The sequence below is a fragment of the Micromonospora sp. CNZ322 genome, assembly GCF_007827755.1.
In genome coordinates this window covers 1-57,671 of the sequence record NZ_VITD01000020.1, presented here as the reverse complement: position 1 = coordinate 57,671, position 57,671 = coordinate 1, and the positions used below count along the sequence as shown (strand labels likewise).

At 67.3% G+C, this 57,671-nt stretch carries 44 protein-coding genes and 1 pseudogene (1 of these 45 running past the window's edge); 21 read left to right on the top strand and 24 right to left on the bottom strand.

The window, feature by feature from the left end:
- The 4 genes from FB453_RS31185 to FB453_RS31170 all read right to left on the bottom strand — a co-directional run.
- On the bottom strand, nt 1–100 hold the 5' end (the start) of the coding sequence (locus tag FB453_RS31185) for a ThiF family adenylyltransferase (RefSeq protein WP_145796007.1). Its footprint begins 1,466 nt before the window's first position; 100 of the gene's 1,566 nt are visible here — the first part of the coding sequence; its start codon is at nt 98–100; its stop codon lies beyond the left edge, outside the window.
- Nucleotides 97–1,146 carry an SMODS domain-containing nucleotidyltransferase gene (locus FB453_RS31180; protein ID WP_145796004.1) on the bottom strand — a complete coding sequence of 350 codons (1,050 nt, stop codon included), beginning with the start codon at nt 1,144–1,146 and terminating at the stop codon, nt 97–99. Before FB453_RS31180 ends, FB453_RS31185 begins: the two co-directional genes overlap by 4 nt.
- Nucleotides 1,147–1,405: 259 nt before the next feature.
- Entirely contained in the window at nt 1,406–1,645 is a 240-nt protein-coding gene (locus tag FB453_RS35200) for a hypothetical protein (protein WP_486480539.1), read from the bottom strand.
- Between the two features lie 490 nt (nt 1,646–2,135).
- On the bottom strand, nt 2,136–3,101 hold the full coding sequence (locus FB453_RS31170) for a hypothetical protein (protein WP_145796002.1): 966 nt from the start codon (nt 3,099–3,101) through the stop codon (nt 2,136–2,138).
- A gap of 1,425 nt (nt 3,102–4,526) precedes the next feature.
- On the opposite strand from FB453_RS31170, the gene FB453_RS35195 reads away from it, so the two are divergent.
- Nucleotides 4,527–5,390 carry a type IV secretory system conjugative DNA transfer family protein gene (locus FB453_RS35195; RefSeq protein WP_486480538.1) on the top strand — a complete coding sequence of 288 codons (864 nt, stop codon included), beginning with the start codon at nt 4,527–4,529 and terminating at the stop codon, nt 5,388–5,390.
- Between the two features lie 363 nt (nt 5,391–5,753).
- Complete coding sequence (locus FB453_RS31160; RefSeq protein ID WP_145796000.1) at nt 5,754–5,945, top strand: hypothetical protein; 192 nt, start codon at nt 5,754–5,756, stop codon at nt 5,943–5,945.
- A gap of 67 nt (nt 5,946–6,012) precedes the next feature.
- On the opposite strand, the gene FB453_RS34700 is transcribed toward FB453_RS31160, so the two are convergent.
- The gene (locus FB453_RS34700) at nt 6,013–6,936 is read right to left on the bottom strand and encodes a hypothetical protein (protein ID WP_222431447.1); all 924 of its coding nucleotides are present in this window, start codon (nt 6,934–6,936) and stop codon (nt 6,013–6,015) included.
- Between the two features lie 449 nt (nt 6,937–7,385).
- Between FB453_RS34700 and FB453_RS31150 the strand changes: the two genes are divergently transcribed.
- From FB453_RS31150 to FB453_RS31125, 6 genes are all read left to right on the top strand, one after another.
- The gene (locus tag FB453_RS31150; RefSeq protein ID WP_145795998.1) at nt 7,386–8,186 is read left to right on the top strand and encodes an AbiJ-related protein; all 801 of its coding nucleotides are present in this window, start codon (nt 7,386–7,388) and stop codon (nt 8,184–8,186) included.
- Nucleotides 8,186–8,788, top strand: coding sequence for a hypothetical protein (locus FB453_RS31145; protein WP_145795996.1), 603 nt, complete (start codon nt 8,186–8,188; stop codon nt 8,786–8,788). Before FB453_RS31150 ends, FB453_RS31145 begins: the two co-directional genes overlap by 1 nt.
- Nucleotides 8,789–9,244: 456 nt before the next feature.
- Nucleotides 9,245–9,490, top strand: coding sequence for a hypothetical protein (locus tag FB453_RS31140; RefSeq protein ID WP_145795993.1), 246 nt, complete (start codon nt 9,245–9,247; stop codon nt 9,488–9,490).
- A 39-nt stretch (nt 9,491–9,529) separates the two neighbouring features.
- Entirely contained in the window at nt 9,530–9,808 is a 279-nt protein-coding gene (locus FB453_RS31135) for a hypothetical protein (RefSeq protein WP_145795991.1), read from the top strand.
- Nucleotides 9,805–10,125 carry a hypothetical protein gene (locus FB453_RS31130; RefSeq protein ID WP_145795989.1) on the top strand — a complete coding sequence of 107 codons (321 nt, stop codon included), beginning with the start codon at nt 9,805–9,807 and terminating at the stop codon, nt 10,123–10,125. Before FB453_RS31135 ends, FB453_RS31130 begins: the two co-directional genes overlap by 4 nt.
- A 144-nt stretch (nt 10,126–10,269) precedes the next feature.
- Nucleotides 10,270–11,055 carry a hypothetical protein gene (locus FB453_RS31125; RefSeq protein WP_145795986.1) on the top strand — a complete coding sequence of 262 codons (786 nt, stop codon included), beginning with the start codon at nt 10,270–10,272 and terminating at the stop codon, nt 11,053–11,055.
- 2 nt (nt 11,056–11,057) lie between these two features.
- On the opposite strand, the gene FB453_RS31120 is transcribed toward FB453_RS31125, so the two are convergent.
- From FB453_RS31120 to FB453_RS34520, 3 genes are read right to left on the bottom strand one after another with little or no spacing between them, the layout of a single operon-like run.
- Nucleotides 11,058–11,594 carry an excalibur calcium-binding domain-containing protein gene (locus FB453_RS31120; RefSeq protein WP_222431446.1) on the bottom strand — a complete coding sequence of 179 codons (537 nt, stop codon included), beginning with the start codon at nt 11,592–11,594 and terminating at the stop codon, nt 11,058–11,060.
- 59 nt (nt 11,595–11,653) lie between these two features.
- Nucleotides 11,654–11,839 carry a GNAT family N-acetyltransferase gene (locus FB453_RS31115; RefSeq protein ID WP_145796110.1) on the bottom strand — a complete coding sequence of 62 codons (186 nt, stop codon included), beginning with the start codon at nt 11,837–11,839 and terminating at the stop codon, nt 11,654–11,656.
- A 45-nt stretch (nt 11,840–11,884) separates the two neighbouring features.
- Complete coding sequence (locus tag FB453_RS34520) at nt 11,885–12,034, bottom strand: hypothetical protein (RefSeq protein ID WP_186718675.1); 150 nt, start codon at nt 12,032–12,034, stop codon at nt 11,885–11,887.
- 229 nt (nt 12,035–12,263) lie between these two features.
- Here FB453_RS34520 and FB453_RS31110 point away from each other — a divergent pair, with 229 nt between their 5' ends.
- Complete coding sequence (locus FB453_RS31110) at nt 12,264–13,469, top strand: IS110 family RNA-guided transposase (protein ID WP_145795984.1); 1,206 nt, start codon at nt 12,264–12,266, stop codon at nt 13,467–13,469.
- On the opposite strand, the gene FB453_RS31105 is transcribed toward FB453_RS31110, so the two are convergent.
- From FB453_RS31105 to FB453_RS31095, 3 genes are all read right to left on the bottom strand, one after another.
- A complete protein-coding gene (locus tag FB453_RS31105; RefSeq protein ID WP_145795981.1) occupies nt 13,462–13,950 on the bottom strand; it encodes a hypothetical protein in 489 nt (162 codons plus the stop codon). The genes FB453_RS31110 and FB453_RS31105 overlap by 8 nt on opposite strands.
- A gap of 273 nt (nt 13,951–14,223) precedes the next feature.
- Nucleotides 14,224–16,797: a tetratricopeptide repeat protein gene (locus FB453_RS31100; protein ID WP_145795979.1), complete on the bottom strand. Its 2,574-nt coding sequence runs from the start codon at nt 16,795–16,797 to the stop codon at nt 14,224–14,226.
- The gene (locus tag FB453_RS31095; RefSeq protein ID WP_186718673.1) at nt 16,794–17,237 is read right to left on the bottom strand and encodes a hypothetical protein; all 444 of its coding nucleotides are present in this window, start codon (nt 17,235–17,237) and stop codon (nt 16,794–16,796) included. Before FB453_RS31095 ends, FB453_RS31100 begins: the two co-directional genes overlap by 4 nt.
- A 1,016-nt stretch (nt 17,238–18,253) precedes the next feature.
- Here FB453_RS31095 and FB453_RS31085 point away from each other — a divergent pair.
- A complete protein-coding gene (locus tag FB453_RS31085; protein WP_222431445.1) occupies nt 18,254–19,207 on the top strand; it encodes an HNH endonuclease in 954 nt (317 codons plus the stop codon).
- A gap of 99 nt (nt 19,208–19,306) precedes the next feature.
- Here the strand turns inward: FB453_RS31085 and FB453_RS31080 are convergent, their stop codons facing one another.
- From FB453_RS31080 to FB453_RS31065, 4 genes are read right to left on the bottom strand one after another with little or no spacing between them, the layout of a single operon-like run.
- Nucleotides 19,307–20,413 carry an AAA family ATPase gene (locus tag FB453_RS31080; RefSeq protein ID WP_145795975.1) on the bottom strand — a complete coding sequence of 369 codons (1,107 nt, stop codon included), beginning with the start codon at nt 20,411–20,413 and terminating at the stop codon, nt 19,307–19,309.
- Nucleotides 20,410–22,194, bottom strand: coding sequence for a DUF1998 domain-containing protein (gene drmB / locus FB453_RS31075; RefSeq protein WP_222431444.1), 1,785 nt, complete (start codon nt 22,192–22,194; stop codon nt 20,410–20,412). The genes FB453_RS31080 and drmB overlap by 4 nt, the downstream gene beginning before the upstream one ends.
- Before the next feature lie 20 nt (nt 22,195–22,214).
- Nucleotides 22,215–25,358, bottom strand: a complete 3,144-nt coding sequence (locus tag FB453_RS31070; protein WP_145795970.1) for a helicase C-terminal domain-containing protein — start codon at nt 25,356–25,358, stop codon at nt 22,215–22,217.
- On the bottom strand, nt 25,355–26,941 hold the full coding sequence (locus tag FB453_RS31065) for an NERD domain-containing protein/DEAD/DEAH box helicase (RefSeq protein ID WP_486480552.1): 1,587 nt from the start codon (nt 26,939–26,941) through the stop codon (nt 25,355–25,357). Before FB453_RS31065 ends, FB453_RS31070 begins: the two co-directional genes overlap by 4 nt.
- 205 nt (nt 26,942–27,146) lie before the next feature.
- Between FB453_RS31065 and FB453_RS31060 the strand changes: the two genes are divergently transcribed.
- The 3 genes from FB453_RS31060 to FB453_RS31050 all read left to right on the top strand — a co-directional run bounded on the left by FB453_RS31060 (nt 27,147) and on the right by FB453_RS31050 (nt 30,279).
- Nucleotides 27,147–28,193: a sigma-70 family RNA polymerase sigma factor gene (locus tag FB453_RS31060; protein WP_186718669.1), complete on the top strand. Its 1,047-nt coding sequence runs from the start codon at nt 27,147–27,149 to the stop codon at nt 28,191–28,193.
- Between the two features lie 283 nt (nt 28,194–28,476).
- Nucleotides 28,477–28,917, top strand: coding sequence for a very short patch repair endonuclease (locus FB453_RS31055; RefSeq protein ID WP_145795963.1), 441 nt, complete (start codon nt 28,477–28,479; stop codon nt 28,915–28,917).
- Between the two features lie 54 nt (nt 28,918–28,971).
- A complete protein-coding gene (locus tag FB453_RS31050) occupies nt 28,972–30,279 on the top strand; it encodes an ATP-binding protein (protein ID WP_145795961.1) in 1,308 nt (435 codons plus the stop codon).
- 15 nt (nt 30,280–30,294) lie between these two features.
- Here FB453_RS31050 and FB453_RS31045 read toward each other — a convergent pair whose 3' ends face one another.
- On the bottom strand, nt 30,295–32,505 hold the full coding sequence (locus FB453_RS31045) for a DNA cytosine methyltransferase (RefSeq protein ID WP_486480537.1): 2,211 nt from the start codon (nt 32,503–32,505) through the stop codon (nt 30,295–30,297).
- 38 nt (nt 32,506–32,543) lie between these two features.
- On the opposite strand from FB453_RS31045, the gene FB453_RS31040 reads away from it, so the two are divergent.
- The 6 genes from FB453_RS31040 (at nt 32,544) to FB453_RS31015 (ending at nt 40,207) form a co-directional block, all read left to right on the top strand.
- On the top strand, nt 32,544–35,201 hold the full coding sequence (locus FB453_RS31040) for a Z1 domain-containing protein (RefSeq protein WP_145795958.1): 2,658 nt from the start codon (nt 32,544–32,546) through the stop codon (nt 35,199–35,201).
- The gene (locus FB453_RS31035) at nt 35,198–36,190 is read left to right on the top strand and encodes a PD-(D/E)XK motif protein (protein WP_145795956.1); all 993 of its coding nucleotides are present in this window, start codon (nt 35,198–35,200) and stop codon (nt 36,188–36,190) included. The genes FB453_RS31040 and FB453_RS31035 overlap by 4 nt, the downstream gene beginning before the upstream one ends.
- Before the next feature lie 59 nt (nt 36,191–36,249).
- Nucleotides 36,250–38,085, top strand: a complete 1,836-nt coding sequence (locus FB453_RS31030) for a hypothetical protein (protein WP_145795953.1) — start codon at nt 36,250–36,252, stop codon at nt 38,083–38,085.
- Nucleotides 38,082–38,972, top strand: coding sequence for a hypothetical protein (locus tag FB453_RS31025; protein WP_145795949.1), 891 nt, complete (start codon nt 38,082–38,084; stop codon nt 38,970–38,972). The genes FB453_RS31030 and FB453_RS31025 overlap by 4 nt, the downstream gene beginning before the upstream one ends.
- Complete coding sequence (locus FB453_RS31020) at nt 38,969–39,775, top strand: DUF6339 family protein (RefSeq protein WP_145795947.1); 807 nt, start codon at nt 38,969–38,971, stop codon at nt 39,773–39,775. The genes FB453_RS31025 and FB453_RS31020 overlap by 4 nt, the downstream gene beginning before the upstream one ends.
- 117 nt (nt 39,776–39,892) lie before the next feature.
- Entirely contained in the window at nt 39,893–40,207 is a 315-nt protein-coding gene (locus FB453_RS31015) for a hypothetical protein (protein WP_145795945.1), read from the top strand.
- 580 nt (nt 40,208–40,787) lie between these two features.
- On the opposite strand, the gene FB453_RS31010 is transcribed toward FB453_RS31015, so the two are convergent.
- The 5 genes from FB453_RS31010 to FB453_RS30990 form a co-directional block, all read right to left on the bottom strand.
- Nucleotides 40,788–43,721, bottom strand: a complete 2,934-nt coding sequence (locus tag FB453_RS31010) for a Z1 domain-containing protein (RefSeq protein ID WP_145795943.1) — start codon at nt 43,719–43,721, stop codon at nt 40,788–40,790.
- Nucleotides 43,718–44,704: a PD-(D/E)XK motif protein gene (locus tag FB453_RS31005; RefSeq protein WP_145795941.1), complete on the bottom strand. Its 987-nt coding sequence runs from the start codon at nt 44,702–44,704 to the stop codon at nt 43,718–43,720. The genes FB453_RS31010 and FB453_RS31005 overlap by 4 nt, the downstream gene beginning before the upstream one ends.
- On the bottom strand, nt 44,701–46,194 hold the full coding sequence (locus tag FB453_RS31000) for an ATP-binding protein (protein WP_486480536.1): 1,494 nt from the start codon (nt 46,192–46,194) through the stop codon (nt 44,701–44,703). The genes FB453_RS31005 and FB453_RS31000 overlap by 4 nt, the downstream gene beginning before the upstream one ends.
- 22 nt (nt 46,195–46,216) lie before the next feature.
- A complete protein-coding gene (locus tag FB453_RS30995; RefSeq protein WP_145795936.1) occupies nt 46,217–48,271 on the bottom strand; it encodes an AIPR family protein in 2,055 nt (684 codons plus the stop codon).
- A gap of 1,462 nt (nt 48,272–49,733) precedes the next feature.
- Complete coding sequence (locus FB453_RS30990) at nt 49,734–50,294, bottom strand: hypothetical protein (protein WP_486480535.1); 561 nt, start codon at nt 50,292–50,294, stop codon at nt 49,734–49,736.
- Nucleotides 50,295–50,979: 685 nt separating this feature from the next.
- On the opposite strand from FB453_RS30990, the pseudogene FB453_RS30985 reads away from it, so the two are divergent.
- Both FB453_RS30985 and FB453_RS30980 read left to right on the top strand, forming a co-directional pair.
- Nucleotides 50,980–52,212: pseudogene (locus tag FB453_RS30985) on the top strand (IS256 family transposase); the annotation flags it as partial.
- 162 nt (nt 52,213–52,374) lie between these two features.
- On the top strand, nt 52,375–53,430 hold the full coding sequence (locus tag FB453_RS30980) for a hypothetical protein (protein WP_222431443.1): 1,056 nt from the start codon (nt 52,375–52,377) through the stop codon (nt 53,428–53,430).
- Nucleotides 53,431–53,572: 142 nt separating this feature from the next.
- Here FB453_RS30980 and FB453_RS30975 read toward each other — a convergent pair whose 3' ends face one another.
- The 3 genes from FB453_RS30975 to FB453_RS30965 all read right to left on the bottom strand — a co-directional run.
- Nucleotides 53,573–55,060: a CATRA conflict system CASPASE/TPR repeat-associated protein gene (locus FB453_RS30975; protein ID WP_145795934.1), complete on the bottom strand. Its 1,488-nt coding sequence runs from the start codon at nt 55,058–55,060 to the stop codon at nt 53,573–53,575.
- Nucleotides 55,041–55,409 carry a hypothetical protein gene (locus FB453_RS30970; RefSeq protein WP_145795932.1) on the bottom strand — a complete coding sequence of 123 codons (369 nt, stop codon included), beginning with the start codon at nt 55,407–55,409 and terminating at the stop codon, nt 55,041–55,043. The genes FB453_RS30975 and FB453_RS30970 overlap by 20 nt, the downstream gene beginning before the upstream one ends.
- A 14-nt stretch (nt 55,410–55,423) precedes the next feature.
- Nucleotides 55,424–57,671, bottom strand: a 2,248-nt coding sequence (locus tag FB453_RS30965; protein WP_222431442.1) for a CHAT domain-containing protein, incomplete at its 5' end; no start/stop codon positions are given.

The window sequence follows — 57,671 nt, the reverse complement described above, 5'->3', positions numbered from 1 at the left end:
GGAAGCCGGCGTGAGCCAGCACGTCGAGGAGCGCATCGCGAGCGACGGCCCTGCCGATACGCAGCGCTTCCGCCGCGTCGATTCCTTCGACGGTGGTCATCCGAACCGGCGGTTACCTGCTGGGACGGTACGGTCTCCAGCGGTCACGGACGTGAACCGCTTGGCGGTGCCGTCTGCGTTGCAGTCCGCAGGCATCGGGAACACGTAGTCTGTGTCCCCTTGGTCATCGACGGCCTTGCCGAGTAGATCACGGAAGGTCTTTGCAGCAGCGCAGCGATTCTCGCTGGCCAAAGCCTCCTCGGCTCGACCAGCGGCGTCCAGAAACGCATTGGCGAGATCCCGTTTGTCCTCGTCCTCAGCCCGGACGACCACCTTTTTGCCTGGGATCGTCGGATCATCGAGTCCGAGGCCGAGGCCGAACGCGTCGTGCATGACGTTGCCGGTCTCCCGTAGGGCGCTGGCGTAGTAGTCAGCCTGCGTCGGCCCCTCGACCAGGCCGGTGCGGAAGGCGTGCAGGACGGCAATCTCGACGGTGAGCCCACCGGGCTTGCGCTTACCCATCAGGCTCCGGCGCGTCTGCCGCAGTAGCTTGACAGTCGGCACGTAGAAGCCGTCGAAGTTGTCCTCGTTGTTCAACTCACTGGTGAGACGTGTCAGCTCGTGAGGGTTCGTCGCCTGCCAGCCCTGCGGATCGTCACCATCCTCGCGCTTCGGCAGCTGCCAGGCCTCGATGCCGGTAGACGAAGTCCACGGCCGCGCCGGGACGGCGTCCACGTACAAACCATCGTATTCCGGGAAACTCACCTGCAGGCTGCGCGCCTGCCGGTGTACCCGTGTCTTGCCGTCCACTGACGGGAAGGCCCTTCTCAGTACACGCTCGAACTCGCCCAGCAGCGTGCTTGGCAAGACGCCACTACCGACCTCCGTCAGCCGGCCGAAGACGTCGACGTCCTTGATCCGCCTGATGCTGACGTGCCGCTTGTAGCTGCCGATTAGCAGCCGCTGGAAACCCCAACCTGCGATCACGGAATCGGCGGCGAGCGCGTCACTCACCTCTGCGTGAGCCAGCGGCGCGTTCGTCTTGTCGGCCTCCGTCGGCTCAATGTTTCCCAGCGCGTCGTCGAACTGTGTCACCAACGCCGGCATCGCCTGATCTCCTCCACGTACCTACCCCACTTCTCAACATGAGTGCCTGGCCGTGTGCCGCCCATAGGCGGAGCCGCAGGGATGGCCGGCGTGGCATCCTCCGTCCTCCTGCTCACCGGCAAGCGACAGTAGCGGAAGCGTCTGACAAGAACCGCAGGGAAGAAGCGCACCTGCCCGTCCCGCATTCATCGGTCTTGTTGTGAAATTGCTTGCGCAGGTGGGCCAGACCCAGCGCCAGGCCCACCCGCTGTCAACACGCTCAGATCGAAGGATGGGCTTCGTTGGTCAGGGCCGCTAGAGCGGCGCCGACCTCCTGGAGGTTCGCCCGAATGTACGTACTGGTGGTGCTGACATCGCTACCGCTTTCGGAGTGCCCGGCGTACGCGCGAGCCACGGCGTAGCCGAAGTTACGCTCGACCCAGGTAAGCGTCGTGTGCCGCAGCCAGTGCGTGCTGATCTGCTGCACGTACACCCACGGCAGATGCTCACCGATGCGCAACCACAGGTGGTCGTAGCGCCGGTGGGTGATCAGCTGCCCGTTGCGGTAACGCAGCAGCTGCCCCGTTCCGGTCGCCTGGCGCTCCTCGGCGTGCTGCTATAGGTGTCTCGTCAGCGTCGGTGACATCGGCTGCCACCGCACCGTGTCGCCCTTCTCCCGTAGCAGGATCAGGCACTGGTCCGTCGGCCGCAGAGCCAGCGCACCGCCCCCCGGGAGCACGCCGTCTCGGTGTGTAACCGCAGCAGCAGACTGTCAGCGCCGGGTCGTCGCCCCTGCTGGCCGCGACGGCGTTGGACCGCGCCGTGCGGTATTCGCCTGCGACCGTGGACGAGATGGCAGCCAGGTGCGGACGGGACGGCAAACAAACTCTCTGAAGGCTGAGTTGCGCATCATCGCAGCGAGCTGGTACTCGTGGCGAAGGTCAGCGGCCGTGCGCACGCTGCGGACGATGACCGTGGCACACGGCACAGGCAGCGGTTCAGCAAACCGATCATGGTGGGGTGATTTCTTGCTGACCGTCAGACCCCGTGCCGCTTGCAGGCTCTGAAACCGAGTTCTCTGCCGGATTTTGCAGCTCAGCATTTATCCGGAATCGGCGTTGACGAACTGTGGCCGGAGGGGCGGCGGCGAGGACCAAGAGCACCAGCAGCACGCCGGGAATTACGAGCCCGATGCCGGTGGTGGCGACGACAACTGCGGTCGAGTCTCCGGGAGTCATCATTGAGGGCGGGACGTATGACAGGGTACCCGCAAATATCGGCGCTATTAGTCCATATGCCAATACTGCGTAACAGGCGTACCGGAATGAGCCTGCATGTGATGCTGGCGGCGGCGGAGTGGTAGTGGCGCTTGCGGTTGAACCCGAGCGGTGAGGTTGGACCCGCGGCCAGACGGCTAGCCAGACGACGAGGCCACCGATGATTAGTGGCACGGCCAGAGTCATCCACTCGACCCAACCGGCGATGCCAGGAATTGCAATGTTGTAATAGTCCCGCGTGGCTCGGGTTAGCAGTAACGCGACAGCGATTACGACCCCTCGCGCCATTACTCGCGCGAGCTGGGCGACGTCAAATCCGTTGGCGCCGGCCGATAGAGCAGCGTCGGAGGGTTGCGAGGAGTCAGCATGATTGTGCACCAACCAGCCAATACCTGTCATTACCGCCGCGCCGCCGACGGCCAGGAGGCCGCTGGCGGCCATCCCTTCGCTCCAGACCCGTACGCATTGGTCGCTTTGGTCGCTGCCCGAAACCATGGCGAACATGTAGCTGTCGAATGCCAGGACCACGAAAGCGGAGATGAATAGCGCCCAAGCGTTGGCACCCCGCGCACCGACGCGACCGAACAGAATGGTAATTCCTGAAAAGACGAAGCCAGCGAGTACGGCTGCAAGAGCCGAGTTCGCTGACGCTGAGCTGACGATGCTCCAGCCGTAGCTTGGGCAACCCTCGTTTCCCACGACTCAAGCATGCGGCACCAAGTCAAGCTGGAGTTATCTGCAAGGTTGACTGCGCTGGCAGGGCCTGGGCGAATCGTGAAGGTGTCGGGCTTGATCCTCTTGTTGTGGACGTCCCACGCTGGTGGTAGCGGGGCGGGTATGACTCGTTCAGATGATCATCGAGTTTCTCTACGCCTTGTTGATCGTCCGCATTGAGTCGTGCCCACTGGTCATCATGCGAGGCGACGGCGATGACAAGCACGACGGGCAGAGCGACCCCCGGGCTCCCAGCGGCATCCCTATGCGGAAACCCTTAACGGATCACCGAAGCAGCCGACAGCATCAAGGAACGCCCAGTAGTCACGCTCAGTGTCCTGGCCCGGATAGTTGCGCTGCCCTCGGCAGGACGGGAAGGAGCGGACTGCCGGCACCTGCTCGAACGGGACAGCCGACTCACCTCTCCCGCTATCGCATCAACGAAGCCGACCTCGAACTCGATCGGATCCATCAGGCGACCACCGGACACGGACCCAAGACGGGCCACCACGAAGACCTCCCATCCCTCACCGGTCCGCCAGCGTCGCAGCCGCCAGGCTGGTCTGCCGTGGGTCGAGCAGCAATGTCAACGGGGCCGCCAACCTCACTGGGACGTCGCATCCCGGGACAGGACACTCATCACCGCGCGGGGCGCGTCGTGCAGGCGGCGAGTGACGTCCATAAGGGTCACTATGGTGTTCGCCCTCGGAAGGCTTCCTGTGTCCGCGCAGATAGGCTCCGTTCGCTCTTGCGTGTTCGCCTTGTCGGCCAGGACTCGGTCCGGTCGGGTTCTCGGACAGCCGGTGCCCAGCCGGACAGACGGTTGGCGTCAGGACCGGATGAACTGCGGGCTGTCACCGCGCTGCCCCGCGTGAGCACGATGCCGAGGGGTTTCGGCCTTGCTCGCACCCCAGGTGCGCTTCGTGGTCAACCCGCCACGGGGGGCGTCCGAGCGCGTGATCAGCAGGTTCGAGACTGACTCCACCAGGCGGTTCAATCTGCAGATCCCTCTTCTCGGTGCCCGGCAGCACGCTGATAGGCCCGAGCGCTCTCCTGGACCACCGCGCACACGCTCGTCGTGTCCATCGAGATCGGCGCCTTGGCGCTACTGACCAGCGCGGCGACGGCTTCCTGGCAGTGGTCACACCGACGCCGCGCCCGCGTCGACTCAGCGGCCCGGCGGATGGCCAGCCCCGCCGATCGCCATCTCGGCCTCAAGGGCCTGCCGACAGCGGCCGGGCCATCCCCGCGACCGCCGCCGCCCCGGGCCTACGCTGGTCACCAGCGTCAAGGGTGACATCGTCGACGCCACCCGCGATCTGCGCACCGAACGCGGCACGGTGTGGGCGTCCGACCCGCAGCACATCCTCGGCGCCGACCAGGGCATGTGGTTCAACCCCCCTGCGGACGGTGTCCACCATCACCGATGCCCGCCGCCTCGGCGAGCACTTCGCCGCTGTCGAACGCGAGCCCGGCGTCAGCCGCGACGCCTTCATCGACCCCTCCAGCAAGGAACTGGTGGCCAACCTGCTGCTGACCGCCGCCTGTTCCGGCCGGGACATCCTCGCCGGGTACCGGTGGGCGGTCAGCCCTCGTGACGACGAACCGGCGATGCTGCCGCGCGAGCACGGCTTCGCGCAGCCGGCCGACGCGGTCTCCGGAGTGGTCAACATGCCCGACAAGATCCGCGGCGGCATCTACGCCGGTGCCCAGAAGATGCTCATGTGCCTCACCGAGCCGGCCGTCACCGCCTGGGTGACCCCGCCGACCCGTGGCGGGGTCCTCGAGCTCGACCCGGCCGCGTTCGTGGTGAGCACCGACGTGCTGTACCTGCTCTCCCAGGGCGGGCCTGGCTCCCCCGCCCCGCTGGTCGCCGCCCTCACCGACGCCGTCCTGCGCGCCGGCGAGCTGCGCGCCCCCGCCTCAGCCGGCCGCCGCTTGGACCCGCCGCTGCTGAGCATCCTCGACGAGGCCGCGAACATCTGCCGCCTGCGGCAACTGCCCAACCTCTACTCCTACTACGGCTCCCACGGCCTGCCGATCGGTCTGCTGATCGCGGCCCTCGCCACCGGCGGTGTCATCATCGGCCCGCTCGCCGCCCGCATCACCCGCCGGGTCGGCGCCGAACGGGCCCTCGTCATCGGGGTGGCCGCGCACGCCGCCGCCTGGCCCATCATCGCTACCACCGGCAGCTCTTGGGTCGCCGCTCCGCTGCTCGCCGCGATCGGTGCATGCCAGACCCTCATCACCACGGTCAAGGCCGGCTTGCGGTAGCTGCTCGTACCAGCGGCCATGCTCGGTCGGGTCATCGCCGGATTCCGTACTGTCGCCACCAGCGCATCCCCCGCTGGCGCAGTCCTGGACGGGCTCATCGCGGCCGGTGCCGGCCTGCGGGCGCCGATGGTCGCTGGAGGCGTCATCCTCGCCGTGGCGGTGGCATGCGCGCTTCCTGCCCTGCTCCGGAGCGCTGCCAACGACTGATCAACAATTGTTCGGACGGTGGTTACCGTGACGTAGGGATGGTCCCCCACATCGTTTTTTTGCCGGAAATCCGGCCACTGTCTATAGTGCGCAGCACGGCCCTCAGATGAAGGTTCCTCCCTCAAGGGAGGGGTCTGATTCTTGGAGGAGTCCCGTATGTCGCCGACCACCCGCGCACTGTCGTTCGCCCTCGTCTTCGTGACCGCGCTGCTGGTCGCCAGCTGGACCGGGTTCCTCGTCTGGCTCAACACCCACAAGCCGGTCGACGCGATCCTCCAGTCCGGCGTTGCCTTCGCCGGCACCGTCGGCCTGAGCCTGGCCATCTGGGCGGCCTACCGGCAGAAGTGACCTCGCGCTGGGCCCTGCGCCGTAGCGGCGCGGGCAACCGTTGCTGCCCGCGCCTCCATCACCGGTCCTACTGGGCTGCGCGGGCCCGGTCGACGTCGCGCTTACTCATCCCGAACAGCGCGTTGGGGCCGCTTAGACCCTTCCACGGGTACCCGGCCATCAGCGCAGCGGCGATCAACTCGCCGTTGGTGACGTACCGGCCCGTCGCGCTCTCCACCACGTGCTTCATGCCGTAGCTGCCGACCGTCGGGGTCTTAACCGGTGCGATGTTCGTCCGGAGCCACCCACGGATCCGCAGCACGACGTCCTCCCGCGCCCGCAGCTGCTCCCGCCCATCGGCCACCTCCTGCGCCCGCTGCTCGACGGGAGTACCGAAGTACGCCCCGAACCCGAACCGCTGCAACGTCGGGTGAGCCTCCATCACCTCCGCCAGCGTCAACGCTGGGCCGAGCTCCACCGCCGGACGGGCGGCCGGAGTCGCCGGCACCGGACGCCGCTGGGCCGGCGGCGGCGGCTCACCGCGGCGTCGCCGGCAGGTGGCGTGGTCACAGTCCTGGCCGGTGGGCACCGAACGGACCGTCAACCGGCGCAACGCGCCGGCCCCGTCGAGCTTCGCGACTATGCCGTCCAGGTGCTCTGCCTTCGTGACGTAGAACGTGCCGAAGGCCAGCCACAACCCGCGCTGCTCGGGTGGCCCCTCCTGGAGGGCGCCCGCTACGGACCTGGCAAGGTCGTCCAGCGCCCACCACCGGTCGCCCTGGCTGATGTTGACGGCGATCAGCGGCCCATGCTCGGCCACGAGCTTCGCCCAAAATCGGCAGGTGATCGGCCGGCTCCAGCTGGCCATCGGCGGCAGCACCGCCACCTTGTCCGTCGCGGGCGGTAGCGGCTCGCTGGGTTGCGGCACCTGCCACCGGGCAGCGGTGTACGAGCCGCCCGTGGCGGCCTGCTGCAAACGGATTTCAACCTTGCGACGTCGGTTCCTGGTCATCGTGCGCTCCATCACGCGAGACGCCACGTCACATCTCGCCATGGGTGCAGTGACCTACGTCGAGTGAGATGCGCGATTCGGAGAACCTACGGCCTCGGCGCGCCGATGGGGACGTGGCCCACGACGCTCGGGTCTGGCAGGCGCTACTGCCGGCCATCACTCTACCCGGCGGGCGGCGAAGCCGACACTCCACACAGGTCACCCTTGCAACGTCGAGTGCGCGGATGCGGTATGTGGTCTGCGGTGATGGTGCGGTGGCTCGGCGTCTGATCATCAAAATGGCGGGCCGCTTCGGTGTCGCGGGTACCGTGGTCGCACCGCGAAGGGGAAGCAGGTGCTGCACTTGGACGGGTCGCCCCGATCCTGTGTCCGTGCAGGACTACGCTTGGAGCGTTGATCGATATCTGAGGCCAGTGTGACTTCGGTGCGATGCCTGCCAGAATGACACGATGGCTGACGACGCGGGTGTCGCGACGCTTCGTGAGGTCGTGACCCGGGCCGCCCGCGCGATCGCTGACGGAAGCACTCACGCCAAGCTCGACGAGGACCTGGCCGAGGCTGGACTCCCGCCATCGACAGACGGCGAGACCAAAGCCCAGCGTGGCGCAAGCAGCGCCGCATCGGTCCCGGACGAGCGACTCCGGGAGGTCGCCATCGGTCTGGTCGAACGGCACACCGGCCTACACATGATCGGCCGCATGACGATCCAGGACCTCGTGTGGGCCGACGAGCATCCTCCTCCGATCCCGAAGCGGACACGACGCGACCTCGCCCGGGCCTTGCCGGGGTCGATCCTGGTCGATCACGCACAGCGATTCCACAACCTCCTGGCCACGCTGTTTGACCTAGGCCGCGGCGGCATCTCTTTCGGCTTCGAGGACACCAGCCTCAGCGGGCAGATCGACCGGGACTTCTACCGCAACGACGACTGGACCGTCGAGCAGTTGTTCGACGAACTCGGTGCGGTCGATCAGGCATCCGACCGCAGGTTCGCTCTCTTCCTCGAAGGCATGGTGTCCGGCGACACCGTGCCGGACGAAGACGCTCAACGCCACCTGGTCAGCGCGATCAATCCGCCGCTGGCCGTCGTCGGGCTGGAGCTTCGGGAGACAGGCAACACCGACGGCTACCCGACCTTCCACCTGGTGGCACCGGATCCAGGACCAGCCGACCCAAGCAGCTCATATTCGCGTCCCCGAAGAAGCCCGATCTTCGGCTCATCGACGTCATCGACAGCGACGTCGAGGTAGTGGATCCCACCGGGGACGTCCTCGTCTACGACCGGCCCATCGGCCCTGCGGGCCTGCGCTGGCGCGACCTACAGAGTTGGTGGGCGGACACCCGCCAGATCGACGATAGCCACCGCGCCAAGCGGGAGCTGTACCAGCGGCTTGGCAGCAGCGTGCCGCAGGGCTCGCCGCATCAGCTGCTCCTGTTCAAGCTCTACCACGACATCTACCGTGGTGCCCTGCAGGACCTTCCCGCCCTCTTGCCCGAGGTGTGGCGCCACTGGGACCCGAAGACAATCAAGACCCGCGGTAAGGACGCGCTGGTGCAGTTCCGCATGGACTTCCTGCTGCTCGCACCGGCGGGCGCCCGAATCGTGCTGGAAGTCGACGGCCAAACGCACTATGCAAGCGAACAAGGGACCGCCGACGGCGAGCGACGCTGGCTTCCGGATGGCAACGAGTACGCACGTACCGTGGCCGCCAGCCGCGACCTCACCCTCGCCGGCTACGAGGTCTATCGGTTCGGCACGAACGAACTCCACGACGAAGGCCAGGCGCGCCCGCTAGTCGCGGCCTTCTTCAACAGCCTCTTCCGCAGGCACCACATCGCCCTACCCAGGTAGACGAAACAAGCCTGCGAGCCACTCGGAGACTTCACTGACCCATGGACACCAAGATTCACGCCGCGCGCCAGTGCGGCGGCGGCTGATGACGGCAGCGGGCCCTCTCTTCCGGACTGCAGTTGAGAGGACCCGCTGGTCGGGCTAGCACAGGGTAAAACTACTTGCGACCGAGTCCGGACAGTTTTGCACCTGCGTGGTCGCCCAAGCCACCCGCCGGCAGGTACCCAAACAGCTCCGCCGATCCCTGGAACAACCCGAATGGCACGACGGGCGACTCATAGTGACGGCACAATGCAGCCCGACGGAAACACCTTCACGCTGAGGGTGAGCCGCAGGTCCACGTCACGCTGGTGTGGCCGTAGCCGTCTGACGACAAGTTGCCGCTGGAGCACTGCTGACTGTCGGGCAGGCGACACCGCCCGGCGTGTCATTGTCGGGCGTACCTAGCGTGCGGGCATGACTGACAACGACGACCTGATCAACGGCTACTGGGCGCGGGTGCACAGGGACTACGGCGACACCGAAAGCAACGAGTACGTCAACCTGCGCAACGCGATCGGCCTGCGTGTGGTGAAGGTCGGATCCCGGCACTACATCGGCGCCGACTACCCCACCGGCGTGGTGCCGCTCGCGCTGGTCGACTCGGGCAGCGACCATTCGGTTCGGTACCGCATGGTTGAGCTGTTGCGCGGTCTGCGCTGACCAGCACACCACCTCTTGTAAACGGTGTAAACTCTAAGTGTGGATGAGCAGTACCGCTGGACAGACGACACCTACGACGCCCTGCACGCCGCCGGCGTCGACTGGCGCGACGTCCTCCACGTACTCAGCACACACCCCCGCATCCGCCGGCACCTGGGCGCAGTCCTCAACCTTGCCGCCCCCGCCCGCAACGGCGAATGGTTAGCCACCGCAGCAATCGAGGAAAGCAGCGACACCTACCTCGTCGTTGGTGCCCGATGGCTGAGCCTCGACGAAACAGAATCCGCACGCAAAATGCTCGAAGGGGGACACACGTGACTAGCCGTGAGGACGCGCTGAATGCACTGAACGACCGCGACTGGACAGGCGCGGACGTTGATACAGGCCAACCCAGCAACGTCACTATCGTCGTCTCCGCGCGGCTACACGCGGACCTCGCTGCGGAGCTATTCGCCGAAGCTGAGGCGCGCGGCGTCAAACCTGGTGTGCTGGTCCGCGACCTTGTGGAGCAAGGGCTATCGGCGGTCAAAGCAGCATCAGACGAGCATGTGATGGTGATCGACCCGGCTGCGTTGCAAACGGAGATACAGCAGGCCATTCGCCGCTCGCAGCGCACCGGTCGTGCCGCAGCGTGAACGTTCGCGAATTTGGGGTTGGCTCGCCGCGCCTTTGTCTGCGCAGCAGTGGGCGGGCACGCCGCTGACTGCGCCCGCACGACCTCACCCCGCCGCCCAAAACTGGTGGGACGTTGTCCGCGCGGGCGCGTAGCGTGCCCGAACATGGACGCGCAGGAACAGCAGTTTTACGACGCGATGGTCAACAACCTGGGCGACATTGACCCGTGGTTGAAGCGGCTTGACGCCGACACTCGTCGCGAGGAACTGCCCCCGCGTAGCCCACTCGCTGCCGACGACCGAGCGACCAGCCCCTATCACCTGAGCCACGCCGCATGGTTCGCGCTGCACACCGCAGTCGACCACCTGCATTTGCATCGTACGGCCGTCCGCGAGGCCGGCGTTATACACACGTTCGCCCCTTACACACTGCTGCGTGGCGCGTTCGAGAACGCGTGCACGGCGGTGTGGCTGCTCGCGCCTCCTAGTCGCGACGAGCGCGTGTTGCGCAGGTTGCGCCACTACTCCGCGAACATCAACAACGCTGAGCGCATTGCCGCCGTGGTTGGCGCTGACGACGCCACGGAGCATGAGCAGCGCCGCCGGCGAATCGTTGACGTGGGGCTGTCCCGGGGATTCACCCGTAAGCAGGTTTTGGAAAGGCTGTCGCCCACGGAGGTGGTGACCGCAGCCGGTGGGCATTCGGCGATGGGTGAGACGAGAGCCCGCCTGGTGTGGGGGCTGTGCAGTGGCAGCGCCCACGGCGACTTCTGGTCGCTACCGACGCTTGCTCACCATGTGGAGTTACCTGGGGCACCGGACGGCATCGCTCACCTCCGTGTCACTGGGGATGCCAGCAAGCTGCACTTCCTCACGTTCTATGCGGTGGCGATGGCGCGAAATGGGTGGAGCCTGTACGACAAACGGTCCACGCCGCCGTACGTCGGGTAGCCCTATTCACAGCCGACCCCGTCGCCGTCACGATCTAGCTTCCGCGAATAGCCGGGGTCGCCTTTGCGGATGGGTGCCGCGCCGGCTGCCCTCACCGCCGCACAGTTGGCGTAGTACACGTCCCCGTCGGGTGCGGGTCCGGAGTCACCGTTGCCGCCGTCCGGTTCGCACGCCTCCCCGTCCCCGTCACGGTCCAGCTCGGGGCGAAAGCCGGGGTCACCCGGGTACAGGGGGTCGGCGTCGGCATCCCTCACGGCGTCGCAGTTCTTGTAGAACGGCTCCTTCGGGGTCGGCTTGGGTGCCGGTTTGCGGGGCGCTTCTGTGGTCGGCTCGGCCACTGTTTCGGGCTGCTCGTCCTTAGGCTCGTCCGCTGGCGTGGGGTCGTCAACGAGCTGTTCGACGCGCACCGTCGGCGAGGGTTTCGGGTCGCTGGGGTCGTTCCCGCCGAGGGCGTTGCCGATGCCGGAGCCGCAGCAGCACAGGCCGAACAGGACGACGATACCGAGGCCGATTTTCTGCATCTGGTTGAGTTTGCTCACCCAAGCCATGGTGGTGAGCTGATTACGCAATGGGCACCCGCCAACCGGATGTGGCGATGTCAGGAAGGTGACTCACCGGTCGGCGGTGGCCGTTCGGTGGCGTAGATCCGGTGGAGCCCAAAGTGGTTGAAGCCCCATGCCAGGACAGCCGTGGCGGCCTCTGTTGCCAGCCCGCGACCCGCATGGTCAGGGTGAAAGACGTACTTGAGTTCGGCAGCGCGGTCCAGCTCACTACGCCAGACCAGCTCCGCGGCTCGGCCCGCACTGTCCCTGCGGGCCGAGCACCCCTACTACCGCACCTGCTTGAGCAGCGTCTGAACACCGGTCAAAGTAAAGGGCACCCGCTGCCCGTCGACCGCCGGCAACGACACCATCAACGCCAACTCGCCCAGCGCGCCGACCGGCGCCGTCGACGACTCCACGAACCGCAGTTCCCCCATTACCTTCTTGGTGGCCCCGCAATGGGGCGCCCGGCCTCCGGGTCCGGCATGACTGCTCCCCCTGTTGAACGCATGGCCTGGGGGGTGGTGTCACCGGCCCGGAGGCATCGACAGACCGCTGATTAGGGGCATGACCACCGGCTTGTCCGCAGGTCGGGAGGCTCTTCGTAATGTGGATGTGGCGATCGGTGCCGTGGGACGGCCGGGCGGGGACGACCGAAGGACGCACATGATCGACGTCAGCGACATCGGAGTCTTCCTCGGCCTGGACGTCGGCAAGGGCGAACACCACGCCACCGCCGTCACCCCGGCTGGGAAGAAGTCCTTCGACAAGCGGCTGCCCAACAGCGAACCCAAGCTCCGCGAGCTCTTCGGCAAGCTCCAGGCGAAGCACGGAACCGTGCTTGTTGTGGTCGACCAGCCGGCCTCCATCGGCGCCCTGCCGCTCGCGGTCGCCCGTGAGATGGGCTGCCCGGTTGCCTACCTGCCCGGACTGACCATGCGTCGGATCGCCGACCTCTACCCAGGTGAGGCGAAGACCGACGCTCGCGACGCGTTCGTCATCGCGGACGCGGCCCGCGTCATGCCGCACACGCTCCGCTCGGTCGAGGTCGAAGACGAGGCCATCGCTGAGCTGGAGATGCTCGTCGGCTTCGACGACGATCTGGCGAGCGAGGTAACCCGCGTCAGCAATCGGCTCCGCGGCCTGCTCACCCAGATCCACCCGCACCTGGAACGCGTTCTGGGCCCGCGCCTGCAGCACCCGGCCGTCCTCGCGCTGCTGGAGCGGTTCGGCTCCCCAGCCCAGATCCGCAAGGCAGGACGCCCACGCCTGATCGGTCTGCTGCGGCCGAAGGCCCCGCGGATGGCCGAGCGCCTGGTCGAGGACATCTTCACCGCTCTGGACGAGCAGTCCGTCGTCGTCCCCGGCACGGATGCTGCCGCGCTCATCGTCCCGAGCCTGGCCGGCTCACTGGCTACCGTTCTGAACCAGCGCAACGTGCTGGCCGTCCGGATCGAGGAACTGCTGGACAGCCATCCTCTTTCGAAGGTCCTGACGTCCATGCTGCCGGGGATCGGCGTCAGGACCGGAGCCAGGATCCTCATCGACGTCGGCGACGGCAGCAGCTTCCCCACCGCCGCCCACCTCGCAGCCTACGCAGGCCTCGCCCCCGTGACCCGATCCTCCGGTTCTTCCATCCGCGGCGAACAACCCTCCAGACGCGGCAACAAGCAGCTCAAACGCGCCTTCTTCCTGTCCTCGTTCGCGTCCCTGGCCGACCCCGTCTCACGGGCCTACTACGACAAGAAGATCGCCCAGGGAAAGCACCACACCCAGGCCCTGCTCTGCCTTGCACGACGCCGGGCCGACGTCCTGTTCGCCATGCTCCGCGACGGAACCTTCTACGAACCGCGAACAGCGATGGTCACCTGACCGGCGGCTCCGCCAACACAACGACACCGTCCGCCTCAACGTCGAAGCCGAGCACCGGATGGCTCCCGTCGCCGCCCTCGGAATCCATCAGCACGGCTTTGCCCAGGCACCTTCCGATCGCCGTCACAAAACCGCAGAACACGTCGAGCCGCTCCTGCCCCTGAAGCTCCCGCAGATCGACATCGAAGTCGATCTCATTCGCCGCATAGAACCGGGAAATCGCCAGGACATCCACCGACGGCCAGACCCGCAGCTCCGGGCACTCGGCGCCAGCCGGGCGGGACAATACGGCCGCCGCCCTCGGCAGCGGCAGCACCACCGCGCCTTCGGAGTACTGGAACGCCCAACCCTGAGCGACGACGAGATCTAGGACCGACTGCCAGTCCTCCACCGAGGCGCCAGGCACGCAGACGTCCGGCAACGCCCCCATCACCCAGGGATCGAAGAACCACCTGACGTCATCCCACAGCAGATCAGGCACCACGCCATCCTGCCCTCACCACGGCCCCCACGCCGACTCGATTCCTTGACGAAACCCATAGGGGCACCCCCCGCTCGATCATCGATCTAGACGAGCCGAAGAACCGCCACCCGCGAACACACCTAAGCGAGCACCAGACCAGCCGTCCGATCACAGGCTGTAACGGATCAGCCTTCGCAACCAGGCGCTCGAACCAAACAAATAAGCGATCTTGCCAGTAGAGCGCAGTGCGAGCGATCGGACGCGACTCCTCGCTCGCCGCTCACGTCGTCGTCAGCTGTAACGCGCTACGCCGAGCAGCTGAACTACTTGCCGTTGCTTGTCTACGAGTCCGGCCCAACGAGCGTGCGCTAACGCGTACTGGAGGAATCGGCGGGCCGCCTGAAACTCGCGCTGGGCGTGAAGCACGCGTGCCACGAGAAGTAGGTCCGATAACGGAAGGTAAGGGTGTGAGCGCCGATAGTCGCCGAGCAAGGCTTCCCGGAGCTGGTCAACCCAACCGTGCTGCCTGGAGACCGCTCGTACCGCACAGGACACAAGACGGACCGAGCCGGTGACTTGACTCGTGGGTCGGTCTCGGACCAGGTGCTCCGCTTCTCGAGTCGCAGCTTCGGCTAACTCGGGATGCCCGACCGACAACAGCACGAGCGCTCGTACGCTTTGCATATGAGCTAGGCCCGCCCTGTCGCCGATGCGTTCGAAGATCCGAAGAGCCTCGTCGACGTAGAGACCCGCCTGGTGTTCCTCTCCGAGCAGGAGGTTGGCCACGGCAAGCGGGCGTAGGGCCCACGCCGTTTGAGGCGGTCTATCCAGTATACGAGTGAGGCGGAGGGACTCTTCGAGAGGTGCGAGCGCGTCCGTCGGGCAGCCGCGTTGGATCTCCTGCCACCCCCGCGTGTACAGACAGAAGGAAATCTCGCCGAGGTCCCCGGATACTCGCGCCACGGATTCCGCCTGAGCTAGGTACCTCGCAGCCGCCTCCTGATGGCCAATGACATCCAGCGTGCCGGACAGCTGGCACAGCAAGTTCGACTCGTCAACTAGTTCTCCGAGCTGTCGGCTCAGCCGGATGGCCGCTGCGTAATGTCCGATTGCGTCGCGCCAGCGTCCCCACTCGCCGTAGTTCATGGCGATGATGGAGTGCGCGTCGCGGATCAACCGGCTGTTCTCGGCTCGACGTGCCGCGGAGAGGGCAGCTCGCCCGTACTCCTCAGCCTCCTGATAGTCACCCTGGTAACACCGGATGACGGCGAGCCAGCCGTTCACCTTGCTGAGCCCGCTCTCATCCCCGATGACCTGGTACTCGCCGAGCGCAACCCAAAGCCGCTGCTCCGACGCCGCATAGTCATCCTCGGTGTAGCTCATTAGCGCAAACTGCAGCAGACCCTCAGCCAGCAATGCGCGGTTGAAGCGAGCAATCCGGCGGCGTTGCTCCGGTGCCGTCACGCAGTCGACAAGCTGAACACATTCCTCCAAGTTCCGTTGTCGTCGGGCCTGAACCAGTGCATCCCGCCAGCGGGGCACAATGTCGTACTCGGCGACAGCGAACCGGTGATAACTCTCCTCAGCGAAGTCGCCTGTCCGGTGGTAGTAATCGGCGGCAGCGCGCTGCATCCTTGACAACCGCAGTGGCTCTTCGCGCTCCAAGTGCATCAGCACTGCCGCCCGGACCATCCGGTGAACGTGCCGGCGACCTGCCTTGTCGGTGGCGGTTGCGGTTCGGACAAAAGAGTGCCGACAGAACCTGTCCCACCAGTCGTAAGGCACCTCGATCTTGGACAGCTCCAGTAGGTGATGCACAAGCTCGAGACTCAACTGCCGCGGGATCACCGCGCAGTGGATCACCTGCCGGTCGACCTCCGACAGCCGAGCGAGGAACACCTCCGGCAGCCACTGTTCGGTAGGCCTGCTGTTTGCGATGCTTCGCAGCCACTCGGCCGTCGGTTCGCGCGATCCGGATCGTAGGGCGCACGCCTCAGCCACCATGGCGGTCCACAGAGGGACTCCACCGCACAACTCATGCACGACCGCGGTGAAGGCCACATCGTGATGACCAACCGCTGCGAGGTATGCGGCTGTCTCGCCTGGTGACCACTCCGCTAGCTCCACTTGCCGTAGCCAACTGTCGCGTCCAGGTAGCCGGTTCCGCCCTGCCAGAACGACGCGCAGGCCCGGCGCCGCCTCGACGAGTTCCGGGAGGAACTCGTACATGAACCACTGGGACAAGCCCAGCGAGGACTCCGCCATCAACTTTCCGGCGCCCGCATCCTGCTCCTCCGCCAGTCGCATCAACTCGACAGTGTCGACGAGCAGCAGCACCTGCTGAGGTGGTGATGCCCGCAGCTGGTTCAGCAGCGCCCGAACGAGCGATCGCCGGTACGCCAACAGGGCCGCGGTCGGTACGACCGAATATCCGTTGACCTGTACGTGGGCACCCCGGACCTGACCGCCGAACGAAGCAGACTGACTCACGCGGATGTCCGTCGTCGGGGTGAGGAACTCACGGACAGCACGAGAGGCCTCCCCCTCGAAGCCACGCAGCCTTTGACCGCCCTCCTCGCCGTGGGGTGACAACAGGAGCCGGGCCAGAGAGAACAACAGGCCGTCGGTCAAGGCGGATGACTTACCAGCCCCAGCCAACGGAAGATTGGCCGCCTCCAGGTCGAGCAGCCGGACCGGCCACCCTTGCACGTGCGAGGCGATGTGCCTCAGCAGCGCTGACTTCCCGACGCCCGACTGTCCCCAGAACGCCAGAACCCGAACGCGCGAATCGGACGAGAGGAGCCGGTCCACCAGTGCGAACTGGCTGATGCGCCCAACGAAAGGCGGAACGTCAACGCTGCTCACTCTGCGTCGATCTTCCCACCCTGGATTACTCCCCTGCGTGCCGTTCGCCGGACCTCGGCGCCCTTGGCCGCTGTGTTACCGCCCCGGATCTCGCCATGCCGCTCGGCCCGCTCTGCCACCGTCGCGCCGTCTGCTGCCTCGATAACGCTATCCACGATGTCACCACCCCGAGCGACCTGCGTCACGGCCGTCCTGCGAACCGTCGAACCGGTGTCGCCCGTACGGAGCACGGCAAGCACCGCGCCAGCGAGCACGAGGCCCACTAGTGCCGTGACAAGGCTCCAGCTCCAGTCGGCGGTGACCAAGTTCGTCACCACACCCACTGCTGCGGCTACAACCGCACTCAACGCAGCGAGGGCCGACCGAGGCAGCGACCGGATCCGCATCCTGACTCCCTCTGTCCCACCATCCACCGTAGAGCTACGACCCACGGCGGTCATCAGGTGAGCGGATCGAATGACCCGATATCCCCGGCGCCATGGCCACGGCGATATCTGCCTAGGTCAAAGCCACCATTCACGCTCGCTCGGTGGGAGCGGATAGTTGTCAAAGGGCCCGTCACGAGAAGCCAGCTGCGACGTCACCCTGTCGATCGCCGGCCGTGCACAGGTCGCCAGCTTCGTCAGTAGGCCCTCGGCGCGACTGCGCACCGAACCAGCGCCGCAACGTCATCCAGGATCTCGCGCGGCTGCCTCAAGAGTCGTGGAGCGGGCCGCCGCGCGGCCCACCACGTCCCGCGGACCCAGATGGCTCGTACGGACGCTGGTGGGACGGGCGGCGGTCTGCTCGGCTTGGCCGGGTCGATGGCAGGCAGGATGACCCGCCGCCGCCACCCTCAGAGCCGGCGTCCGCAAACAACCTCCGGCCATCCAGTAGCCGGAGCGCCGCCGCGGCGGCGCAGTGACCGCAACCCCGCGCTAAGCGCCACCTGCCGAGTCGGCTGAAGCCCTCCCCCACATCAAGCTTGGTACGCACCGCGCCAGTCGGACGACAAACACCTGGCCCGGCTCCGGCCATAGGTTTGGTCAGGAGGCACAGGTTTGAGCAGCTCTGCAGTGCGAACCTCTCCGACGACTGCAGCCGCAGGCTCCAGTTGTACTTCACGGCGATCCAAGTCTTGCTATAGGTGCACCGATACGACGACAGGGGCGCCTGCCACGGGAGGGGTCCTGGTCGCCCTTGGACTGGTTAACGTTCTCCGTCACCGTGATCAACTGTGGGCGGCTCAGATCGTTGGCGAAACTCTGCCGGCGAGTGCCCTCGCGCATCGTCAATTCCGCGTTGCGATCCTCGCCCCGTCCGGGGGCCGGGCGCGGCAGGCCAGCCCGAGGCCCAAAGCCAGTCACCCTCCAACCTCGGTACCGCTGGCCGTCAGGCGCGGTCCGCGCACCTTTCATGGTGTCCCACCCCTCAGCTAGTTTCTCTCCGTAAGCGCAAAGGGGAGGAGATTTTGGCCGTGGATCACGATTCGCCCAGGGCGTGGCTGATGCTCGCTGTCGGCGCGGATCGACAGCACGGAGGCAACGACGGGTATGACGACGACCCGGACGTTCACTACAGCTGGGACGACACCGTCGCGAACGCCCGGACCGTGGCTGTCGGTGATCGCATCGTCCTATGGGACAAGGAGGCGGTCATCGGTGCCTCCCTGATCGAGGAGATCGAGACCGGCTACGCGGAGAAGATCCTCTATCGGTGCCCTCGCTGCGGCAAAGCGAACATCAAGAGACGCAAGCGCGATTCACCAGCGTTCAGGTGCCACCCGTGCGCGGACACCTTCGACGTTGCTGCAACCCGGGTGGAACGCGTCGAGACCTTCCGGTCCCGCCACGACGCCAACTGGATCGACCTGGGGCGCTGCCTGGAAGGAGAAACCCTGCGCAACCTCTGCGTCTCACCGAAATCTCAGCTCAGCATGCGTCTTCTGCGCTGGGACGCTTTTACCGAGGCATTGCAGAGTGCCGGCGGGGGGCGGGGTGCGCTGCTCCTTGAGGAGGCGACCCGTTGGGCCCAGTCACGCCCGGGCGGGCACCGGCACGCGAGGGTGCGCGTCCGTGTGGGTCAACGTGGGTTCAGGGAACGCCTGCTCGCAATCCTGGGGCCGGTGTGCGCCTTCACCGGGCCTGGTCCTGCCGCGGTGCTGGAAGCGGCGCACCTGTACAGCTATGCGGCGGTTGGCGAGCATCATGACGATGGAGGGCTGCTCTTGAGACGGGATGTTCACCGGCTCTTTGATCAGGGGGACATCGCGGTTGACCCGCGCACCCTGACGATCAGTCTGCGAGACGATCTCGCCAGATACCCGGGCTACGCGCCTTTGCAGGGGCGGCCGCTCGCCACCAAATTGGATCGCGGACATGTTGGTTGGATAGAGAAGCACTGGAGGCAGCACCGCCCTGATTCTCCCTGAGCGACCGCAGCCACCACAGCGTGACCGGGGAGGGCTGTTAGTGCAGGCTCTTCTCCTTTGGGACTGTTTGGGATGCAGGCGGCCCGTGCCCACCAGATTTCAAGGCGTGTATTGCGACAGGTCGAGCAGGTCCTTCGGCAGCGCGCCCACGAGTGCCGGCTCGCCCGTTCCCGAGTACATCAGGGTCAGGCATCGCCGTGCCCGTGTGACGAGTACGTACAAGCTCATCCGCATAGTGTCACTGGCGATGTCGCCGGGCACAGTCTGGAGTTCGGGGACGAACACCGAGTCGAATTCCAGGCCCTTCACGCTCTGCCAAGAGATCAGCTTGAGTCCGGGTCCACTGAAAAGGGGATCTGAGAGGATCCCGGCGCTCCGGCCGCTGACATAACCCTGCAAGGGGTTGACGGTGCGGTGATCGAGCTGGTGATGGTAGTAGAACAGGTCCCTGCTGCGATGAAGGATCACCCCGATCGTTTCGTTCGGGTGCTGCTTCTCATGTAGAAGCAGATGCTCGGCCACGTCGGCCTTGTGCTGCGCTCTGATCAGGCGAGGGGCGGGACCGTCCGGCAGTGCGTCCGTAATGCCGCCGCCAGGGCGAAAATAGTCGGCGAGACCACGGATCGGGCGGCTGTTACGCATGGTGCGTGGAAGTGCCACGGGTCGGTTGGTTCTTGCCGCCGCAGCGATCTCCCGCACAGTGCTCTGACGGGGGCCGATGCGTTGGTTCTCGTCGGCGAACACGGTCACGGACGAGGACACGGCGCCTATGGCGAGGTAGAAGTCGGCCGGCATGTCCTGACCCTCGTCGACGACGAGGTACGGCCGTTGTTCCAGGGCCGGTGGATCGCTGATGATCTTTGTCAGACAGGCTATCCAGTCGAAATCGTACCGATCAAGCTTCGGCGGACTCCGCCGGTAGTGCTTCTGCCAGAAGGCGTGCAGCCATTTGTGGTAGGTCGTCGCGACATCAGCCGCTCCGATCTGCGCAACTGCGGCACGCGTATAAGCGGACAGCACTTTGCTGTGCGTCAGCATCACAGTCGGTCTGCCCGACCGGTGCAGGGCCGCCGCCCGGTAGATCGCAGTGATCGTCTTACCTGCTCCCGGGCTTCCAGTGACGAGGTGGGATTCCTCGAACGGCAGCGCGAGGACCTCCCGTTGGGCAGAACTGAGCTCGATCAGCGGAGGCAGCAGCAGTGTCACGTCGTGCCCGCCTGCACGGCGATGAGCTCGGCGAGAGGGTCACGCATGAAGCCGTACTCGTCGTCGATCACGAAAGTCCGGTCCAGCAGGACATTGCCCATCGTGCAGCTCGTTTCGGAGACCAACGTGCAGGCGTGGCAGGCGGCCATCGACAGGCCGGAAGGGCCCTGGGATTTCGACTCTCGGCACACCGGGTCGAGGGAGCACCATCGGGCGGCGGCGAGAGTGGCGGCGATGGTCGTGACGAGCCGTCCCGCCTCGCCGGAGCGGGCGAGGCCGCCGAGGGTGCCTTCGGAATCGCCGGCGGCGGTGTAGATCAGTACCCCGGCCATCGGGGTGTCGGAGTCCGGTGTGCTGGCATAGATGCGTTCGCGCAGTGACGAGGAGGGGTAGCCGGCGTCGAAGGCCAGTTGGCGCATCAGGAGGTGGGCGATGGTGTGCAGCAGGACCAGACGCGGCGTGGGGCTGCTCTCGATCCATCTGGCGTGCATGCTGCCGGCGAACCGTTTGTGGAGCGTGGCCGCACGTCGCACCACGGGAGCCTGCAGTTCCCACCGTCGGAGGTTGTCCTCGTCGAAGACGAGGAAGATTCCCTCGCCGTATACCTCTACCGCCGGTAGGGAGGTGCTGCGGGTTCCCAGGTCGGCGGGGATGCGGGTGTCCATGGTGTGGCGACGGAAGCCACGCAGGACCCGGACCTCGCGTAGGCGGTCGACCAGGACGATGTCGGAGATGGCCGTTCTCATCCGGTCGACGACCGGATCCAACCGGCCGTGGCCCGTGGATGCCGGGAAGGGCGTGTGCCGGGTGATGAACCGGTCGTCCGGATGGTGTCCTGCGCGCGGGTTGGTCAGTGCCTGCCATTCGCGCTCGGCCAGGTCCTCGGAGCCTTCGGAACCGGCGTCGGCGCCCGTGGTGCCGAGGCGGTCGTTCAGGATGGCGATGACCTGTCTCTCGTTGACGTTCTCCTGCTCGGCGATGAATCTGATCAGCTGCTCCCGCATCGGGCCCTCGGGGTCCGTGTGGAGTAGTGCGAAGTACGGGTTCTGTTCGACCCGTGCAGCCGTACCGCCCCAGGTGACCCAGTCGGAGTCGGGGGGAAGGTCGATTGCGGACCCGGTGTCGGGGAAGTAGACGCTCGATGCACCCCGTTGCAGGACCACGGGCGCCTGATCGCAGCTCACCGCCTCGGTGTCACGCTGCCAGGGCTGCCGCCCCCGGCAGCGGATGTTGATGCGACCGAGTGCGTGGGGCGACGTGAGGTCAGCGAGGTTCCTGCCGGCCCGGCAGGTCCGGCACCGGACCCGGAGTGATTCCAGTCCGCCACCCACCGTCGTCAGGTGCTCGAACTGCAGCTCGGCGCGTCCGCACTGGCGTTGCTCACGTCCCTGCCCGCCCCCGGAGTGGGCCCACTGTATCCAGGGCACGTCGTCGAGGTGGCCGTTGCCGCAGACCGCGACGAACCTCATCGGCACGAGCTGAGGGCTGCGGCCGCAGTGCTGGCAGCGGGGGATCCTGCCTGGCTGTTCCTGGCCGACGCTCCAGCGGGTCATCGTGCGGCAGGTGCCGCAGAACAACCACTGCGGGAACCGGTAGTAGGGCAGCCTGCCGTCGCGGGGCGCCGGGGGCAGGCGTAGTTCCTCGGCACCGAAGTGGGCTGCGATGCGCGGGGCGGCCAGGGTCATCCGCCGTCCCTTCCACCGCGTGACGTCCTCGGCGACGAAGGATTCACCGAGCATGTCCACGATCGCGCCGACGCCGAACGGGGAGAGGGCCTGCATGCGTCGTAGCCGACGGTCCATCACTGTCCCTCACCCCGCACCAGCACGCGGGCATCGGTGTCGACGTTGCGCATCGAGTCCAGTGTCGGCCATCCCGGTCCGGGCATGTCGAACTTCCTCAGCAGCTGGATGCGTTCGCGTCCTCCCCCGGTATAGGTGAGGCCTCCGAGCGGATGGGCGCGGTCGACGAGCCCCGCCCAGTGTTCCTCGAGTTGTTCGATGTGCCGGGCGACGTTGGCGGCCTCGTCCGGATCCGCTGCGCGGGCGCGGGCGATGAACTCCTCCACGAGGCTGCGCCAGGCGGGATCCTTCGGGTCGAACGCGGCGGCGGCGCGGTCGTCACGCCAGGTGTGTACGTGACGGGCGAGGATGACCAGTCCCGCGTGCAGCGCGCGGGTGCGTGCCGGCACCGAGAACGGTGTCACGGAGGTGGGTTCGACAACCCGGTAGAGGGAGGTGTGGTACGGGATGAACGACTCGTAGTGCGAGCGGTCGCGGGGTTTGGACGGCGAGTAGAGCGTTACTACCAGCCCGGGTTGGCGACGCCCGACCCGGCTTGTGGCCTGGATGTACTCGGCGGTGGTTTTCGGCTGGCCGACGACCAGCATGATGCCCAGTCGGGGGACGTCGACACCGACGGAGATCATGTTCGTGCTGGGCACGAACGACACGGCACCGGGCTGCCCACGCTCGTTGAACAGCCGCTGGAGGTGCCGGGGGATGTCCGCCGGCGGGATGTTGCTGGTCAGTTCCATGATTTCGGCGTCGTCAAGGTCGCGTCGGTCGTCCTCAGCGGCCGCGATGACGCCCAGACGGGCGGGGATGTCGTCGTGCGCCAGGGTGACGGTCTTGCCGAGTTCCCGCAGACTGTTGTGGTAGGCGATCAGGGTCCAGTAGGCGTCGGCGGCTTTCGGTCCGAGCGGCAGCTCGACGGGGGCGTTGAGCATTGCCGCGGAGAGGTGGACCATCGCGGTGAGAGGTGTGTGTCCCTGCGGCATGACTCCGGCGTAGAGGCGGCCGGGTCGGCCGGGGTCCGTTCGGACGAAGTAGGAGTCCTCGGCGTCGAGGCCGGAGGGCGGGAAGAGGGCGATGGGACGTCCGAAGACACCGCGGGACTGGGCATCGGCGCGACGGATGGTGGCGGTGGAGGCGACGATCTTCGGACGGGTGCCGTGGTGCGCCATCGCCACGTCGAAGGCAGCCTCGTAGAGCCCGACGATGGTGCCGAGCGGCCCGGAGATGAGGTGGAACTCGTCCTGGATGATCAGCGCGGGACCGGGGTCGGCGCCGGTGCCGATGAACACTCCCGCGCGCGGTTCGCGGGTGAACCGGGCGAATTTGTCCACGGTGGCGACGAGCAGTGTCGGCGGGTCGGTGTAGAGCGCGTCGTCGACGGACGAGACCGGCAGGGAGGTGTGGAAGTCGCAGTCAACGTTGGGGCAGTTGATCCGGAAGCTGTTGTTGTCCGCGTGCACTCCCCAGGCGTCGTCCGGTGCGTTGCCGGTCGGGAGGATGTGGGTGCCGCACCAGGGACATCGTTCGACCTGGAAGCTCTTGGTCGTCGGTTCATGGTTGCGGATCGTCTGGAGCAGGTCGACGGCGTCGGCGAAGTTGTTGGGGCTGTTGTTGCCGCCGACCCAGATGCCGATGGAGACCGCCCGCGTTCCCAGTTCCTCCGGGCGCTGCTGTCGGATGAGTTCGCAGGCGCAGATCAGGGTGGCCGCCCGCTGGAACTGTTGGGCGGTCAGTAGACGCAGGGTGTAGCGGGTGATGACGGTGGTCCCGGCGCCGGCGTCGCCGAGGGTCAGTCGTCGGTGGAAGACGGTGAAGGCCACCAGACCGAGGTACGCCTCGGTCTTCCCGCCACCGGTGGGGAACCAGATCAGGTCGACGAGATCGCGGTCGTCGTGCTCCGTGTCGACGATGGAGGGCAGGGACAGGAGGACGAACGCCAGTTGGAAGGGTCGCCAGCGACGGTCCGGGTCGTCGTAGTCGGGCGCGGCGGGGAGGCGGTCGGTCCAGGCACGACCGGTGCCGGCGAACCGGGGCCCGCTTCGGATCATCTGCATCAGCATGGCCCTGTTCGCCAGGACGAAGGCGCGCCGGGCGGTGGGGTCCTGTTCGAGCAGGTGCACACCTTCGCGCATCCGGGCACGGGCGCGGTCGACGCGTTGCAGGAGCCGGTCGGCCGCCGCCATGAGGGGTTCTGCCATGTCGTTGCGGCGGGTGCGGGTCTTCTGCGCCCACTGGTCGTAGCTGTCGACGAAGGCGTGCAGCCTGCTGATGACTCCTGCCGGGTCCTGTTCGAGCCCGGTGAGGTAGTTCAGGCTCAGTGCCTCCTGGTCGCCCGGCAGTTCGAAGGCGACGTCGGGAACGACGTGGCTGGGTAGGAAGGTCGTCTGCACCGACGTGGCACTGTCACCCGCCGCCTGCCAGCTCGCGGCGGTGCCGTGGCCGAGGGCGAAGACGGGGATCTTCCGGTAGAGGAGCGCGAGTTCCTCTTCCTCGGGGTCGGAATGGAGTCGCAGCGTCGACGGGTACGGGGCGATGCCACCCTCGACCGGGCTGCACCGCAGTGTCACCTGCAGCAGGCAGTCGGACGGATCCAACCTCCCGTGCTCCGACAGTTTCCGTTGGTTGACGAGGGAGACGGTGACCAGGACGCCGTCGCCGAACTCCCGCCAGACGATGGCCACGGAGGCGTCGCCGTCGAACAGGTCGTGTGTGGTCTGAAGGCCAGCTGTCGGGGGCTCGGCATACAGGGCGGCGCTGCCGGTGGCGGTCAGAGGCTGACGTCGCCACTTCTGCCGGTCCTCGCGGACGTAGCGTGCGGCTGTCACCTCGATCCGCAGGGCTGACCGTGTGCTGGTGACGAAGCTCAGTCCGACCGAGCTCGGCAGCAGTTGTCCGGCGAGGGCCACCGGGTCCTCGTCGCTGTCTGTCTCGTCGGTGGATCCGGCAGCCGGCGCGTCGTCGACGATGTCGTCGTCGTTCGCGTCGAGGGACGCCTCGCCGGGGAACAGGATGCCGGCCAGGTACCGGCGGTCGGGTCGCTCGGTGAGGACCTCGTCCTCCCCGGCCCAGGGGCCGACGAGTTGCCGGCGGAGGTAGTCGAGGACGAGGTTGCGGTCGTCGGATCCGCTGGGTGCGGGTGTGGTGGTCACCGGTCGTCCTCCTGCTGGTGGATCTGTCCTCCGGTGGCCATCCAGAGTCCGACCCTCGCGCGTGTCATTCCCACGTAGAGGTTGCGGATCCGGCCGGGATCGGCCGGGCCGACGTCGCCCAGGAGGATGAACCGGCTCTCGAGGCCCTTGAAGTCCTCGACCTTCGCGAAGGCGATCCGGCCCCTGGCAGGTCGTCGTAGCGTGTGCAGATCCAGTACGTCGATGCGGTGCCGCCAGCGGGCCGGCAGGTCCGCGAACAGGGACTCCTGCAGGGGCAACGGGGACAACAGGATGATGTCCGTGTTCGGAATTCCGTTGTCGTGAAGCCGGTCGAGCTCGGCGGCGGCTGCCGCGGCCCGGCGGGAGCGGTCGGGCTCGTCGACCACTGTCACGTCGGGCCCTTCGCCGGCCGAGGAGACACCGGTGTCCGCCCCGGTCATCTGCTGGGTCGACGTCACGATCTGTCGGGTGTTGCGGCAGTTGTCCTGCAACACCAGGTTGGCCGGCCGGAGGGACCTCAGATAGTCCAGGGCCTCGTCGTCGCAGGAGCCGACCAGCCCACGTTGGTTGTTGCTGTCGAGCAGCAGGTACCAACTGCCGTCACTGAGGCCGCCTACAAGCCGGTTGTCCAGGCACGACAGGTCGGTGAAGTTGACCATGTCCTGCGCCTCGTCGACCACGATGACGTCGAAGTGGGTGTCGTTGCCGGCCATGAGATTGGCGAGGGGGACGACATGCACGTCCTGCATTCCGGGTTGGTGCCGGATGAACCCGGCGACCACCTGGCTGCGGCAGGTGAACAGGGTCCGCTTGCCGCTCGCGGCGGATCTGCGGGCCAGTTCGGCCGCGAGCATCGTCTTGCCCGTGCCGGCCCCGCCCTCCACGAGGAGCCGCGGGTTGGTGGCCCACTGATCGAGCGTGCGGTACTGGCCCGCGGTGAGGGCGACGAGGTCGGCTTCCGCATCCGTGACGATCTGGCGCAGGGTGGGGACGGCGTCGAAGTCGGGCCGCAGGGCCTGCAGAATCTCCCGTAGGAGTGGTTCGTCGAGCGTGGCCTGACGCCCTCCGGGCTTGGCCCGCCAGTAGTCCGCCATGCGACCCAGACTGCGTTGCAGTCCATCGGTGCGGTCGAGTTGTCTGCGGTCGATCAGGGTCTCCTCGTCCCACTCGACCGAGGTCTGCTCGGGTAGCTGGCAGTCCGGGAAGACGACGGCGAAGCCGACGGGGATGTTGCGCATCGTGTCGCGGCCGAGGCGCTCCTCGAGGCGGCGCTGCAGGGTGAACATGGCGCTGGTCGCCTGCGCGAAGGGACTCTCCTTGCGCCGGCGTTCCTGACCGGTGCGGTCGCGGTAGGTCCAGACACCGTTGGTACAGCCGACGTAGCCGCCCTTGACCTCGATCACGTACACACCGCGCCGTCCGGCCAGGACGAAATCGATCTCGCTGACGCGCTTCCAGATGTGTGCAGGCAGATTGAGGCTGTGCAGAGCGAAGCTCCATCCGGCATCCACGAGTTTGAGACGTCGGTAGATCTCGGCCTCGGCGGCACTCTTCATCAACGGGGAGATCGGGTCAGGAACCATCTGCACCCGCTGGATTGTGCACGATGACGGGGCTTCGCGTCGTACCTCTCCGTGGTTGCCGGGGTCCACAATGGTGTGCGTGACGTCTTCAGCCGACCCAGAGGTTGTCCAACTGTGTGTGCAGCTGCTAATGGCGCATGTCCGTGACGGAACGGTCGGTGACTGGGAGATCGACAGTGTTCTCGAGCTGGCCGGGGACACCCACGTGGCGGTGCGGCAGCAGGTCGTCGAGGGGATGGTCGCGCGGGGTGTGGTCGTCGTCGCCGCGCCGGAAGACGACGGGCGTGACGGTCGCGGGCCGGCCGGCGTCATCGACCCTGCCCGGGCGGAGGGTTCGATCGCCGACGCCCGGAGGCTGCTGCGCAGGGACAGGGTCTCGTCGCGGCCCTGGAACCGGGTGCTGACGGCGTCCGAGGAGGTCGGCCTGGCGCTCCTGCTGCGCGGGGATCAGTACAGGCCGCACGAACAGGTCCCGCACGGCTTCCGCGCAGGTCTCGACGTCTCGGACGAGCGGGCGCGGGCCTTCGACGCGATGGTGCTGCACAACCGGCGGCTCGTGATGTCCGTTGCCGGTAGTCACCTGGGACACGGGCTGGAGAGTGAGGACCTGGACCAGCATGGCGTCGTCGGCCTGATGCGGGCGGTCGAACGGTTCGATCCCACCCGTGGTCTGAAGTTCTCCACCTACGCGGTCTGGTGGATCCGTCAGGCTGTGACGAGGGCGGTCGCCAATGAGAGCCGGTTGATCCGTCTCCCGGTGCACAAGTGGGATCAGGTACGTCGGGTGGTGGCGAGCCGGAACCGGCTGTTGACCCGGTCCGGCACGGCGCCCGTGTCGGAAATCTGTCACGAGCTCGGCTTGGACCCGGGGACGGTACTCGAATGCCTGAGACTGCATGCCGGGGTGGTGTCGTTGGATCTGCTCATCGGGGACGGCAACGCGGCGCTGGCCGATTTTGTGACCGCGGCCGACGGCACTCTGAGACCCGATGTGGTGACGTTGCGTCAGGAGACGTTGACTATTCTCCGCGCCTCACTGGCTGATCTCCCCGTGCGCTCGGCGGCGATCCTGACCTTGCGGGCCGGCGTCGGCACCGGCGTGCCCATGACTCTCGAGGAGATCGGACAGCGGCTCGGGATCACCCGCGAACGCGTCCGTCAGCTGGAGAAGAAGGCACTGCCGCAGCTCCGCGAGCGGATGACGGCACGTCTGGGCGGCGAACCGTCGAGGGACGATGATCTCGTGCACTGATGTCCGGGTTGCGCGGATGTCGGGGGCGGCGCCCGTCCACGACGCCGACCCGTGTGGGCCGAACAGCACCGACGTGCGTCCCGTCCGACGATCTGTCGGAGGCCGACGGGTCGGCACTGTCCACCGCGACCACCCTTCCCGGCGGGAGAAACCGAACAAAGCCGACGCAATATCGTAAATCTGCGTAGGGCGAACCGTCAGGGTCGGCGACATGGCCCCGAAGGCCCCCTCCAGCAGTGAACTGCCGCCGACCGGCGGCGCGGGTTGGGGTACGTTGTCGGCGATGACGCGACGCCCCACCGCTCTCAACGCCACCGTGTCGGCGCAGATGAGCCGGATGCCGCGGACGCGGACGAAACCTGAAATGTCGCTGCGACGGGAACTGCACCGACGAGGGCTACGGTTCAGGGTGAACCATCCCGGACTTCCCGGCCGACCCGACATCGCTTTCACACGGGCACGACTGGCGGTCTTCGTCGACGGCTGTTTCTGGCACCTGTGCCCCCAGCACGCGGTACTGCCGAAGAACAACGCCACGTGGTGGCGGGAGAAACTGCACCGTAACGTGCAGCGTGACCGTGAGAAGGACGAGGCATTGGCAGCACTCGGCTGGACGGTGCTGCACGTCTGGGAACACGAAGAACCCGTGGCAGTGGCGGAAATCGTCGAACAACTCTGGCGGGCACGGTGCCGATCGGACGCCACAGCATGGCCGGTCACGTGAGGCAGGGTGGGTGTGGCATCCTGGTCCTCACGGACGACGTGAGCGGAGGTGCCCATGCCGGGTAGAGCGTGGTACGACGTGGCGCCCTCAGCCGCACGGCTGACCGGATCGCTGCGGGATATCGGTTATGAGTTCCCGACCGCGGTCGCGGACATCGTCGACAACAGCGTCGCGGCAGGGGCCACCCGCATCGACGTGACCGTCGAGTTCGACGGGGAGGACTCCCGCGTCGTGATCGCCGACGACGGTGACGGCATGTCGGCCGGCCAGCTGACAGAGGCTCTGCGGTTCGGCACAAGGCGTTCGTACCGGCGCGGTGAACTGGGTCGCTACGGTCTCGGCCTCAAGACCGCGTCACTGTCCCAGTGCCGGATGCTCACCGTGATCAGCCGCAGCAGCCGGTCGGTGGCACGAATGAGCGCCCGGCAGCTGGACCTCGACCTTGTGGAGGAATGGGACCAGTGGGTCGTGGTGGACCCGTCCCCGCAGGATCCGGTGGTCCGCAGCGCCCGGCAGGGGCTGGCCGAAGGGACCGGCACCGTGGTCGTCTGGCAGGCGCTCGATCGCGTACTGCCGGAGAAGCGCCCGTCGGGCGGCTGGGCCCGACGGCGTCTGGAGACCCTGGCGGCGCGGACATCGGACCATCTCAGCATGGTTTTCCACCGTTTCCTGGAAGGATCCGATGGACTCACACCACTGGTGATGTCGGTGAACGGGCAGAAACTGCGCCCCTGGAACCCGTTCGCTCCGCAGGAGCCGCACACCTCTGAGCTGCCCCGGCAGCAGTTCGAGATCGAGATGGCCGGCGGTGTGGGGCTGGTTCAGCTCCGACGGTTCGTTCTGCCGCCGCGTGACCGTTTCACCTCAGCCGCGGAATTCGAACGGCACTCGGGTCCGCTGAACTGGAACCGGCAGCAGGGTCTGTACGTGTACCGGGCCAACCGGCTGGTGCAGTGGGGCGGATGGGGTGGGATCCGCGGTATCGACGAGCACACGAAGCTGGCCAGGGCAGCGCTGGATTTCGACAACGACCTCGACACCGCATTCAACATCAATGTCGCCAAGATGCGCGTCAGTCTGCCGGCCCAGTTGCGCCAGATCCTCGAGGCGCCGGTCAATGAACTGTGTGTCCTGGCCAACGACGCCTACCGCAGGACACCGCGGGGTTCGGCACGGCCCGTACCGGCGGACGTCAACGCGTCACCTGAGGTGCGTGCCGCCACCCACGCGGCCGCCACCGCCGGCCTCGCTCTGCGGATGGCCGCCATGCAGGCAGATCAGTGGGTGGCGTGGGAACGCATCGAGGAGACTCTGCGCGCCCAGTCGCCGGAGGTGGCGCAGCTGCTCGGACTGGACCGCTGACCGGGACCGACGCGGTCAGAACAGCTGAGGGCGGTCGATACGCGCCCCCGCGCACTTCTTGACCAACGGACATTCCTGGCACAACGGCTCCGCCGGGCGGCAGAGCGTGTTCGCGAGTTCGATCAGGCCCAGGTGGGCGGCGCGGGCGTCGCTGTCGATACCGATCATCCGGGCGACCTCCAGCCGGCCGTCCGTGAGGCGGTTACGCCGGTCGACGGGATGACCGCTGAACCGGGCGGCCACCCGCAACACACCCTTGGTGACGAGAACGGGCTCTTCCGACTCGTCCTCGGTGCCCGCGGGAACGACCAGCACCGCCAGGTCGGCAATGGACTCGTGGAGACCGGGCACCCGCCGCAACGCGTCGTCGTCGCGCAGTACCCGGGGATCATCAGCGAGTTGCCGGGCGAGCTCCACCACCGTTCCGGCCCGGTTCGCCCGGGAGATGAACCCGCCGGTGCGGCGCAGGTTCTCCTCCGCCGCCACCGTGTCCTGCGGCTGGCGCCACGTCCGCAGCAGGACCCAGACCTGGCGCATCACATCCGGGTGGGCGCGATCGAGAAGGATCTCCGCCTGCAGGACCTGCCACCGTGTCTCCGCGCGCAGCCACGGAATGCCGCTGACCTGACCCGAGGCGAACCAGCCCGCGAGCGTCGAGGCGACCTCCCGCGTCGACACATGTGCCGGACGGGGATTGTCGAGCGCCCGTCGCGCAGCCCGGGACAGGTGCTCACCGAGCAACGGGGGTACCGCGTTGCCGATCTGTTTGAACGCGGCCGACGGCGGACCGGCGAAACGGAACCAGTCGGGGAAGGTCTGCAACCGGGCTGCCTCCCGCACGGTGATCGTGCGGTTCTGCCGCGGGTGGATGTACCAGTAGCCGTCCTTGGCGATGTGCGCCGTGATGGTGCGCGACAGGTCGTTCTCGTCCAGACGCTTGTACTTGTCGTCGAAGATGTCGTCGCGGTACCGCTTGACGTCATCCGGTAGGTCCGAATACCGGGTCGTCGGGCCCATCATCTCGAACGCCCGCAGGTCGTCCTCCCGCACCGGGCGGGTGATGTGGTCGAAAACCCGGTGCGCATCCGGTTCCGGCATCCCCGCGCGCATACGCTGCTGGAAACCTGTCACGGGAGCCTCGTAGGGGGTCCAACCCTCCGCTCCCCCTTCCGGGCGCCAGCCGCCCTCAACCTCCGGCAGGTCGCCGATCGCGTTCCACACGGTGACCCGCTCGGGCTGTTCCTCCGGCCAGTCGAACGCGAGGCCGTCGCGGAGGCCGACCAGGATGAGCCGTTGACGGAACTGCGGGACGCCGTACCGGAAGGTGTCGACCGCCTTCTCCTCCACCGCGTAGCCGAGGGATTCCAGCTCGTGCACCATCGTCCGGAGTATGAACATCTCCTTGTCCAGTGCCATGTCCGTCACGTTCTCCATCAGCACCGCCGGCGGCCGGGCCAGCCGGATGACCTCAAGGAACGACCGCCAGAGGTCACGCCGCTCGTCGTACGGATCCCGCAGACCGTGGCGCACCTTGTGGCGGATCATCGACCGGCCGGCCTTGGAAAACGGCTGACACGGGGGCCCGCCGGCGAGCAGCTCGACGCCCGCCAGGCGCACGAGGTCGGCGACCTCCCGGATGCGGGCCGGGTCACCCAGGTCCCAGTCCACGCTCAGACCACCGTGGTGGTGCCGGTGGGTCTCGACCGCTTCCGGGTAGTGGTCCACCGCGAGGATGACCCGGTAGCCGGCGTTCTGCATCCCGAGACTCAGACCGCCCGCCCCGCTGAACAGATCGGCCGCCAACCGGAACCCGTCCTTGCGGGCTTCCTGGGCGTACCGCAGCAGGTGCTCGCCGTCGGTGACGGCGTCGGCATGGGGCGCCAGCTGCACGAAGGGTCCACGCACCAGTCTGACCTGGTACTTACCGCGACGGGCGGTGGGATCGGGTGCGGTGGGTTCGGCATCGGCGCGGTCGGTCACGTGCACGAACGTTACCGGTGACGGCGGCCGCAGCCCAGCACGCCCCGGCGGGGACGCCGGCGTCGCAGCGGGTCCGTCACCGGGGCCGAAGGGCCCGGCACCCACGTCCGGCGTGATGTCCCATCGCTCCGGCCTCACCGACCCGGCCGACCGGACAACCGGACGGTCCTGACGGACGGTGACTTGCGCCACCCATGCTGTATACGTGGTTACCGAACATCGTTCTGATGGCTGTCTCACGCTCACGGAGACCCACCCATCGGCGCCATGACGGAAGGGCACGGATGCACCGGATCAGCGACGAGGACCTCAACGACCTGGTCGAACAGATCGCCAGTGCCGTGTACGGCAACAGCACGATCGCGGCGATCCGTCGTCAGCTGGGCAGGTTCGTTCCGGCCGACATCCTCGAGGCCGCGATCACGGAGTACCAGTCCCGGGCCGGACGTCCCCGGGACCTGCACGAGCCCCGTTCCCTGACCGACCCCGCGGCACAGCTCGAGCCGTGGTACATCCCCCGGTCCGACGACGTCTTCTGGCCGGCGGTGCGCCGCCGTCTGGAGGGCACGGGTCTCGACGACGAGCCGATCAGACGGATCAACGACGCCTCAAGCAAGATCGTCTCTTTTATCCCGCCGCCCGGGACGGAGCTGTTCAGCAGCCGCGGCCTGGTCCTCGGACATGTCCAGAGCGGCAAGACGACCAACTTCATGTCCGTGGCGGCGAAGCTGTGTGACGCCCGCTACCGGTTCGTCGTGGTGCTCTCCGGCATCACCGACAACCTGCGCTCCCAGACGCAGCAGCGACTGGAACAGATCCTCGTCGGCGACGACCGCGGCCGTTGGCACCTGCTGACCGACGGTGAGACCGACTTCGACGACAGACAGTCCCGCAATGCGGCGAACCTGCTGAGCAACCCCGATCAGCGGCTCCTCGCCGTGGTCAAGAAGAACCCGTACCGGCTGCGGAAGCTGGCGCGTTTCCTCGAGGCCGCCGGCACCATCCTGCAGGACTGCCCCATCCTCGTCATCGATGACGAGGCCGACCAGGCGAGCATCGACGTGGGCAACAGGGGCCGGCAGTCGACCATCAACTCCCTGATCCGTCGCATCCTGAGCAAACCGAAGGTCGCCTACGTCGCCTACACGGCGACGCCGTTCGCGAACCTGCTCATCGATCCGAGCGTGCCCGACGATCTCTACCCCGCCGACTTCATCGTCGACCTGCCCCGTTCCGACGACTACTTCGGCGCCGAACGGATCTTCGGACGTGACCTGCTCACCTACGAGACCGGGCCGGTCGACCGGGGCCTGGATGTCGTGCGGACGGTTCCGGACGGCGAGATCGCCCAGGTACGGCCACCCGGTGCCCGTGCCGGCTTCGGCGACTGGAGGCCCACCGTCACCGACAGCCTCGGCGACGCCATCCGCTGGTTCATCCTGGCCACCGCCGCCCGCCGCTGCCGTGACGGGGCGCCGGCCGACTCGACCATGTTGATCCACACCTCCATGCGCGCCCCCGCGCACCAGCGGACCGCCGAGGTCGTCCAGGCGTACCTGGGGACTCTGCGCAGCGGCTGGTCGACCCCTGCGGTGCGGGAGCGGTTCCGGCACCAGTGGGAGCAGGAGACGACCCGGGTGCCCGCCACCGACCTCGGACTCTCACCCGTGCCGTGGCCGCAGGTCTGCGACCAGATCCCCGGCGTCATGGCCGACGTGGGCGTGGTGGTCGACAACTACCAGTCCGACGTGCGACTCAGCTACGGCGAGGAGCCGGTCACCGCCATCGCCATCGGGGGTAACACCCTCTCCCGCGGGTTGACCCTCGTCGGCCTGGTGTGCAGTTACTTCGTCCGGGCGGCCTCCGCCTACGACACCCTGCTGCAGATGGGTCGTTGGTTCGGCTACAGACACGGCTACGAGGACCTGCCCCGGATCTGGATGACGGGTGACCTCGCCGCGTGGTTCGTGGACCTGGCGACCGTCGAGGCCGAGATCCGGCAGCAGATCCGCCGCTACGAGACCGAACACAAGACGCCGCGGCAGTTGGCGGTGATGATCCGCAAACACCCGGCCATGGCGGTGACCTCGGCCGCCAAGATGCGCGGGGGCGTCACGGTGCGCTACAGCTACGGCTCCCAGGTCATGCAGACCATCAAATTCCACCACCGCGACCAGGACTGGCTACGGCACAACATCAACGCCGCCGACCGCCTCCTCACCGCCGCCCGTAACCTGCCCGGGGTCCGGGAAACCCCGGTGCGGGCCGGACGCACCGCACTGACCGGCGTGCCGGCCGCACGGGTGATGGCCTTCCTGCGCGACTACCGCTTCCACGAGCGCAGCCCCAGCCTCCGCCCGGAGGCCCTGTGCGAGTACATCGCCAAGCAGAACGACTACGACGCCCTGCGCACCTGGAACGTCGTCGTCATCGAGCAGGGCAGCGACCGCCTCGGCACGATGGAACTGGCGGGGCGCAAGTACCACCGGATCAACCGCAGCCGGCTCACGGTGCCGGCGGACTACGCCGACATCAAGGCGTTGGTGTCCACCATGGACCGCGTCGCCGACCTGCCCGCCTCCATCAGAATCAGCGACATGATCGACGGTGACCCGACCGACCGCAGGCTACGGGAGCTGCGCGACGGGCAACTGGGAGGCACCGGACTCCTGTGTCTCTACCCGGTCAGCAGGAACTCCACCGTCGAGCGCAGCAGCGGCACCCGCGGCTATCCGAGAACCGACCTCGCGGCGGTGGAGGACATCCTCGGGATCGGCCTGTTCTTCCCCGAGGCCCGCGGACCGGAGGACCGTGACTACGTCGCGGTCGACCTGTCCGGCCTCGCCCCGGTCGACGAGGAGCTCGAGATCGTCGACATCGACGAGATCGACGCCGCCGACGAACGCGCCGGCGAAGCCGTGACCGACGGTGCCGCATCATGACAGGCGGCGCCGAGGAGATGTTCCGCCGTCTGGAAGCGACCGACCCGCCACGGCAGATGCGCGTGCTGGACAGCCCGGTCGAAGTGGCCGCCGGGCCGGTCGCCGTCGGTATCGACGCCGCGGGACGCCGGCACCTGCTCATCCCGTTGACCGACCGTCACCCCACCGTTCAGGACACCACCAGCCGTGGCGTCACCGTCACCACCCGGGGACTGGAGGACGACTCCCGTCACTCGCGGCGGTACGCCGACGTGGTGTGCGACCTGCCTGAGCTCAACGACATCTTCGCGGCATTCTCCGATGACCTGTGCCAACAGTTGCAGCGCCGCCCCGGCGACCCGGGGCGGGTCTGCCTGGAGGTCCTGCACCGGTGGCGTGAACTGCTCTATCCGGCACCGGGTCCGGCACTCGGACCGGAGGCGCTGATCGGCCTGCTCGCCGAACTGCACTTCCTCGAACTGATCGGCGGGCGCGGGGGCGCGCGGCCCCTGGACCTGTGGACGGGTCCCCGCAGCGCGCGCACGGACTTCACCTCCGCCACCGCCGCCGTCGAAGTCAAGGCCACCACGCACCGCGACCGCCTGGTCGTTGACGTGCACGGGGCCGGTCAACTGGAGGAACGCCCCGGCACCGATCTCTACCTGTACGTCGAACAGTTCGAACGCGACAGTACCGGTGACAGCGTGCCCGACGCCGTCGACCGGCTCCTCGCCACCGGGATCGACCGGCGTGTCCTGCTGGACGCCCTGGATGCGGTCGGTTACCGCAGCGACGACGCCGATACCTACCGCCGCGACAGACACCGGGTGAAACGCGCCGCCGCATACCACGTCAACACCCCCGGATTTCCCCGGGTGACGTCAGCGCAGCTCGACGCACCACTGCAGCAACACCTGGTCCGACTGACCTACAGCATCGACCTGTCAGCCCTCGATCATCACCTCATCGACCCCTCCGCCGCAGCCGCCGCGCTGCTGGACCAGCCATGACACGCCTCGTCAGGTACGCCGAGCCTCTCCCCGCCTCCGGAGGGATAGACGCGCGGTCAGTGCGTCGGACCCTCGGCACGTACTCCATGGACTTCTGGGAGCTGTTCCTGCGCGAGACGCTGCAGAACAGCTGGGACGCCGCCACCGGGGACCGACCCGTCCACTTCTGCATCGACGGTTGGCGCCTGACCGCAGCGCAACTGCAGAGCCTGCGCCTTCTCCTTCCCGGGGCCGACCTGGACGCACCGGACCTCAGGGTCCTGACGGTCACCGACACCGGGACACGCGGACTCGGCGGGCCCACCCGGGCCGACCGGGTGGGCGAGGACGACACCCGGGATTTCGTCGACCTCGTCCGCAACGTCGGACGGCACCCCGACAAGGGATTCGCGGGGGGAACCTACGGCTACGGCAAGGCCGTCCTGTTCGAGGCGAGCAGCATCGGCACGGTGGTGATGTTCACCCGGGTCAGAACCAGCACGGGTGTCCAGTGCCGGCTGATCGGCATGTCCCTCACCGACCCCTACCGGGCCCAGCGACGTCAGTACACCGGACGCCACTGGTGGGGGGTCCCCGACAACGCCGTCGGTGTGGAGCCCGTCACCGGCCCGACGGCGGAGCGGATGGCCCGGGCACTCGGACTGACACGCCTGCCCGAGGACAGCACCGGCACCTCCATCATGGTCATCGCTCCCCGCACCGAACAGGAGCGCCTGGCCGAGGTGATCGCCGTGATGGCCGACACCGCGACCAGGTATGCGTGGGCCAACGTCGTCGCGCAGGGGGACCACGGTCCCGGCCTCAGGTTGCAGTTCACATCCGACGGCTCCCGGATCGATCTTCCGGACCCGGGCACCGATGCGCGACTGCGGTACTTCGTCGAGGCGCACCGGTACTGCCGCGCCGTGTTCCGGGGCGCAACAGAAGAACACCCCTGGCCCTGGACGGTCCAGGAGATCGTCGGCAGCCGTCCCGAGCAACGTCTCGGCGTCCTGGCATGGCGGACCTACCGGGCAGGCGTCTCAGGTAACCACGCCCGACCACCCGCTGAGATCGCTCTCCTGCGCAGACCCGGCCTCGTCGTCGAGTACCGCACCGTCGCTGCGGACCCGTTCGGGTACGCCATCAGCGGCGTGTTCATCGCCGACCCCGAACTCGATGAGGATTTCGCCCGCGCCGAACCTCCGACACACGACAGGTGGCAGCCGCGGCTGGCACAACGGCAGCGCTACGCCCGTAACCCGGTCAGCCAGGCCCTCCAGCGCATCGACCGGATCTTCAAGGAGCGCCGGGCGGGAAACGCGACCGCACCGACCACGGAGGCCGTGACAGGGGTGTCACGACTGGCGAACGTCCTCGGCGCACTGCTCGACACCCAGGCCGGTGGCACCGACTCCCGCATCCCCGTCGGGCCGGCCAACGCGGTGCCCCACCCGCCGTCGAGTGCATCGGGAGCACCGGCACCACCCGCCGGCACGCCGACATCCGGTACCGGAGGCAACGGCCAGCAGCAGGGGGCCCCGCGGCAGGGCCGGAGACCGCGCTCCACGCGGGGTCTGACCCTGAGTTTCCATCCCCGGCCCCGGCCGGCCCTGTTGGCCGACGGTTCCCGCGCGGTCGAGTTCGACATCGACCTCACCGGAAATCCCGGCGCACCGCTGACCCTCACTGCCGAACCCCTGGTCGCGGTGGCGGACGGCGCACCCGAGCCGGCCGACGGGACCACCCCCGTCGACGTCCTGCACTGGCGTGACCGGGACAGCGGAATACTCACGCCAGGGCCATGCCTGACCCTGACCGCCGAGACGTCGGAACACTGGACCGTCACGCTCACACAACCGGCTGATGCCGCCGTCACCGTCCGGGTGAGCCAGGAGGAGGTGGGACCGAGGTGAGCGCCCCCATCAGCGCCGGTTACCTGACCCCTGCCGAGGAGCGGATCCAGTCCGGGACCGTGACGGTCGCCTCTCCGCAGGGCACACCCGTTGCGGAAGGTCAGCCGGTACCGGACTGGGACTACTTCACCGACCTCACCGCGACCTGGCCTCTGCACGTCGACCTGCCCGGCGTGCTGCAGGACTGCGGCCTGTCATCCGACGCCGCCGTGGCCTGTTTCGTCACCTGGCACAGCAGCAGCACCAACCGCCGCGACAACTCCCCTCCGGCCAGACTCGTCGACGGCGGGAACCAGCTGATCGTCGTGATCCCGGGAACCGAGATCGGCGGGAACCTCACCGTCACCGCCCGGATGGTCCTGGCCGCCGCTGATCCTGCACCGATCTCGCCGCTCGCCGCCACCCTGCCCGGCGCCATCCTCTGGCAGGCCCGACGGCGCTTCACCTTGGAAGGCAGCGGCAGCCGGTTCCCCGTCGTGGCCACGAGCTTCGCCGACAGCGGGCTGGCCGAGGGACGCCGCTCGCTGTGGTACCTGTCCTGCACCACGGACCTCGACGGCTCCGACACCGGCAGCATTCGGCTGTACCTGAACACGGACCACCCCGCGATCACCACGATGCTCAACAATCCGGACGCGGAGACCTCCCGGACCCTCGCCGACATGCTCCGGCACGATGTCGTCCGTCAGCTCATCCAGACGGCACTGCGGTGCGAGGACCTCCAGGACGACCACGACCACGGCGAAGGCACACTGGGAGAGTTGTTCATCAACCTGATATGCCGGTACTTCCCCGACCGGTCACTCTCTGACCTACGCAGTCAACACCGCAGTGACCCGGGCGAGCTGGAGGCGGTCATCCAAGGCCTGGACCGGGTCCTCGCGTGAGCCGGCTGCACGTCTACCCGCGGTTGCCTGCACACATCGCGGAGCAACTGCTGACCCGCCACACCGGCCGGGACCTTGTCGAACTGCGGCGACTGTCGGCCACCGCCGACCCCCGCACCACCTGGTACCCGACTGCCCCCTACCGCGTAGCGGAGGACGAACTGCGGGCCCTGCAACAGACCGTCCGCGCCATCGCCACCGAAGCACACTGGCCGGCACCGTTGAGCAAGACGAGCGGCACGGCCTTCGACCGGCTGCTGGCGCCGGCCCTGTACCGGCAGATGACCATCGTGCCTGCCGATGCGGCGAGCGAGGAGGTCTGGTCGTTCCTCAGCCTGGTCCTCCTGCCGGATGTCGCGCTCTGGCGATGGCCCAACCCGCTACGCCGGCCCGGATACGAACGCATCATCGGCCGCCCCCGCAACGTATTCCGACGCCTGTGGGCCCGCATCCACAGCCTCGGCGAGGACCTCGGAGCCCAACTCTACGAAGACGAAGCCGTCGCGATCCTGGAACGTCCCACGCTCGGTGCGCATCCACGCGTCGCCCGTGCCATCGCCCACGCTCACCTGACCACCGCCAGGGAGGCCGGCACCGCACGGACCGACATCCTGCGGATCACCGCCCGCAGACTCCGGCGACTCGCGGTCGTGGTCAGCCTCGAGTCGCTCGACGACGCTCAACTGGCAGAGCTGGTGAGGAGATACACGAAGGAGGCCATCAACCAGTTGCGGTCCGAGCGAACCATGAGCGCGCACAGCCCCGTTCCCACGCAGGTGCAAGCGAGGTCAGGAGCAAGATAGCCACCGAAAAGGGAGCTGGCTGCTGCGGGAGGGCGATCTTCGTACTGCCCGTACGGTCCTCGATGGTGGGCTGTTCGAAGGTCGAACAAGACGTGTGCAGGTGTCACGCTGGCGGGCATGGTTAGCGAGCAACGGCAGCAGTGGATCCTCATGGCACGTGCAGCGCTGATCATCGCCGCTATGCGAAGGTCGCTGCTCACCTACGGCGAGCTGGGGCAAGCCATTGGTATGGCCGGCATCGATCTCCGGAATCAGATGCGCCACGTTCTGGCCCAGGTCGCCGAGGAGTGCATCGCTGCCGGAGAGCCGTCCTTGCCCGCGCTGGTTGTCAATGCCACCACCGGGCAGCCGGGTGCCGGCTGGGTCGACGGGGCGGTCCGCTGGCACGCGGAGGTGCAACAGCTGTTCCGGCACTGGAACCCGGCTCGTTGAAGCGGCATGCCTCCGGCGCGGATGGGTGGCGTCGGGCCGCGTTGGCCCCCCAGCCCTCCACCGGTCAGGCTGACGCACTCCGCTCTGGCAACAGAAGAGAAGGCGGCCTCCTGGGGTTACGCCCGCATCAGCGGCCCTTCTTCGTACTGCCGTAACGGTCGGATTCGAGGGACGGACCCGGTGTTGCCGTCCGCACGCATCGCGATCGTGTCGATGATTGCCTGAACAGGCGCCCAGTTGCACGGACACGATCAAGCAGTGGCGCTTCGTCACTGATCGTTATCGGCAGCCGGGGTTTCCGGAGGTGAACCACGGGCAGGCCGACAGGCCAGCGCAGAGTCCGACCGCGCCCCGCTCCCCCACCCGTTGGGGACGTCCTGTCACCAGAAGAACAGCGCGCCTACCCCGCCGGCGCGGGGTTCGTGCCGGCGGGGTAGGCACAAGGGCATGCGGGTGGAGGGAACGCCTGGAGCAGCCACCAGTCCGTGCGGTATGCCGCAGTTCGAGCAGATCGCGACGGAGCTGGTGGGCGGGGATGACCGGTGAGTGCGCTGAGTTCGTGCACCTGCCAGACGCTCAACTACTCAGCATCGACAACGATGGCTGATTCATCGGCACTGTTGTGTGTCTGCCATTTTATCAACTTGCCGCTGGATGGCAGCGTGCTCATGGGCGTCACAAGCTGGAAAGCCATGGTGACAAGGCCGTCATTGACGGACCGGGCATCCGGAACGTCCACTTCGACATTCGGATAGACGATGATGGCGCCGGTGGCGGGGGCATACAGTCGGTCAGCCTCCGGGTCGGAAACCGGCGTTCTGAGTCCTGCGATTCGGTTGGCGGCGTTGCGGTGCCTCGATTCACTGACGGCGCTGAGTGAACCGGTCGACGTCCTGACTCGGCGGAAGATGCTGAACGGTCCCTGATCATGGATCGTCCGGAGACTTTCGTCCGAGACCTGGTGGGGGAAGATGATCAACCAGCGTTTCAGTTGCTCAGGGCTGAGGCCGCTGAGCCACGTCAGCTCCGGCTTGAAGGTATCTGCAGAAAGCCATTCGAGGGATTTGAGCACCTCGACAACTTCGCGGTGATCCATTTCGGCGATGCGTGCGGAGTAGAACTTTCCGGTGTCCTGAATCGTTGACACACCGGCAACCTTGGACGCGCGCACGGTCTTGAACCGAACCGTTTTCGTGGCGGCGGAAAGTACGGGAAGCCACGCCGCAGCGTTGGCGCGGGTCTTCTCGTCCCCCGCACGGGAGCCCGGGTTCGGGTATGCGACCGGCTCCATCGGTTCGCCCGGCGAGCTCTTCTCGACCAGCGTCGCATTCCACATCTTGTTCCGGCCGGTCGGTCTGAGGTCGGGACGGTGCTGTGCGATGAGCGGCGGAATCTGCCGCGGAGTTATCTGTCGTTCTCCGTCGGTCGGTTGCGAGTAGCGCCGAAGCTCCGCTCGGAGATACTCCTCGTCCTTGCACGCCGCGGCGAACATCTCGTGGAGTTCCTCTGTCGTGTAGATGCGGACGAGGTCGCGGAATCCTGGCCGGAAGCCGAACCAGCGACCCATCTGCATGAGGGTGTCGACCTGTTTGGTCACGCGTCGGTAGTAGGTGACGGTGAGGCCTTCGACGGTGAAGCCGCGGGCGAGGCTGTTGCCGCCGACGAGGATCCGCCAGATCGGCCGCATGTCGAAGTCGAGGCTCTCCTGCTGTCGTTCGAGGTCCTTGTCGCTGTTGACCACGATGACCGGTCCGCTACTTTGATCAGGAGGGCTGATCTTGTCGAGGGCGGCCGCGATGTCGGGCCGCAGGTCATCGAAGTCCGCCGGCGTCGGCAGGTCGGCACCCGATGCGATGCTGACGGGCAGGACATCTTTTTTGTAGAGGGCCCGCAGACGTGCCAGACCCGCGGGTGCGCGGTACTGGCCGCTGTTCCACATGGCGTTGATGACGTCGGCAGTGTCGCGGTGCACCGCCTTGGACATGGCCTCGTGCACGAGCATGGTGTGGTGCTGGTAGGAGGCGTGCCCGTGGCGCTGACGGTGGAGCTTCACCGCGCCTGTCAGCAGGTACATGTCGAGCGGGGTCCGCAGGTCGGTGTCCTGCGGCTCCTCGTCGAGCAGCCGTACGTGCCGCAACTCCTGGGAGTTCTCGAGCGTGCGCTCCGACAGCGGGATGTCGGTGTCGAAATCGTGGAAGTCCTCGGCGCCCATGTAGGCGACGGGGCGGGCCAGGGAGACGAGGAAGTCCCGCGGGAAGATGTCCTCGACGTCGGACGGATCAACGAAGACGTTGGCGTACGGCGTCGCGGTGTATCCGACGTACTGGGCCCGCGGCATCATGGACAGCAGCTGACCGATGAGCCGGTTGATTGCCGTACGGTCCTTGCTGTCCTGTGTCCACTTCTTCGGGCTCGTGGTGTTGACCGAGGCCTGGTCGGACTCGTCGTCGATGATGAGGACCGGCACCTCGCCGAGCCGCTCCCTGATCCGACCGAGGTCCGCGACGAGGTCCTGCAGGACGGTCTTGTTCTTCTTGGCAACGACGAGCCGGGCGTCACTGGTGTAGAGGTTGACGGGTGCGAACAGGGGTTGGGTGCGTTCGCGGCGGGGGAAGTCCAGTGCCATGAATCCCTGGCGTAGGCGCCGGTAGTCCCATCCGCGGGTGCTGAGGCGCCGGATGTCGGGGTATCCGATGTCCGACGGGCGCCCACCATGACGGACGAAGCGGTCCTTTTCCCAGTCCGTGTCGTCCTGGTATTCGTGGCCCCTGCTGTCGTGAGCGGAGATCTCCTGCTCCAGGTTTTCCCGGCCCACGAGTTCGATGTCGAGACGACGCTGCGTCTGGGCGCGCAGCATGTTGGTGGTACCGGTGAGGACGATGACGAGCCGGTAGCCGGCATCGACGGCTTTCGCGATGACGCCGGTGAAGTTCGCGGTCTTGCCGCTCTGCACGTAACCGACCACGAGGCCCTTGGCCTGGTAGGCGACCTCGCGGGTCGGGTCGGACAGGCGCCTGACGACATCTTCGGTGGCGTGGTCCAGTCCGGCGACGACGCCGGCGTCCCAGCCCTTGTTCAACAGGTACCTGCGGTAGTGCGACCAGTAGAAGTCGCGCTCACCCCGTCGCTCCGCAGTGCGCCATTCCTTCCAGTCGTCAGCGATGACGATGGGCGCGGTGGCGTGCGGGAAGAGGCTTGCCACCAGGTGCTGCGTCGCGGGGTCCAGCTGCAGCGTGGACACGATCGCTGAACGCCGTTCCGAGGTGTTGCGTGCCGTGCCTGCGGCCCACACCGCATCCGAGTCCACGTGGTCCCAACCGGCCAGTACCTGCGCGAACTGCTGACGTAACGCATCCTCGGGCCCGGCCGACTGCAGATGCGTGAGCAGGGCCGCTCCATCGGTGAGACTCTGATCGTTGCCGAACATCGCGGCGACGGGATGGATGGGCATCGGACCGCTGCGCTGCATGCCGTCGAGGGCTGAGCCGTAGGCGAGAGTCACCGTGTCGCTCATTGCAGCTCCTGTCGTCCTGCCGAAACCGCGATCCGCAGAGGTTCGGGTGCGGGGTCGGTGCTTCTGCCGGTCAGGTCGAGTCTGTACCGGATGTCAGTGATGCGGCTGAGGTCCACACCGGCGGCCCTCATCAGGTCCCCGGTCAACCGGGGGAAGGGGTCGGCGACCCTGTACAGCGCTGGATCGGAACGGAGCCTCCAGCGTTGCAGCGGACCCGCGGCGAAGCGGCTCCGCCACCCCGCCCGCCGTACGAGATCTTCGAAGCTTTCGCGCAGGCCACCCACCGGCATCATCTGCCGTACGCGGTCAACCAGCTCGGCGAGGGTTCTGCCGCCGCTACCGGCCTTCGTGATCTGTTGCGACAGCAGCCAGAGCGGCCGGTCACCTGTCGGTTGCAACTGGTCGACCGATGAGATCCGGTGAATCCGGCGCTCCGACGTCGTGGTTTTCACCTCGACATCGACATCGGGCAGGCCGAAGTCATGTTCCTCCGTACCGCCGCGCCAGGCCGCGATCGCTGCGTCGGGTGAGATGGTGGCTGCCAGCCCTGCGACCAGGCAGAGCTCGCCGATGAGCCCTGTCTCCACTTCTCTCGTCAGCGTGTCCTCGGGCCTGATCAGGTGGCCGATGTGGCGCAGCGTCTCGAGGAGCGCGGCGCTGAGAGGCAGCCCGTCGAGCTGCGCCCGGTCGGCCACCCCGCACAGGACGGGGTAGGCATCGGCGAAGAGGCGGGGATCATGGACGGCGATCTCGATCAGGCGGTTGGCTCCGTCGTGCACGAGGGTCGTGCTGACGTGCTCCAGGCCGGTGGGAGCGGGGGTCTCGTTGCCGCGGGCGGGGCCGCGGAGACCGATCCGGTGGTTCGCCGGATCAGTGAAGAGAATGACTCTCGGCGTGCCGTCGACGGGGTGCTCCATCGGCACCCCGGTCGCTACGTATGCCGCGAAGCCGTCACCACTCAGATGCCGGTCCGGGCTGGTCACCCACGCCCTCCGAAGGACGCCAGTTCAGCCTGGGCGGCGGCGGTGAGGATCTCCTGCCACAGGTCGATGTTGTCCTTGTCCCGGGAGCCGAGGTGGGCGCCCTGGAAGACGTTCTCCATCAGCAGGAACATCAGGGCCTTGACGAGGGGGGCGTCGTTGAGACCTCCCCGCCGGCCTCCCAGAAGCGCGGCACGGTATCGCCTGTTGAGCAGCAGGGTCATGGTTTCGCGCTCAACGTGGAACAGGTCGTTGTTGTCGAACTTCACCCAGAGGATGTTGAGCGGCGACTCGTTGAGCTGCGGCAGTTCGTCGATGATCTCGCGGCTCACCCGCGGGTTGATACCGCGTCCGGGCGGGACCACCGGGCGGCGCCGGGCGGTCTCGCGTTGATTGCTGGTCGCCCACGTCTGCTCTGCAGCGTGTAGGAAGTCGGTGACGGTGCTGCCGTCGGCCGCGCGGGCGGCGCCGACAGCGCGGGCGAATCCCGCGCCGGCGGTCACCCGCGACTTCTCCGGGTTCATGGTGAAGAGTCCGGAAACGTCGCCGTCGATGTCGATGGCTGCACGGGCGAGCTGCAGCTTCTTGTCCGGCGCGTGGATCCCTTCCCAACCGCCCGCATGCAGGAGCCGGTCACGCCGGTAGAAGTAGAGGCCCTGCCGTAACTCCGCGCCCCCCGGCAGGCGGTATTCCGCGTTGTTGGACTTGCCGGGCCAGATGTGGCACTGGATCGACAGAGCGACGCCGTCGACCTCTGTTGCGAGCGTCTTCGGCCAGCCGTCCGGCGAGCTGCGATAACCGAACGGGTCGAGCGGGCGGACTTCAGCCGGGACACCGACCCCCTCGTCGACATCCTCCACATCGACGGTGATGCTCAGCTTCCCCTTGGCCAGGATGCGGTGGAACATGAGCCCGAGATGTCCCCGGAGATGGTCCACCGTGCGCGACAGGAATGTGCCCACCAGATGCGGGTCCTCGGATGCCGGGAAGCCCCCCACCTGGTCCCACCGGATCACTGTGCCCGACGGGGAGGTGCTGAACGGCCACGTCCGGTCAAGCTCGGCGACGGCGAAGTCCCCTGGGACCACATCGCAGTGGAAGCCGTCGCGGTTCTGTCCCTGCAACCACCGCCGACCGACCGCCTCGTGGCCCGATGCGCGCGACAGGACCGTCAGGCTGGCCGCCTGACTGAAGGACGCAGCTTTCAATCCGATACCGAAACGGCCGAGGTCCGTCGAACGGTAGTCCCGTCTCCCACCCAGCGTCAGGGCGGTGTCGATGGAGCGGGGGGTCATGCCGTGCCCGTCGTCGACCACGTACAGGCCGATCAGCCGGGCGTTGCGTTGGATGAAGCGGATCAGCACACTGCTCGCGCCGGCGTCCACGGAGTTGTCGACGAGGTCCGCCAGCGCGGTCTCCAGGGAGTGGTTCCGCCCGAGTGCATCGAGTGCGTGCGGATCCGGGGGCAGCTCAACCGATCCGACGACCGGCACGTCTTCACGCCACCGCATCATCTCACCGCGCCCCTGCCGCGAAGGGGCCATCCTGATCGGCGCCACCGCCGCCCGTCGGTCTGAACCCACGACCCCGCGCGACCTCCATCAGGACCGATGCGGCCCGCAGGTGCTTGCCTGCCGGGGTGTACCCCTGCTCGAGCGCCTGGGTGATCTCTCTGATGACGCCCCGCTGGGCCGCATCGAATGAGCCGGTGGTCTCGCCCCACACCGCCAGGTCACGCCAGCTGCGCGGCGGCGTCGTCTGCAGGGTCTCGATGTCGGCCGGATAGGCGTCGAGCTCGACCAGCTCGGCCTGGAGCTGCCCCGGGACCATCCATGCGATCTCCCGTACCGCTTCCCAGCACTCATCCCTCTTCGCCCACTCACCGACGTGCGTCCGCCCCACGGGGGGCGAGGTGATCACCTTCTGCACGAGTGTCGACAACTCGGCGATCGCCTCCTTCGTCGCCGGCGACAGGTCCTGGGTCCGCCAGATCCGGTCGAGGTCCAGACGACCACCCGTCATCTGGACGAGCTTCGCCACGGTGTAGGTGACGATGTTGGCCTTGTATCCACCGAAGTTCTGTCGCGCGACGATCTTGTCCGCGCGGCGGAACAGGATGGCTTTGGCCACGAGGTTCTGGCAGTACGATTTATCGACAACCGCGGACGTCTCGTCGAGGCCTTCGGAGAACAACGTGAAGTTCTTCTCGGCGCCGAGGCTCACCTGCTGGGGCCGCATCGACCAGGACATCTCGAACTTGGCGAGCTCGGACTTGGTGAACTTCTGATCGGGCGGGTTCATGGTCTTGAAGACCTTCTGGCGCGACCTGGTGAGCTCCGCGGTCACCGCGTTGGCGTACTGCCCCCGGGCCCGTTCGTAGAACCAGTGGGTGTCGCTCTCGTGCAGCGGTCCGGGTGGCGCCCAGAGCGTGCGCATGATCCGCTCGACGTCGACGTGGAAGCTGGCGTTCGCCTTGAGGTCGGAGGCGCTGACCTTGTTCTGGGTGTTCGAGTATGCGGAGATCTTCGGGACGATCTCGTCCAGCCGCTCGGGGGATACGACGGTGAGTTTCATCTGGACGAGCACCTGACCGATGTCCGTCGTCCGACGCGCGTGGTGGATCGACGCAGTGGTCTGCCCGCCGTTGACGATCTGGAGGTCATGGATCCGGCGGATACTCCGTTGCCCGCTGTCGTCGGTGTGGAAATCCACCGCGGATGCCGTGGCGGCGATGCCGTTGTTGTAGGCGAGGAACCGCTCGGGATGCTCGCGCAGGGTTCTCTGGATGCCGCTGTTGACGGCGCCCTTGACCTGGAGGAACGATCGCACGTTGAGCTCGAGGAGGCGCGCGCCGTGGCGTCCGTAGAGATCGGCGAGATCGTTGCCGGGCACGATGGCCAGGAACACCGCGTAGTCGGAGCTGGTCTGCGGGGTGCCGAGACAGGGCAGCCCGTCGGGAAAATCAGCCACGATCGGCTCGGCGCGGCTTCCCGACGCCGTCCAGTTGGCGAGGCGGCGCAGGTCCCAGACGTCCCGGGCGATCTCGCGTTCCTGAAAACGTAGCGGCGGCAGCGCATCCCGGACGACGCTGCGGGCATTCGAGATGTAGATGAACCGGACCTTGTCAACCTCGGCGAACTTCTCCGCGACAGTCGACACCATGCCGGCGACCTCGGACGACGGCTCATTCCGGACGACCGTCCCGGCGAGGCAGCGGGACAGGAAGTTCTCGAGTCGGCGGAACGCGGTCTCGGCATCACTCCGATTGAGTTTGTGGTCCTCGTCCGCGCGCGGACTGTAGCTGGTGATGAAGAGGTCCAGACATCGGTCATCCGATGACAGGCCGAAGCCACTCACCTCCACCCCGTGATCCTTGAAGCGGACGACCACGGGATCCTCCGTCAGCCCGTAGCCCGACAACTGCTCAAGGACCAGCCCGGCGAACGCCTCCTGCGGCTCCGAGTCGTTCACCTCGGTGTACGCCCGGACATCCTCGAGCAGGCTGTAGGCGTAGAAGTCGAGGTCGGATTCAGGCACCGGCGATTCCCCCCAGAGGAGACGCATCGCCATGCGCAGGACCTGGCGTGACTGGGGATTTGTTCTGGGTGGTCATGGGCTTCTCCGACGCTGATGTGCGGCTCGAGATCGGACCGCGCGGATCCGGCCGGTAACCGTGCCTATCTTGCAGCATAAGGGCAGTAGACGACAGAACCGCAGGATGATCGACTCGCCATGCATCCGGCCGTCCGATTCCCTCCCCACGCCTGATCCATTTCCGAACGTTTCGTGATACGGAACGGGGTGGACGCCGGGCATTCCACCTCCGGTCGATCCCTCGCGACCGGAGCCCTTCCGATGCGAAGGTACCTGCACCGTAACGGTCAGGCGTCACTGCGGCCGGCGACCCGACTGGCGGACGGGTCCTGCTCGATCGAGCGGATCCGCCCCGGCAAGGTCCGTGCGCGTGAGTGGCGCTGTCGACGGCGAGGGTCTGCCTCCCAGGGACGCGGGTCGGGACAACGGTGTGTGTCCGTTGCCCCTTCAGCGGCATCTGCGCGCGTTGGAGTTCGCGATGCCGCCGCCCGCGAGGCGGCGGCCCCCGGACCAATCTCCAAGTCGCGGTGCTGCACCAGGTTTTCCCCGAGACAGCCACCGTGCGGGCCGTACTGCTCGCCTAGGGCCGGTTGCGCACGGACAGCGTCACGTCACTCGTGAAGTCCCTGGGGTGACGCGGCCTTGATCAGCGCAATTAGTTCGGCGGGGTGACCTCGTCCGTCAGGGCGGAGCTGCTTACGGTTGCACGCGATTCTTTCATCGCGGCAATCCATGGGGCAAGCCCGAAGCGACGCAGAGACCCTCCTGGAGTGCCGATTGACCGGCGGACCGCTTAATAGAAGCCATGCTTCGCGTCGCCTACCTGTGACAAGGCGCTAGCCCAGTCGAGCCCAACGTCACTCCGATTACGAGCTAGCCATTCCAAACGCCAGACGCACTGCTTCCACCTTTGTCCGGCCTCAATCACAGCTGGGTCGCCCACCATAAGCACAGATTCCCACTTCGCTGAGCGATCCTGCTCTGCAGCGGAGAGTTGAGGCAGTCCAACGTCTGGAGATAGCGGATCTGCGACGCCATCGATGTCGCCGTACGCGGCGATGCGTCGGGCGAGGTCGGTCATGTTCTTCAGAGCATGGGCATGGTCTGTGTATGCACTTATCTACATCTGGGTCCATCGCGCTTGCGTCTCGCGTCGCCACTGAGCCTTGCTTGTCGCTGACGTTGCAAGGTAGGTGGCAATGCTGCCAATCAACACGCCCATGATCGTCGGAATCTGACCGAGTAACGTGTCCACAGAACCACCTGACCCTCATGTCTGTGGGCATGGTATGAGTCGAGGGCAACCCGGCTGTCGGGTCTCAGAACGCCGGGTGGCTCACCCCTGACGCGGTGGGCGGACGGATGCCCGTTCGCCTGGCTTGCTGACGAGACCACAGAAGCCGATCGACAGTGGGTCGCCGTACGCCACCCACAGCCGTCAGGGGCGCATGGCCGGCACACGATTGTCGGCTGGCCGCCGCACCTGGTCGACGATGCCGCCGCGGACACCGAGGCTGCCTCGCGCAGCACGGTAAAAGCCGTCACGGGTCTCATCGGCTCGCCGGACCAGTTCCGTCAGGTCGTCAGGCGGATCCGGTAAGGAACGCGCGGCCTGCTCCAGAGCTCGCACCGCGTGACGCCACGCGGAGGCTGCCCTTACGGTGACCTCATCACCGAGCAGCAGGACTGCCTCCCATGTCAGCGTGTGTCGCACATCCGCCTCAGCCAACCGCGCTAACCCCTCTTCACGGTCAAGTGCGGGGGTACGGGCACCGGGTCTGTGGGCGCTGAGCATTCCCAGCGCCAGCAGATGGGTCTCCTTCACAGCCCGCGTGAAATCGGCGTAGGCGTCCAGCCGCCGCTCGTCCCATCGCACCACTTGACTGCGCCGCCATCGAGCCCGTTCGGCCACTGTCGTGGCAATGATCGTGCCGACAGTGCCGACCACCACGCCGATCAGCGCCGCTACCTGCGTCATCATCGTCTCCAACATTCCCATCGACGTCCCCTCGCCGTGGTTGGACTCAACCCGTCAGCCATCTCGCTCACTCGTACCGGGTGCTCGACCCCCCGGAACACTGCGCGGAGATCCTCTCACTGATCAGGGATAACCAGCTGAACCCGCAGGCATACCTGACGGCTTATTTCGACACCGGCCAGGAGAGACAAGGCGACGTCTGCGCGGCATTCGACGAGAGGTGCCACCCCTCAGCAGGCCTGCTGTCCATTCCGCTCGCCCGATCTGCGGCAAGCGCGCACCACAGGCACGGCTTCAGGACGAACCAAGGCTCGGGAGCGCCTCACGTGGCTGTCGAGGTCTTCGGTTATCCAGCCAGAAAACATAGTCACGAAGATCAGCTTTCAGCCCGTCGTCGAGGTACCGGCCGAACTCGGCCAGGCCCGCCGCGTTGTCACGATCGCCGCTCCGATCGCTGACTGACCACTGGTGTCGTACCTGGTCGATCCATCCGGCCAGCCGCTTTCGCCCGGCCCATCATTGCCGCGCGAGGTCGAGCGTCCAGTGCTCGTTCCCGTCTGCGGTGTAGGCACAGAAAGGGTCTCGCTCGGTTACGTCCACGGGAGTGGTGTACGACTTGCCCGTGATGGGCGTGTTGCGTAGATAAGAGATGGCCATCGCGTCGATCCTTCAAGACGACCAAGTCAGAGAAGGAAGAGAGAACGCGATGGCCGCATCTGAGAGTGTGAACCCTGTTGACCTGCTGCGCGAGCAGATCGAGGGCGCGTCGCCGGACGTGTTGCAGGCGATGATCAAGACGTTCGCGCAGGCGGTGATGTCCGCCGAAGCCGACGCGATCTGCGGCGCCGGCTACGGGCAGCGCAGCGACGAGCGGGTCAACTCCCGCAACGGATACCGGGTGCGGGAGTGGGACACCCGTGCCGGGACGATCGACCTGGCAGTGCCGAAACTGCGGCAGGGCAGCTACTTCCCGGACTGGCTGCTGACGCATCGCCGGCGAGCCGAACAAGCTCTCGTCTCGGTGGTGGCGACCTCCTATCTGCTCGGCGTCTCGACTCGTCGGGTGGAGAAACTTGTTGAGCAGCTCGGCGTCCGGCAGCTGTCCAAGTCGCAGGTGTCAGAGATGGCCGCGCACCTAGACGCGCAGGTCGAGGCGTTCCGCAACCGGCCTCTCGATGCCGCGCACTACACCTTCGTGTGGATGGACGCCCTGACGATGAAGGTCCGCGAGCACGGGCGCACGGTCAACGTCCACGCGCTGGTCGCTGTCGGCGTCAACGCCGATGGACAACGTGAAGTCCTCGGCCTGGACGTCGCCTCCGACGAGGACGGCGCCGGATGGCTGGCGTTTCTACGGTCGCTGACCGCCCGGGGTCTGTCCGGCGTTCAACTGGTCATCTCCGATGCTCACCGCGGCCTCGTCGCCGCGATCGGCGCCGCCCTGCCCGGCGCGGCTTGGCAACGCTGCCGCACCCACTACCTGCGCAACCTGCTCACGAAGGTGCCCAAGTCAGCCCAGCCGTGGATCGCGACTCTGGTGCGGACGATCTTCGACCAGCCCGACGCCGAAGCCGTCCGCGCCCAGTTCGCCCGGGTCGTGACCACGATCGAGGCGAAGTTCCCCGCCGCAGCCGAACACCTCGACCACGCCCACGACGACCTGCTCGCCTTCACCGGATTCCCACGCGAGATCTGGCGTCAAATCTGGTCGAACAACCCGCAGGAACGCCTGAACAAGGAGATCCGCCGCCGCACCGACGTCGTCGGGATCTTCCCCAACCGACCGGCGATCATCCGCCTCGTCGGCGCGGTCCTGGCCGAGCAGACCGACGAATGGACCGAAGGCCGCCGCTACATGGGCATGGAGCTACTAGCCAAAGCCCGACTCGTCACCGCCTCGCAAAACCAACACACCAACGACCAACCCGACCCGACCCCGATCGCCGCCCAACATCAAACCGGATCCAGTGATGGCCGTCTCTTACACCACCAGCGCGGACGTGACCGTCAACGATTGGCCGGGGGTTTTCGGGGGGTAAACGGGGGGCATATTGCCAGGGCGGATCGGTTGCGTCATGGCCGTGCTGGTTGATCTCATCGGATGCTTGTGGCGGCAAGACAGACAAAATCAAACGGCCACATTCTGATGGTTGCCGCTTGGCCGGGGCTGGTGGCTGGGCGGGTGGTAGCCCGCTACGAGGCGCCGTCGTCAATGCAAGGATGGGCGCGGGTGGTGCATACTCGGCGACGCCGTTCCGTCTTAGCGAGGAGAGGGGCACCGGAGGTGGAGTTTCGCAAGGCGAAGCCGATCAGCCTGCGGGGTAACCCGCGGTTCTCGGAGAAGTGGCTGCAAGGTTTGATTGCCGAGGACCCGAGCCTGCTCGGGTTGGGCGATCTGGTGTTGATGCAGGCAGAGCGGCGGCAACCGCGTGCAGGCCGGCTGGACCTGCTCCTGGTAGACCCGGACGAGCCCACCCGATACGAGGTGGAGATCCAGCTCGGTCCCACCGACGAGGCGCACATCATCCGCACCATCGAGTACTGGGACATCGAGCGGTCCCGGTACCCGCAGTACGAGCATGTCGCCGTGCTGGTCGCCGAGGACATCACCAGCCGGTTCCTGAACGTGATCAGCCTGTTCAACCGGGCCATCCCGCTTGTTGCGATCCAAATGCGTGCTCTAGACGTGGGCGGGACGCTGACGTTGAGTGCCACGACCGTACTGGACGTAACCCGGCTGGGCACGGATGAAGAGGACGAGCCAGGGCAGGCGACCGACCGGTCGTACTGGGTACAACGCAGCTCGTTGGCGTCCGTATCGATCGCAGACGAGGTGCTGGCGCTGGTCAACGCCATCACACCCGGTATGCAGCTGAAGTACAACAAGCACTACATCGGTCTGGCCCGCGACGGCATCGCCGACAACTTCGTGCAAGTGCGACCGCGGCGCAGCCACGCGGTGTTGGAGATCCGGCTGCCACGCAGCGACGAAACCAGTGCCCTGTTGGAGGCTTCCGGCCTCGATGTGTTGTCGTACGCAGCGCGGTGGGGCCGGTACCGGATGAGCCTCAACTCAGCCCACATCACCGCGCACCAGCAGCTGCTACTGGACCTGATCCGGCAAGCGGCCGGAACTCCAGCGCCGGACAACGACTAACGCGGCAGGGCAGTGCATCTGACCCCAGAACTGACCATCAGTGCAGGCACGATCCGCCGGGAGGAACGCGACCTGACGCCGTGGCAAGCGGCAGCCAGGCGACGCCCTGGCTAGATTTAAGCTGCCGGACACGCGGAACTACCTAGACTGAGGACCGCCGCGACCAGAACGCCGCCGCGGCGTATCCGATAGCTAGGCCGGCCGCGGACATCAGCGTGGTGGCGAGAGGGCCCACCGGAATCCACGAGACCGACCCGGCGAGCCATGAGGTTGCCAGCCAGGTGAGCGCCGCGACGAGCGCGCCGAAGGCGGCGCACTCGACCGTTGCGCGGGACGCGGAGGCGCCCACCAGGCGTACGGCGACGACGGACAGCCAGAGCACCGCGGCGCCAAGCGTGGTGATCAGCGCGGGCCTGACAGGCCCGGGAAGCGGGACCCGGTAACTGAGCGCCTGGATGGCCGTAAGCACCATCAACAGCGTTCCGATAATTGCGGTTTGGGTCAGTGTGAAGCGTTCCTGACGGCGGCGGGCGGCTTCGGTCCGCAGCTGCGCGCGGCGGGTGACCTCCCGTTCGGCGATCTCGGCGATGTGATTCGCACGCTCGGCAGCGGCGTCGAGGTAGGCGCTCAGGTCGTCGAGGTCTTGGTCGAGCTCGGCAGCGGCGCGCTGGTCGGCAGCGGCGAAACCCGACCCGGCCGGCAACATGGCGGCCATATTGGCGGCGGTGATCTGCACAGTACGCCGCATCCGGCGCGCCTGGATTGAGGTGTCGATGATGCCGGAGCGATCGGTCCGCAGCAGCGACAGTTCGTCCTGCGCCCGGTGCAGGGCGTCGTCACCGAACCCGCCGGGCCCGGCGGCAAGCTCCCCCTGGAGCCGGTCCAGTGCCTCGTTGACGCGCACCAACTGTGCGCGTAGGCCGTCCCGGTCGCCGTCCAGGATGCGGCGCTGGTAGTCGAGCTTTCCTGCGTGCAGCAGGTACCGCCCCACAGGGCCGAGGTCCGATGCCCAGACGCGGTCGCCTAGGTCGTGGTCGCGCCGCACTGGCGCGGTGACGGCGAGCAGTCGCATCGGTCCCGGGTCTCGGGCCGGGTCGAGCCGGTGGGCGATTACGCCTGCGTCCAGATCGACGGCAGAGTCCGCCCATCGGGGGTCGATCGGCCGGAGTGCGGTTGGGAGATCCCGCTCGATGGCTCGGCACCGCTGGGCGGGCGAGCTGCGGCCGGGCTCGACGAGGGCGGTGAAGACGAGTGCCTGCCCCAGGAGCGAGCGCGGGTCGAGGTCCGGCGTAGCGGCGGTCCACTCGTCGTGGAGCTCGGACCATGTCGGGGCGTCCCGGCTGAGGGTCACGGACAGGCAGGTGACGTCACCCGTCTCGTCCCACCATGCCTCGCGCAGGGCCGCACCGGGCGCCCGCCGGCCGGCGACCGTGCCTCTGGCGCGGCCGCCCGGCGTGGCGGGAGACGGATCGGCCGGGGTATTCGGGTCGACCAAGGCGGTCATGCCGAGCTTCTCCGCGCAGGCCCGCCAGATCTCGTCGAGCTGCCCGTGGGCGGTCGCGCTGTCCGGGCCGGTCAGCGGCGCGAAGAAGTGCAGGACGAGCCGGTGATCAGTCAGTGTCGGCACCATGCTTGCCCTCGCCGCGGTCCTCTCCGCCCCGTCCTTCCGGGCTTCCGCCGATGCCGCGCAGACGATGCACCAACTCGTTGGTGCGCTCGTGCGGGAACGGCCGCTCGGACACCGCCTTCGGCCGGGCGCGGCTGCCGTACCGGGTGTTGTGGTCCCCGAGGTCCACGAGGGCGTGGTGTGCGGCGCTCATCGCCTCCTGGTCGCGCGATGAGGCCGCGGCCTCGATGGCGTCGAGGACCGCCTCGTAGCGGCTGACAGCCCGCTCGTCGAGCGGCCAGGTGTGCGCGTACGCGATGATGTCGGCCACCCAGGAAGCGATGGTCACGAACCGGCGGGAGGGGGGCGGCACGGCGGGGCTCCTCGTCATGGTCCGAAGTGAACATGGGAGGCCCAGCGGTGCGGCGCATCAGGGTGCCTCCCGCGGAGGTCCCGTACGGCTCGGTGGACCGCATGGGCGGGGGTGGCGCCGTGGAGAACGGCCTCGTAGATCCGGTATGCGATATCCGGCGCGAGCAGATCGGAGATCGGCCAAAGCGTCGCGACCGTGTGCGGGTAGCCGGCGATCTGGAACGCCGCGGCGATGTGGATCGCCTCATCGAGGGTACTCAGCGGCGTGGTGGCGGTGTCGCAGGCCGACAGGTACGCGAGGTACCCGTCCGGCACATCAACCTCGAACAGATCGCCCACCGTAATCGGGCCGTCGGCGAGCGTCAGGTGACTCCGTGCCGGGTCGGCGCGGTCGGACAGCGCGTGACAGGCGAGGTGGATCCACGCGGCCTCGGGCAGGGCTGACCGGACCGCCGCTCGGGTCGCCCGCTCGCCAAGCAGCGGCGGCCGGCCGGCGAGCAGCTCGTGGACGGTCGTGGCCTCGCGTTCGGCCATGTGGAGCGCCGGGACGCGGTCGTCAGACGTCCGGTTGATACCCACGGCCAGCGCCTCTCGCGCCGGGCGCGCAGGCCGGTGGGCGTGCAGCAACATCCGGACGGTCGGCGTGTACGACGACACGACCCGGTCCAGCACACTTTGGCCGCCAGCCGGGTCCCGGTGGTGGCCGGCGGCGTGCAGTGGCAGGACGGTCAGCGCTCCGGTCGGGATCCACCACATCCGCGGCCACTCCGCGCCGGGCTCTGGGGGCGCGGTGAGGCCGAGGTGCCTCAGTACCGGCTCGGCGATCGTGTCCCACATCCACTCAAGGACGTCGTGCATTGAGCTGGTGTCGATCTTCTCGCCGGCGGGCGGGCGCAGCGCTCGCAGGATCCGGTTGGCCTGTTCGATCACCCGCTCCTCGGTTAGCCCCGGCAGTTCCAAGCGGTCGCTGGCGGTCTCGGTGAGGATGAGCGCGTCACAGCCGGTGCCCGAGATGCTGACCGCGACGATCAGACCCCCTGCTGCGGCGGGCCGGAGCTCGTCCGCGGTCGGCGGCAGGCCGAATCGCTGAAACCCTTGTCTCGACCGGATGGTCTCCATCAGCTCCTGCCAGCGCTCCACGAGCTCGCGGCGGTCCTCGGTTAGCGGCCGCAACACCGTGGCGATCTGGTCGGCGCGCCCGTCCGCCGGCGAAGGCGCATTCAGCCGAACCCGCAGGTGCAAGACCTGGTCGGCGAGGTCCGGCTCCGCGGCCCTCAGTTCGGCGAGATCCGACCGTACGCCGAGAGCCTGCCCGAGCAGCACGCCCCGGCCCGCCTCGAGCATCACCCAGGCGTCGTCCGCGGAGCCGGTACGCTCGATCGCGGCGCGGGCCGCCAGCTGTCCGAGGCCCTGAAGCTCCTCGATGTGGCGGCGGCGGTCGCCGAAGTCGAGCGCGTGGCTGACCAGCTGTGGCACCAGCCCCAGCACGAGGGCACAGGCCGCGCCGGCCTCGTCCCACTCCCCTCTCTCCGCGGCCATCCTGGCCCACTGACGGCCGCACTTTACGCGAGCGGCCGGGGAGGCAGTCTGGACCTGGGCACCGGCGCGGAACTCGCTGAGAGCGCGATCGTGGTCCGTCGGGTCTCCCTGCCGGTGGAGGCGCGCGCGGCGGGTGTTGGCCAGATCGAACAATCGACCGGCCCGTTCTGGGTGATCGGCGGTGAGCATGTCGACCGACGTCTCGGCCACCTCGACCGCCTCGGCGATGTCCCGCTCGTCACCGCAAAGGAGGTACCGGTGCCGGAGCATGATGTTGAGCCCGTGCAAGTGCGAGCTGAGTTCCGGGTCGGATGGCGAGACGCGGTCGATGACCTCACGGGCGACGCTGATCGCCTCGTCGAGATCGGCGGAATTCCCGTACGTCTCGAAGCGGGTGAAGAGCACGGCGGCAACGCCCGACCGGCGGTCTGCCCATTGAGCGCTGTCCGGCGGAGTCAGGTCGACACAACGGTGAATGACGCCGACGGCCTCGTCGAGCTCCGCCCGCGACTGGTCGCGATAGAAGTGACGCAACAGCGCCGGGAAAAGGTTACCGAGGTACAGCGCGTGGTCCGGGTGGTCGACCGGGGTGGTGGCCACCGCGGCCCGGCACGCCTCGACAGCACTGTCTAGGTGTACTGCCCAGGGACGTTGGTCGAGATTGTGTGACGACACGATCTGATGTCGTAGGTAGGTGAAGGCCTCCGGTTGTGGAGTGGAGCTG

Excerpts from the sequence above, each read along its gene's own strand:
- FB453_RS31180 (WP_145796004.1), bottom strand. The coding sequence starts at position 1,146 with ATGCCGGCGTTGGTGACACAGTTCGACGACGCGCTGGGAAACATTGAG.
- FB453_RS31160 (WP_145796000.1), top strand. The coding sequence starts at position 5,754 with ATGTCGCCGACCACCCGCGCACTGTCGTTCGCCCTCGTCTTCGTGACC.
- FB453_RS34700 (WP_222431447.1), bottom strand. The coding sequence starts at position 6,936 with ATGACCAGGAACCGACGTCGCAAGGTTGAAATCCGTTTGCAGCAGGCC.
- FB453_RS31150 (WP_145795998.1), top strand. The coding sequence starts at position 7,386 with ATGGCTGACGACGCGGGTGTCGCGACGCTTCGTGAGGTCGTGACCCGG.
- FB453_RS31140 (WP_145795993.1), top strand. The coding sequence starts at position 9,245 with ATGACTGACAACGACGACCTGATCAACGGCTACTGGGCGCGGGTGCAC.
- FB453_RS31125 (WP_145795986.1), top strand. The coding sequence starts at position 10,270 with ATGGACGCGCAGGAACAGCAGTTTTACGACGCGATGGTCAACAACCTG.
- FB453_RS34520 (WP_186718675.1), bottom strand. The coding sequence starts at position 12,034 with ATGGGGGAACTGCGGTTCGTGGAGTCGTCGACGGCGCCGGTCGGCGCG.
- FB453_RS31110 (WP_145795984.1), top strand. The coding sequence starts at position 12,264 with ATGATCGACGTCAGCGACATCGGAGTCTTCCTCGGCCTGGACGTCGGC.
- FB453_RS31095 (WP_186718673.1), bottom strand. The coding sequence starts at position 17,237 with ATGACCGCCGTGGGTCGTAGCTCTACGGTGGATGGTGGGACAGAGGGA.
- drmB (WP_222431444.1), bottom strand. The coding sequence starts at position 22,194 with ATGCAGGCCCTCTCCCCGTTCGGCGTCGGCGCGATCGTGGACATGCTC.
- FB453_RS31065 (WP_486480552.1), bottom strand. The coding sequence starts at position 26,941 with ATGGTTCCTGACCCGATCTCCCCGTTGATGAAGAGTGCCGCCGAGGCC.
- FB453_RS31055 (WP_145795963.1), top strand. The coding sequence starts at position 28,477 with ATGACGCGACGCCCCACCGCTCTCAACGCCACCGTGTCGGCGCAGATG.
- FB453_RS31050 (WP_145795961.1), top strand. The coding sequence starts at position 28,972 with ATGCCGGGTAGAGCGTGGTACGACGTGGCGCCCTCAGCCGCACGGCTG.
- FB453_RS31040 (WP_145795958.1), top strand. The coding sequence starts at position 32,544 with ATGCACCGGATCAGCGACGAGGACCTCAACGACCTGGTCGAACAGATC.
- FB453_RS31035 (WP_145795956.1), top strand. The coding sequence starts at position 35,198 with ATGACAGGCGGCGCCGAGGAGATGTTCCGCCGTCTGGAAGCGACCGAC.
- FB453_RS31015 (WP_145795945.1), top strand. The coding sequence starts at position 39,893 with ATGGTTAGCGAGCAACGGCAGCAGTGGATCCTCATGGCACGTGCAGCG.
- FB453_RS31010 (WP_145795943.1), bottom strand. The coding sequence starts at position 43,721 with ATGAGCGACACGGTGACTCTCGCCTACGGCTCAGCCCTCGACGGCATG.
- FB453_RS30995 (WP_145795936.1), bottom strand. The coding sequence starts at position 48,271 with ATGGCGATGCGTCTCCTCTGGGGGGAATCGCCGGTGCCTGAATCCGAC.
- FB453_RS30990 (WP_486480535.1), bottom strand. The coding sequence starts at position 50,294 with ATGGGAATGTTGGAGACGATGATGACGCAGGTAGCGGCGCTGATCGGC.
- FB453_RS30980 (WP_222431443.1), top strand. The coding sequence starts at position 52,375 with ATGCTTGTGGCGGCAAGACAGACAAAATCAAACGGCCACATTCTGATG.
- FB453_RS30975 (WP_145795934.1), bottom strand. The coding sequence starts at position 55,060 with ATGGTGCCGACACTGACTGATCACCGGCTCGTCCTGCACTTCTTCGCG.